Genomic DNA, 56,447 nt, shown 5'->3' on the forward strand with positions numbered 1-56,447 from the left:
TGACACGCCCCCGGCCTCCGCGCGGCTGACACGCCCCGGCGGGGCCCGGGGTTTCCGGGGCGGGCGGCGGGCGTGCCAGGATCGTCGGTGACATGACTGCCATCTCCGCCGCCTCCCCCACGCCCTCCGCCGACCGCCCGAACCGTCCCGAGCGCGCCGACCGTCCCGAGCACGCCGCCCGCCCCGAACACGACGCCGCCCGCCCCGGCGGGGCCGCGGGTGCCGACGGGTCCGTCCGCCCCGACGGGTCCGCGGGCGCCGGCGGGGCCGCCCTGCACGGCCCCGTCATCGACTGGTTCGACGCCCACGCCCGCGACCTGCCCTGGCGCCGCCCCGAAGCCGGCCCGTGGGGCGTGATGGTCAGCGAGTTCATGCTCCAGCAGACCCCGGTGAACCGCGTGCTGCCGGTCTACGAGCAGTGGCTCGCCCGCTGGCCGACCCCCGCGGACCTGGCCGCCGAGCCGCCCGGCGAGGCGGTCCGCGCCTGGGGTCGGCTCGGCTATCCGCGCCGCGCGCTGCGCCTGCACGGCGCGGCGGTGGCGATACGGGAGCGGCACGGGGGCCGCGTACCGAGCGACCACGCCGAGCTGCTGGCGCTGCCGGGCGTGGGCGAGTACACGGCGGCGGCCGTGGCCTCCTTCGCGTACGGGCAGCGGCACGCCGTCATGGACACCAACGTCCGCCGGGTCTTCGCCCGCGCGGTCAGCGGCCGGGAGTTCCCGCCGGACGCCACGACCGCCGCCGAGCGCAAGCTGGCCCGCGCCCTGCTCCCCGCCGACGAGCCCACCGCCGCGCGCTGGGCCGCGGCGACGATGGAACTGGGCGCGTTGGTGTGCACGGCGCGCACGCCCGACTGCGCGCGCTGCCCCATCACCGCGCAGTGCGCCTGGCGCGCGGCCGGCTCCCCGGCGCACGACGGGCCGCCGCGCCGCGGCCAGACCTACGCGGGAACGGACCGTCAGGTGCGCGGCAAGCTGCTCGCGGTGTTGCGGGAGGCGGTCGCCCCGGTGCCGCAGGCGGCGCTCGACAAGGTCTGGCACGAGCCGGTGCAACGGGCCCGCGCGCTGGACGGGTTGGTCGCCGACGGCCTCGTGGAGCCGCTGGACGGCGGGCTCTACCGGCTGCCCCTGACCTGACCGCCGAGCTGACCGCCGAGCTGACCGACGAGCTGGCCGTCGGCCTGACCGCCGCGGCGGGGTTCCGCCCCGCCGCGGCCGTTTCTGTGACAAGGCTGTGACACGGCCACGACCCGACTCTGACACTCCGTCCGAACGGGCCCGACTGTTACACAACCTATGGGTAGCTGTGCATTCGCCGCAGGTCAGATGCACATCACGCCGCAACAGCCGCTCCGTAGCGTCCTCTCCGTGCTCGGCGCCCGCCGGGCACACAGGTGGGGAACACAGCGGGATGGAGGCTGCGGATGTCCGGCAGCGGCAAGGTTCTGGATTTCGAAGAGTACGTGCGCAACCGGCAGGACGCGCTGCTCCGCAGCGCCCGCCGCCTGGTTCCCGACCCGATCGAGGCACAGGACCTCCTCCAGACCGCGCTGGTGCGCACCTACGGCCGCTGGGACGGGATAGCCGACAAGTCGCTGGCCGACGCCTACCTCCGCCGGGTCATGATCAACACCCGCACCGAGTGGTGGCGCGCCCGCAAGCTGGACGAGGTGCCGACCGAGCAGCTGCCGGACGCGCGGGTCGAGGACGGCACCGAGCAGCACGCGGACCGGGCGCTGCTGATGGACATCCTCGGAGTGCTGGCTCCCAAGCAGCGCAGCGTCGTCGTGCTGCGACACTGGGAGCAGATGACCACGGAGGAGACCGCGGAGGCGCTCGGGATGTCGACCGGCACGGTCAAGAGCACGCTGCACCGGGCGCTGGCCCGGCTGCGGCAGGAGTTGGAGAGCCGCGAGCTGGACGCCCGCGCGCTCGGCCGCCCGGAGGGCCGCCAGGACCGGCAGCCCGCGCTGCCCGGGCCCCGCCGGATCCGCCAGACCCCGCAGGACCGGCGCCGAGGCCACGAGCGGGGGCAGGAACGGTGCGCGGCCTGACCAGGGCCTCTCCTCCCAAGGCCGCCCCACGGCAGGCCGCCTCTGACCACTCCGGCCCGGACCGCGCCGCCTCGGACCAGGCCGCCTCGGACCACTCCGGCCCGGACCAGGCCTCCCCGGACCGCGCCGCCTCGGACCAGGCCTCCCCCCATCAGGCCGTCCCCGGCAAGCCGGCCTCCGGCAGGCCCGCCCTCCGCAGCAGCGCCCGCCGCATCGCCCCCCGCAGGGCCGCCCTGCTCACGGGCGGCGCGTTCGTCGGCTTCGCCGCCGTCGGCGGGCTGATGCTGGCCGGATGCGGGGCCGGGAGCCAGGGCCTGCGCAAGGAAGGTCCGGCGAGTACCACGTGGCCGTCGGAGCAGGCCGACTCCTCGGGCTCGTCCGCGTACGAGTCCTCCCCCGCCTCCACGTCGCGCAAGCAGAAGGTCGACGCCGTCGCGCTGGTCAAGAAGGACCCGAAGGTCAGCGAGCGGCTGAAGGCCAACCTGAAGCCCTGCGGGAAGAGCACCGCGACGGCCGCGACCGGCGCCAAGAACCCCTCGAAGTCGAAGGGCTACCCGGTCGACGTGGCCTACGGCCGGCTGACCGGCGCCACCGCCTCGGACCTGGTGATCAACATAACCACCTGCACCGAGGGATTCGGCATCGGCTCGTATGTGTACCGCAAGGTCGGCGGGGCGTATGAGAACGTCTTTATGGACGAGCGCCCGCCCGTCTACGCCGACATCGCCAAGGGCCACCTCCGCGTCACCAAGTTGATCTACACAGCCAACGACTCGGTCTGCTGTCCCTCGGGCGAGGACGTGACGACGTACCGGTGGGCCGAGACGCGCCGGCAGTTCCTCGTGTCCGACCGCAAGGTCACCAACGCCAACGAGGACGAGACGCCCGCGCCCGACGACGGAACGGAAGGCTGAAGCAAGGCCGTGGCCGAAACCCATGTGCTCTTCGTCGAGGACGACGACGTCATCCGCGAGGCCACCCAGCTCGCCCTCGAGCGCGACGGCTTCGTGGTGACCGCCGCGCCCGACGGGCTGACCGGGCTGGAGCGGTTCCGGGCCGACCGGCCCGACATCGCGCTGCTGGACGTGATGGTGCCCGGGCTGGACGGGGTGAGCCTGTGCCGCCGGATCCGCGACGAGTCCACGGTGCCCGTGATCATGCTGTCGGCGCGCGCCGACTCGATCGACGTGGTCCTCGGGCTGGAGGCGGGAGCCGACGACTATGTGACCAAGCCCTTCGACGGGGCCGTCCTGGTCGCCCGGATCCGGGCCGTGCTGCGCCGCTTCGGGCACGCGAGCGGGCCCGGCCGGGGCAGGGACGCCGAGCCGGAGGAGCCCGACGGCGGGGTGCTGCGCTTCGGTGACCTGGAGGTGGACCCGGAGGGGATGGAGGTCCGCAAGGCCGGCGCGCAGGTCGCGCTGACGCCGACGGAGATGCGGCTGCTGCTGGAGTTCTCCGCCGCGCCGGGCACCGTGCTCTCGCGCGACCGGCTGCTGGAGCGGGTGTGGGACTACGGCTGGGGAGGCGACACCCGGGTCGTGGACGTCCATGTACAGCGGCTGCGGGGGAAGATAGGCCAGGACCGGATCGAGACGGTCCGCGGCTTCGGCTACAAGCTCAAGGGCTGAGGGCCGAGCCGGGATGGTGAAACTCGCCCTGCGCACCGGTCTGCGCTGGAAGGTCAGCCTGGCGATCGCCGCCGTGAGCGCACTGGTGGCCGTCGCGCTGAGCCTGGTCGTGCACAACGCGGCCCGCGTCTCGATGCTCGACAACAGCCGCGCGGCGATGAACGAGCGGGTGCAGTCCGCCCAGCGGATGTACGAGAAGTACCGGATCCTCGGGTTCGGCGCGAAACTCGACGACGAGCGGCTTCCCGAGCAGCTGAAGAAGGAGGCCGCGCGCGGGCTGCGCGCCACCTACCTGGGGAACACCGGCGCCGCCGGCCCCGAGGTGTGGGCGTCGGTGCCGCTGCGGGACGGCCGGGTGCTGTCCGTGCACACCCAGTTCAACGACCGCGCCCGGGTGCTTCAGGACCTCGACCGCGTCCTCGTCCTCGGGTCGGTGTCGGTGGTCATGGGCGGCATCGCGCTGGGCGTGCTCATCGGCGATCAGCTCTCGCGGCGGCTGCGCAAGGCCGCCACCGCGGCCCGCAAGCTCGCCGAGGGCGACTCCGAGGTCCGGGTGCGGGACGCGATCGGCGGCCGGGTGCGGGACGAGACCGACGACCTGGCGCGTGCGGTGGACGGCATGGCGGAGGCGCTGCAGCAGCGGCTGGAGGCGGAGCGGCGGGTGACGGCCGACATCGCGCACGAGCTGCGCACCCCCGTCACCGGCCTGCTCACCGCCGCCGAGCTGCTGCCGCCGGGCCGCCCCACCGAGCTGGTACGGGACCGGGCGCAGGCGATGCGCCAGCTGGTCGAGGACGTCCTGGAGGTCGCCCGGCTGGACGGCTTCGCGGAGCGCGCCGAGCTGCAGGAGATCGCCCTCGCCGAGTTCGTCTCCCGCCGGGTGCGCGTCGCGGCCCCCGAGGCCCGGGTCACCGTGTTGCGCGACGCCCATGTCTCCACCGACCCGCGCCGCCTGGAGCGGATACTCGGCAATCTGCTGGCCAACGCCGCCCGGCACGGCAAGCCGCCCTTCGAGGTCACCGTCGAGGGGCGGGTGCTGCGCGTCCGCGACCACGGGCCCGGCTTCCCCGAGGCGCTGCTGAAGGACGGGCCGAGCCGCTTCCGCACCGGCAGCAAGGACCGGGCCGGCACCGGACACGGCCTGGGCCTGACCATCGCCGCGGGCCAGGCGCGGGTGCTGGGCGCCCGGCTGACGTTCCGCAACGCGGAGCCGACCGCGGAGGGGCGGGAGGGCGCGGTGGCGGTGCTGTGGCTGCCGGAGTCCGCGCCCACCAACACGGGGAGCTTCCCGGTCATCGAGGTGCCGGACTGAGGGGGCTGGACTGAGGGGGCTGGGCTGAGGGGCCTGCCCGACGTGCTTCGCCGACGCGAGCCCGTACGAACAGCCCGTACGAACGCGCGAGGCGCGGCCGGTGCCACCGCACCGACCGCGCCTCGTGTTTTCCGTCCCCGTACGCCGGGTCAGACCGCCTCGACCACCGGCGTCTGGCCGGCCGGGGTCTGGTCCTGGCCCTGGTCCTGGCCCTCCTTCCGGGACGTCGGGGCGGACCCGCGCAGCGGGACCTCCTTGATGAACCAGGCGGCGAGGAAGCCGACGACGCTGATCACCGCGCCCCACAGGAAGACCTGGTGCGCCCCGTCCGCCACCGCGTGGGTGTACGCGTCCCTGATCTCCGGGGCCAGCTTCTTCAGGCTCTCCCGGTCGAGCTGGGCGCCACCGGAGGTGATCGCCGCGCCCTTCTCCCCGACCCGGGCGATCATGGTGTCCCGCACCTGGTTGGTGAAGAGGGCGCCGAGGATGGCGACGCCGAAGGAGCCGCCGAGGGTGCGGAAGAGGGTGGCGGAGGAGGAGCCGACGCCCATGTCCTTCATCTCGACGCTGTTCTGCGCGATGAGCATGGAGGTCTGCATCAGGAAGCCCATGCCGGCGCCGAGCACCGCCATGTAGATGCCCGAGGTCAGGCGGGTGGTGCCGGTGTCCATCAGGGCCAGCAGGAACATGCCCACCACCATCAGGCCGCCGCCGAGGATCGGGAAGATCCGGTACTTGCCGGTCTGGGTGGTGACCCGCCCCGAGATCAGCGAGACGGCCAGCATGCCCAGCAGCATCGGGAGCAGCAGCAGGCCGGAGTTGGTGGCGGTGGCGCCCTGGACGGTCTGCTGGAAGAGCGGGAGGAAGGTCATCGACCCGAACATCACGAAGCCGGTGAGGAAGCCGATCACCGTGATGAGCGAGAAGTTGCCGTTACGGAAGATGTGCAGCGGCAGCACGGGCTCGGCGACCCGGCGCTCGACGGCCACGAAGGCGATGAGCGCGGCGACGCCCAGCACGCCGAGACCGATGATCTGGGCCGAGCCCCACGCGTACTCGTTGCCGCCCCAGGTGGTGATCAGCACCAGGGAGGTGATGCCTATGGTGAGCAGCGCGGCGCCGATGTAGTCGATCCGTGCCTGCGCGCGCTTCTTCGGCAGGTGCAGCACCGTGGTGATCGCGGCCAGGGCTATCGCGCCGAGCGGGACGTTGATGTAGAAGATCCAGCGCCAGCCGAGGTGGTCGGTGAGGGTGCCGCCGACCAGCGGGCCGCCGATCATGGCCACGGCCATCACACCGGCCATCATGCCCTGGTAGCGACCGCGCTCCCGGGGCGGGACCAGATCGCCGATGATCGCCATCACGCCGACCATCAGACCGCCGGCGCCCAGGCCCTGAAGGGCGCGGAAGCCGATCAGCTGCCCCATGTCCTGGGCGGCCCCGGACAGGGCCGAGCCGGCCAGGAAGACGACGATGGACGTGAGGAACATGCCCTTGCGGCCGTACATGTCGCCGAGCTTTCCCCAGATGGGGGTGGAGGCGGCGGTCGCCAGGGTGTACGCGGTGACCACCCAGGAGAGGTGGTTGAGCCCGCCGAGCTCGCCGACGATGGTCGGCATCGCGGTGCCGACGATCATGTTGTCGAGCATCGCGAGCAGCATGGCGATCATCAGCGCGAAGATCACTACGCCGGTGGAGCGGGGCTTACGGCCCGACGCCGCCTCCGCGCCGGGCAATGCCGCCTCCGCGCTGGACGGCGCCGCTTCCGCGTCGCGCCGCGGCGACGCGGAAGGTACTCCGCCTTCGGACTGATTCTGGGACATGCTCTCCACTTCCCCCTGGGGTGCGGCCGATCGCTGTGCCCGGGCTACTTACTTGCCGCCCGGCTAGTTGAGTACAGTGGAGAAGGTACGGCGTCTACTAGCCGGGCGTCAAGTAAGTTTTGTTCGGCCCCGCGAGGCCCCACGACCACAGGAGAGCACCATGGGCAGCACACCGCAGGCGCGCCGGGGCGACACCCGGCAGCGCATCCAGGACGTGGCCTTGGAGCTCTTCGGCGAGCAGGGGTACGAGAAGACCTCGCTGCGCGAGATCGCCGAGCGGCTCGAGGTCACCAAGGCCGCGCTGTACTACCACTTCAAGACCAAGGAAGACATCCTCATCAGCATCTTCCAGGACCTGGCCCGGCCGCTGGACGAGCTGCTCGACTGGGGCCGCGGGCAGCCCCGCACCCTGGAGACCAAGCAGGAGCTGGTCCGCCGCTACAGCCTGGCGCTCGAAAACGCCCTCCCGTTGTTCCGGTTCATGCAGCAGAACCAGGCGGCGATGAGCCATCTGCGCCCCGGCGAGACCCTCAAGGACCGGATGCTCGCCATGAGCGACCTGCTGAGGGATCCCGAAGCCCCGCTGACCGACCAGGTCCGCGGCCTCAGCGCGCTCTTCGTCATGCACACGGCCCAGTTCGCCATGCAGCACCTCGAAGCCGACCCCGAGGAGAAGCGGAAGGCCATCCTCGAGGTCGCTCTCGACCTCCTGGCACAGGCGAACGCGGGGGAAAAGCCCGGAGCGTCCGGAGCCCCGGACGCGGCCCCGGACGCGCCCAACACCCCCGACGCACCCGACGCACCCGACGCACACTGAAGACCCCGCGCCCGGCGCGGGGTCTCAGCGCCGGGGCGGGGTGCTCGGGGGGCGGGGCGGGGTGCCCGGAGGCGGGGGTCAGCGCCCGGCCGTGCCCTGGTGCCTCAGATCTTGACGCCGTGCGAGCGCAGGAAGGCCAGCGGCTCGACGGCCGAGCCGTAGTTCGGCGTCGTACGGATCTCGAAGTGCAGGTGCGGGCCGGTGGTGTTGCCGGTGTTCCCGGACAGACCTATCTCCTGACCGGTCGTCACGGTCTGGCCCACCCACACCTTCACCTGCGACAGGTGGGCGTACTGGGAGTACGTGTTGTCGTCGTGCTTGATGACGATGGCGTTGCCGTACGCGGGGCCGTCGCCGGCGCCGTTGCCGCCGGCCTTGACCACCACACCACCGTGGACGGCGCGCACCGAGGTGCCGCTCGGCACGACGAAGTCCTGACCGCTGTGGTTGTGGGCCCAGAGGTTGCCCGCGAGACCGAAGGCGGCGCCGATCGAGTAGGAGGCGACCGGCGTCTCCCAGGAGCGGGCCTTGGCCTCGGCGGCCTTCTTCGCCGCCTCCGCGGCCTTCTGGCGCTCCTCGGCGGCCTTCTTCGCCTTGGCCGCCGCCTCTTCCGCCGCCTTCTTCTTGGCAGCGGCGAGCTCCGCGGCCTTCTTCTTGGCCGCGGCCTCCTTGGCGGCCTTCTCGGCGGCCGCCTTCTTCGCCGCCGCCTTCTCCGCGTCGATCACCTTCTGCAGCGCGTCGGCCTGGGCCTGCACCGACTTGCCGAGGGCACCGGCCGGAGCCACCGACAGCGCGCTGTTGCTCTGCGCGGTGTCCGCGGCGAGCGCGACGCCCGCCCCCAGCGCCAGCGAGGCCCCCATGCCCGCGACCAGTACGGCGGCGCGGGAACGCAGAGCGGACTTGCTCGAATAACGGGATTTGGCGCGCGGGGACATAGGGGGGCTACCTCCAGAAACATGGGTGAGTCCCGGCCGGGGACCGGAACAGACGTTCTTTGTTAACCCGGCGGGGCCATGAGGCCAACCCGCGTCACTACTAATCCGCGCCGTACGAAAAGGGGTCGCACCCGCAATTCCGCCAGGGTCCGGGGCCCGGTTCGATATCCCTGATCATGCGCTCACGCATCAGAAAGTCCCACCTCGGTCACCCCTGCTGACCTGCGTGGATTCCGCAGTGTGGGGCCAGATCCGCAAACCCGGGCGACCGCGCCCGACGTGTGCGCGCCCCATAGCCGAAGGCACTCACTATTTTCCGTAGTAGGGCCCCGGCGGTCTGTGTGCCATATCACCGCGCCATAAGATCGCCGATCACCGCCCCGGCCATTCGATGTCCGTTTCGGGACCAAAGACCATACGGCCCCGGTACGCTGTCCGGTCAGAAGCCGCCGGCCACCGCGCCGCACCAGCCATCGGGGGGATGAGGACGTGGATCCCGCAACCATCGGCGTTCGCCTCACCTCGGCCGCCGTGACGCCGCTGATCAAGAAGCTCTTCGTGCAGGAGGGCCCCGGCGCCGCTCTGGTCGACCAGCCGGTCCGCGTCTCGGGGCTCGTCTCGTTCAAGGGCGAGAAGCGCACGCTGACGGAGAAGAACCTCCAGAAGATCGCCACCCAGCTGGTGCAGCGCGCGGTGGAGACCGCGGGGCCGGGGGAACGACCGTGTCCCGCCGACGAGGACGAGATCGTCGCCATGCACCTGGCGACCACACTCCAGGCGCTGGGCGACCTGGACATGGACGATGTGCAGGCCGTGCGGCTCGGCCATCAGGCCCTGGCCCGCATGCTCATCGACGCCACCCTGGCCAAGGGCAACAAACTCTTCCTCAGCCACGCCGCGACGGCGCTCTACCGGCGCCTCGTGGACACCGCCTGCCTGCACATCCTCCACTTCTTCACCCAGCGCTCGACCTTTGTCCACCGCACCCTCGTCGAACAGAGCGGTCAGCTCGCCGACCTGATCACCAAGGTCGACATCTTGATCGAGCGCATCCCCTCCCAGCCGGCCGAGGACGCGGGCTTCGAGAAGGACTACGGCCACTTCGTACAGAAGAAGTACGGGACGCTGACCATCGTCGGCATCGACCTCAGCTACGCGGAGGCCAGCTGGCCCCTGGACGCCGCGTATCTGAGCCTGGAGGCGATCGCCCCGACGCGCGACCGGGCCGCCGCCGCTTCCGGCGAAGCCACCGCGCCCGACGGTGACACCGCCGCGCTCGGCGGCCAGGTCGCCGCGCCCGTCCCCGCCGACCAGGCCCTCGCCGGCCACAGCCGGGTCCTGCTGCGCGGCGTCGCGGGCTCCGGCAAGACCACCCTCGTCCAGTGGCTCGCCGTCTGCGCCGCCCGCCAGGAGCCGCCGCGCGGCATGGAGCAGCTCATCGGCCGCGTCCCCTTCGTCCTGCCGCTGCGCACCATCGCCCGCCAGGACACCCTCCCCACCCCCGACCGCTTCCTCGCCGCCGTCCACAACCCCCGGCACGCCGCCCAGCCCACCGGCTGGGCCGACCGCGTGCTGAGCGCCGGGCGCGGGCTGCTGCTCATCGACGGCATCGACGAGATCCCCGAGCGCGACCGCGAGCGCACCCGCGCCTGGCTGAGCGATCTCCTGCTCGCCTACCCCGACAACCTCTGGCTGGTCACCTCCCGCCCCTCCGCCGTCGCCGACGACTGGCTGGAGACCGAAGGCTTCGCCGAGTTCGCCCTGGCCCCCATGAGCCACGACGACCTCGGCGCCTTCATCGACCGCTGGCACGACGCCGCCCGCGCGACCTGCCGTACCGCCGAGGACCGCGCCGCCCTCGACGGCTACCAGTCGGCCCTGCACACCGCCGTACGCACCAAACCGGACCTCGGGCTCCTCGCCACCAACCCCCTCATGTGCGGCCTGATCTGCGCCCTCCACCGGGCCCGCCGCGGCTATCTGCCCCCCGGCCGCAAGGCGCTGTACGATGCGGCGCTGTCCATGCTCCTCACCCGGCGCGACACCGAGCGCCACATCTACGCCCCCGGCGACGACCAGCTCGACGAGGAGCCGCAGGTCCAGCTCCTCCAGCGGCTCGCGTACTACCTGATCCGCAACGGTGAGGCGGAGCTGGACCGCGCCCAGGCGGAGCGCATCATCGACGACGCGCTCCCCTCCGTCCCCTCGGCCGCCACGCTCGGCGACGCCCCGCGCATCCTGAACCACCTGCTGCTGCGCAGCGGTCTGCTCCGCGAGCCGTCCGTCGGCACGATCGACTTCGTCCACCGCACGTTCCAGGACTTCCTCGGGGCGAAGGCGCTCGTGGAGGCATGGGACTTGGGCCTGCTCATCAGCCGTGCCACCGACGCCCAATGGGAGGACGTCTTCCGCATGGCGGTGGCCCACGCCCGCCCCCGCGAGCGCGGCGCGCTGCTGACCAAGCTGCTCGAGCGAGGCAGTAACCAACCCGCCGTACGAACCCGGGTCCACCTCCTGGCCATGGCCTGCCTCGAGCATGCCGCCGACCTGAATCCGCGCGTACGCGACCTGGTGAAGCGACACGCGGACGAGCTGATCCCGCCCAAGGACGCGGCCGCCGCCCGCGACTTGGCCGACGCCGGTCGTCGTCTGGTCCTTCAGCTGCTCCCACCGCCGGCCGAACTCACCATGGACCATGCCTACCACTGCGTGGTCACCGCCTCCCATGTCGGCACCGACGCGGCCATCCCCTATCTGTCCCAGTTCGCCGACCACCCCGGCCTTCTCGTCCGCTCGCAACTCGCCACGAGCTGGGGACGGTTCGACACCGAGCGCTATTTCACCGAGGTGATTTCCCGCCTCGACCCGGACGGCCTCTACTTCGTGGCCGAGACGCAGGAACACCTGCGTCTGCTCGACAGCACGGGCGGCGTGACGAAACTCCAGCTACGGGGCGACTTCGGCGAGGACGAGCTGCGCACCAGCCCCTCCCTCAGCCGGCTCACCCACCTCAGGCTGGACCGCAACGACGTCCTCACCGACCTGGGCGCCCTGAGCCACTTGAAGAGCCTGCGCACCCTGGTCCTCACCGCGTGTTCCCGGGTCCAGGACCTGACGCCGCTGTCCGCCCTGTCGCTCCAGAGCCTCGACTTCTCCCCGTGGCGCGTGGGCACGTCCGGGAAGGAGTTCCCCCAGGGCCTGGGCACCCTGACGACGCTGCGGCACCTGAAGATCAACCTTGAGTCCTCCGTCATGCCGCCGCGCGCCTTCCCGGCCGGGGTCACCTGGCTCGACCTCCACGTCTACGACCCCGACCTGGACACCACCTGGATCGCCGAGGCGTTTCCCGACCTCCGCCGGCTCGGCATCACCTTCCGCAGCAGCCCCGACACCGGCCGCCTCGACCTCACCCCGCTCGCCGCGCTCTCCTCCCTCGAGGCCGTCTCCGTGGCCCGCGCGGAGATCACCGGCGCCGAATCGCTCACCGGCGTCACCGTCAAGGTGCTCGACGCGGTGCCCCGGCGTACGGGCGTGCCGGCCGACCCCGTGGGATGACGTTGGAGACTCCACGATTCTCTGACTAAAGTCAGAGAATGGATGTGTCGCAGATCGAGCAGGTGCGGCGGTTCAACCGCACCGTCACCGAGCGCGTGGGCGTGCTCCACGACCGCTACCTGGGCCGCGACCGGCCCATCGGCGAGGCCCGGCTGCTCTGGGAGATCGGCGACCGGGGCCAGGACGTACGCCGGCTGCGCGAGCGCCTCGGGCTCGACTCGGGCTATGCCAGCCGGCTGCTGCGCGCCCTGGAGAGCGACGGCCTGGTGACGGTGGAGCCACACCCGGAGGACCGGAGGGTGCGCACCGTCCGCCTCACCGACGCGGGCCGCGCGGAGCGCGCCACCCTCGACCGCCGCAGCGACGAGCTGGCCGGCTCCCTGCTGGAGCCGCTCAACGCCGCCCAGCGCGCCCGGCTGGTGGCAGCCATGGCCGAGGTCGACCGGCTGCTGACCGCCGCGACGGTCATCCTGGACCCCGTCGACCCGGACCACCCCGACGCCCAGCACTGCCTGCGGTCCTACTTCGCCGAGCTGCGCGAGCTCTTCGACACCGGCTTCGACCCCGCGCGGAGCCTGCTGCCCGACGCGGGCGAGCTGCGGCCCCCGCGCGGCCTGTTCCTGGTCGCCCGGCTGCACGGCGAACCGGTCGGCTGCGCCGGCCTGAAGCTGCCGCCAGGCGCCCCGGCCGAGATCAAACGCATGTGGGTCGCCCCCCACACCCGCGGCCTCGGCCTGGCCCGCCGCTTCCTCACCGAGCTGGAGGCGCGGGCGGCCCGGCACGGCTGCGACGTCCTGCGTCTGGACACCAACAAGGCGCTCGACGCCGCGATCGGCCTCTACCACTCCGCCGGCTTCCAGGAGGTCCCGGCCTTCAACGACGAGCAGTACGCCCACCACTGGTTCGAGAAGCGGATCCCCCAGGGCTGAGCGAGCCCTGCCGCGTCCCCCCTTCAGAGGCTGAGGGCGGTGATGTCGCCGTGCGAGGTGGTGGCGCGGATGTCGAGGTCGGCGGTGCCGTCGTTCTTGAGGGAGTTGCTGACGCGCCCGTAGCCGGTACCGGCATCCAGGGCGGCCGAGACGCCGGCGGCGGCGGTGACCGAAATATCGCCGGACTCGGTGCGGAGCACGACCGCGCCGCGCATGGCCTCGGCGATCCGGATGTCGCCCCGCGCGGTGCTGATCTCCGCCGGGCCGCCCAGCCGGCCGACCTCGACATCACCCTCGGTCGCGGTGAGGCGGACGCTCGCGGCCTCATCGATCTTGATCCGGCGGTACGCGCCCTCGAAGGCGACGTCGCCGAGGCGGCCCACGCCGCGGAGCTCGGAGCTTGCGGCCTTGGCCTCGACGTGGGAGCCGACGGGGAGCTGGACGGTGACCTCCACGGATCCAGAGCCGCCGAAGAGCTGGCCCTTGGGCTCGGGGGCGTGAATCCGCAGGACACCGTCGGCGTACGCGACGGTGGTCTGCTCGGCGGTCTGGACGTCGCGGCTCGTGGAGGGGTTGGCGGGCCGGACCTCGACGATGGTGTCGACGCGGGGGGCGGCGATGAACTGGACGCGCCCGGCGGGGATGTCCAGGACGGCGGTGATCGGGGCGGGGGTGTCGAACTTCTGCATCGGGTTCTCCTGTAGTGCGTTCCTTGTTTCCAACAACAGAAACGCTACGTTGCTTTCCATTCGCCAGCAACATCCTCGTTGCATCAAATCAACGTTTATGCAGCTCACCAGCCAGAATTCATTGCAATGATATTGACAGCAATGCAACGATCCCGATCGAGATCATTGCAATGAGTGAGGAGTGAACGCTATAGTCGGGGGACCGGGGACCACCACGACGAGCACATGTCGAGCACACGACGAGCACCGAGGAGATCGCGATGCCAGGAGGCAGGCTCACCCAGCAGGAACGCCAGCAGATCGCGCTGGGGCTGGCCGACAGCCTCCCCTACGCCGAGATCGCCCGCCGCCTCGACCGTCCGACCTCGACCATCACGCGCGAGGTGATGCGCAACGGCGGCCCCACCGCCTACCGCGCCGACCTGGCCCACCGCGCCACCGAGCGCCGCGCCCACCGGCGCAGGCCGGCCGCCTCCCGAGGGCCGGAGTCAGCCCGCCAGGCTCACGGCCGCGACACCGAGGCCGTGTCCGAGTACGAGGAGACGCTCACCACCGTCCTCATGGGCTCGGGCCTGCCCAAGATGGCGGCCCGGGTGCTGACCTGCCTGTTCACCACCGACGCCGGCAGCCTCACCGCGTCCGAACTCTCCCAGCGCCTCCAGGTCAGCCCGGCGTCCATCTCCAAGGCGATCGCCTTCCTGGAGAGCCAGAGCCTCGTGCGCCGAGAGCGCGGCGAACGCCGCCGCGACCGCTACGTCGTCGACGACGAACTCTTCTACCAGGCGACGATCGCCAGCGCCCGTGCCAACGACCAGCTCGTCGAGATCGCGCGCCAGGGCGTCACCGTCCTCGGTCCCCACACTCCGGCGGCCGCCCGCCTGGAGAACATCGCCCGCTTCCTCGACTTCATCAGCGAAAGCATCACCCGCGCCGCCGAACAGGCCCGCGAAGTCCTCCACCCCGAGCCCAAGCCCTGAAGCCTCCTTCGACAGAGCGTTCACCCCTCATCCCGAACTCCTGGAGCGCTTCGACCTCACCCCCGCGACCCGCCCCACCGGCCTTGCCATGGAGCGCACTTCAATTGCCACCCTGACCGGCACGGAACGCATGTCCTCACCGTTCGCCGTGCGCCATCACCACCGCCATCGTCAGGGAAGGACCGAGCTGTGCCCGATGTGAAGTTCGCGCTGGGAACCATGGGATTCGGCACCAAGGTCGACCCCACCACGTCGTCAACCCTCCTCGACCGCTTCGCGGACGCCGGCGGGACGTTGGTCGACACGGCCAACTGCTACGCCTTCTGGTCCGACCCGAGCGGTCGCGGCGGGCACAGCGAGGAGGTCATCGGGCGGTGGCTGGCCCGCCGCCCCGGCCGGCGGGACCAGATGTATCTCAGCACCAAGGCGGGCGCCCAACCCGTCGGCCCCGGCGACTGGCCGGCCAACCGCGAGGGCCTGTCCGCACCGCGGATCAAGGCCGCTGTCGAGGGCAGCCTGCGCCGGCTGGGCACCGACCGGATCGACCTGTACTGGGCCCATATGGAGGACCGTACGGTCCCTGTGGAGGAGACCGCCGAGGCTTTCGGCGCGCTGGCGGCCGAGGGCGTCGTGGGCCGGCTGGGGTGCTCCAACCACCCGGTGTGGCGGGTCGAGCGGGCCCGGCAGACCGCCAGGGACCACGGCTGGGCCGGGTACACCGCGTTTCAGCTGCGCCACTCCTACCTCCAGCCCCGCCCCGGCGCGCCGGTGCCCGACCAGTCCCACCGGTTCGGCTGGGTCACCGACGAAGTCATCGACTACGTCGACAGCGAGCCGGACCTGTCCCTGTGGGCGTACACCGCCCTGCTGAACGGCTCCTACAGCCGCCCGGACCGCCCCCTTCCCGATGCCTACGACCACCCCGGCACCTCCCGGCGGCTGGCGGCCCTGGACACGGTGGCCGGGGAACTCGGGGTGAGCCGCAACCAGGTCGTCCTGGCCTGGCTGATCGGCGGACAGCCGGCCATCACCCCGATCGTCGGCGTCAGCGACGTGGAGCAGCTGGACGAGGCACTCGCCGGGGCCCGGCTGCGGCTTCCCGCCGAACACCGGCGCCTCCTCGACGAGACGGCCTGACGGCCGGCGACCCGGCGCTGCGCGCCGCCCCATGACTCATGTGCGGCGCGCGGCGAAGCGGGGCGCGCCCCCAGGGGCCCGCCCCGCCCGATGCGCCCGCGCCCCGCGCCCTACTGGGGCTTGAACGAACGGATCTGGTAGTTGCCCTGCAGATTGCCGCCCGCGCCCGCGGAGGTGGACCCTAGGCGGGAGTGGTAGTTCGTCTTGCTGTAGTACTGCTTCCGCCGGCCCGTTCCGTTCCACACGGAGCGGACGTTCCGGCCGTTCCGGATGAAGGAACAGTCATCGGCGGTGTTGGCCTTGCTGGCCTGCTGCCACTGGCATCGGGTGCCGCCACCGTTCCAGTCGCTGTAGATGCAGAAGTATCCGGCGGTGCAGTTGTAGGCCGCCGGGGCGGCCGGCGTCGCGGGGGTCGCGGTCGCGGTGGGCACGCTCGCGAAGGCAGCGGCCAGGGCGGCCGAGACGAGGGCGAATGAGCGGATACGAGGCACGACAAGGGCTCCTTCCTTGCACGACTGCCCCGGCCGGGCACCGAGCGCCCGGCGCGGAGCACATGACACTCCCCGCAGTGTGCTCGCACGGACCAGGTGCTTTGCCGGAGCGCCGCCGGAGTACCGCCGGAGCGCTGCTTGAGCGCTGTCGACATGGGAGTTCGACATGGGAGTTCCGCCGGGAGCGAAGGCCCTGGTCCCACCGAAACCCCGCCCGACAGACTGGGCCGATGCGCCGCCTCGTCGTGATCGATGCCCCGTCCAACCTCGGCCTGCGACCGCCCGCCGAGGGCACCGTGCCCGGGTGCTACAAGCTGGCGGGCGCGCTGCGGGAGCAGCGGCTTCCGCAGCGGCTCGGGGCGCACGAGGGCGGGGTCGTCGTACCGCCGCGCTACGACCGCGGCGGCTGGCAGGAGGGCGACGGCGTGTTCAACGCCGAGGCGATCGCCGCGTACACCCGCAAGCTCGCCGACCGCGTCGAGCGCCACGTCCGGGCCGGGGACTTCCCCGTGGTCCTGGGCGGGGACTGTTCCATCCAGCTCGGCGCCTCGCTCGCGCTCCGGCGCATCGGGCGGTACGGACTCGCCGTCATCGACGCCTCCGCTGACTTCCGGCACCCCGGGAACTCCGAGCGGATCGGCGCCGCGGGCGGCGAGGAGCTGGCCCTCGGGACCGGCCGCGGGCAGACGGACCTGACGGACATCGAGGGGCTGCGGCCGTACCTGAGGGACGAGGACGTACGGGTCCTGGGCATCCGCGACTACGACGAAGACCGGGCCGAGCTGGCCCAGTTGAAGATCATGAACGCGTCGGTCGGGGAGATTCGGGAGCGGGGTCCGGAGGATCTGGCACGGGAGGTGCTGCGGTCCCTGGAAGCGCCCGTGACCGACGGGTTCTGGGTGCATCTGGACGCGGACGTGCTCGACCCGTCCGTCATGCCCGCGGTCGACAGCCCCGACCCCGACGGACTCCTGCCGGAGGAACTCACCGCCCTGCTGCGGACCTTGGTGCGGTCGGAGCGCTGCGTCGGCCTCAACGTCACCATCTACGACCCCGACCTCGACCCCGACGGCTCCTGCGCCGCCCTCCTGGCCGACCTCCTCGAGCGCTCCTTCGCCCGTCCCTGACCCCGGCCCCGCCCCTGCCCCGGCCGCAGGAGCAGCGCCGCCAGGGCGGCGGTCAGAGCCACGACGGCCGCCGCCACCAGGGTGACGACCGTGAAGCCCCGGTCGTACGCGTCGCGCGCCGCCGCGTGCAACAGGTCGGCGGCGGGCGCGGGGAGGTGGTGGGCGGCGGTGTCGGCCGCGCCGATCGACTCCCGCGCGGCGGCGTGTGCCGCGGGCGGGACGCCGGGGACGGAGGAGGGCAGCGCGGCGCGGTAGGTCGCGGCGAGGGCGGTGCCAAGGGCCGCGACGCCGAGGCCCGCGCCGAGTTCGAAGGACGTCTCCTGGATCGCGGCCGCCTCCCCGGCGCGGTCCGGGTCCGCCGAGGACATGATGGCGTCCGCGCCCAGGGTCATCACCACGCCCGCGCCGAGCCCCGAGGCGAGGAGGGCGACGGCGGTCACGCCGTGGTGCCCGGGCCCGCCCCCGGCGCACAGGAAGAGCAGCGCGCCGGAGAACAGCGCGAGCGCCCCGGTGAGCGCCCGGCGGTTGCCCCAGCGGCGCGCCGCCAGTGGCGCGAGGACCGCGCCCACCGCGTTCGACGCGGCCAGGGGGAGCAGCAGGAGCCCGGCGCGCAGCGGCGACGCACCGCCCACGAGCTGGAACCACTGGGTGAGGAAGAAGAGCAGCGCCGTGTAGCTGCCGAAGCAGCCGAGGACGCACACGGTGGCGGCCGTGAAGCGGCGGTCGGCGAACAGCGAGACGTCCAGCAGCGGCTGCGGCCGCCGGCGCTGCCGCCATACGAACCAGACCAGCAGCGCCAGGCCCACGGCGCCCGCGAGGGCCGGGCCCGCCCCGGGGCGCGGCTGCGCTCCGGCTTGTTTGAGGGCGTAGACGACCCCCGCGAGACCGGTGACGGACAGCGCGACGCCCAGCAGGTCCCAGGGGCGGGGCAGCGGGTCGCGGGACTCGGGGATCAGCCGGGCCCCGGCCACCAGGATCACCGCGACCACCGGCACATTGACCAGGAACACCGAGCCCCACCACCACCGCTGGAGGAGCGCCCCGCCCACCAGCGGGCCGATCGCCGCGCCCACGCTGTGGGCGGCGGTCCACACTCCCAGGGCCAGGGCGCGTTCCCGGCCGTCGGGGAAGACGACGCGGATGATCGCGGCCGTCGAGGCCATGATCATGGCCGTCCCGGCGCCGAGCAGCGCCCGGGCGAGGATGAGCTGCCCGGAGGTCTGGGCGAAGGCGGCGCCGGCCGAGGCGAGGCCGAACAGCGCGAACCCGGAGAGCACCAGGCGCTTGCGGCCGATCCGGTCGCCCAGTGTTCCGCAGGTCACCAGCAGCGCGGCGACGGTGAGCGAGTAGATGTCCACGATCCACAGCAGCCGTACGCCGCTGGGGTGCAGCTCCCGGGTCAGGCTCGGGATCGCCGCGTGGGTGACGGTCAGGTCGATCCCGGACAGCAGCAGGCTCACGCACAGCACCGCCAGCACGGCCCACCGGCGCCGCCCCTCCTGCGGCGGGGATCCGGCAGGGGAGCCGGCGGGGGAATCGGCAGGGGCCCCGGTGGGGATCCGGGCGGGGGAATCGGCAGGAGCCCCGGCGGGGGAATGGGCGGGGGTATCGCTGGGGCACGGCGTGCGACGGCTCATTCCGGCACTGTCCGCCGCCCGGTTCCCCGCCCACAAGTACGGTCTTTGTTGTGCCGTAGTACCACCCTGGATACCTTTGCTGGATGCGCGGCAGTGTGGACGACACCCAGGATCACTGCGCGGTCGAGATCGCGATGGAAATCCTCGGCGGCCGCTGGAAGCTCGCCATCATCAACAAGCTCCTCACCGGCACCCACCGCTTCGGGGAACTCCGGCGCGCCCTGCCCGGCGTCACCCAGCGCATGCTGACCCGGCAATTGCGCGAACTGGAGGCGGACGGCCTGATCGAGCGGACGGTCTATGCGGAAGTGCCGCCGAAGGTCGAGTACGCGCTCACGGAGACCGGCCGCAGTCTGGAACGCGTCACGGAACTGCTCGACGCCTGGGGTCGCTGGTATCGGGACGCCCGGCCGCACCGCGAATGAGCCTCTGCGCCGCGAATGAGCCCCTAATGAGCCGCTGATTTCGGAATGCCGCCGAGGGTACGCCGACGGTACGCCGACGAAATCACCGCCCCGCTCGAGGAGCGGGAACACGGCTTTTCCGGCCACGAAAGCCCCCCTGCGGGCCGCTCACGGGCTCACGGGCGGGGGAAAGCGCCGGGGCCGCCCCGGACCGTGCGTACGGTCCGGGGCGGCCCCTGGGCGCCGTGGAGGTCAGGCCTCCTTGCTGAGGTTCGGGCCCGCGCCGCCGGCGGCGGACTCGATCGGCGGGGTGTCGGGCAGGGCCGACTTCTCCTCGCCGCGGAAGGTGAACTTCTTCTCCTCACCCTCGCCCTCGGTGTCGACGACCACGATGTGACCGGGGCGCAGCTCGCCGAAGAGGATCTTCTCCGAGAGCACGTCCTCGATCTCGCGCTGGATGGTCCGGCGCAGCGGCCGGGCGCCCAGCACGGGGTCGTAGCCCCGCTTGGCCAGCAGCTTCTTGGCGTCACCGCTGAGCTCGATGCCCATGTCGCGGTCCTTGAGCCGCTCGTCCACCTTGGCGATCATGAGGTCGACGATCTGGATGATGTCTTCCTCGCTGAGCTGGTGGAAGACGACCGTGTCGTCGACGCGGTTGAGGAACTCGGGCCGGAAGTGCTGCTTCAGCTCCTCGTTGACCTTGGCCTTCATCCGCTCGTAGCCGGTCTTCACATCGCCCTGGGCGGCGAAGCCCAGGTTGAAGCCCTTGGAGATGTCCCGGGTGCCGAGGTTGGTCGTCATGATGATGACCGTGTTCTTGAAGTCCACGACCCGGCCCTGGGAGTCGGTCAGCCGACCGTCCTCCAGGATCTGCAGCAGCGAGTTGAAGATGTCCGGGTGGGCCTTCTCGACCTCGTCGAAGAGGACCACGGAGAACGGCTTGCGGCGCACCTTCTCGGTGAGCTGGCCGCCCTCCTCGTAGCCCACGTATCCGGGCGGGGAGCCGAAGAGCCGCGAGACGGTGTGCTTCTCGCTGAACTCCGACATGTCGAGCGAGATCATCGCGTCCTCGTCGCCGAACAGGAATTCGGCGAGGGTCTTGCTGAGCTCGGTCTTACCGACACCGGACGGGCCCGCGAAGATGAACGATCCGCCGGGGCGCTTGGGGTCCTTCAGACCCGCACGCGTGCGCCGGATGGCCTGCGAGAGCGCCTTGATGGCGTCCTTCTGGCCGATGACGCGCTTGTGCAGCTCGTCCTCCATGCGCAGCAGGCGGGAGGACTCCTCCTCGGTGAGCTTGAAGACCGGGATGCCCGTGGCCGTGGCCAGGACCTCGGCGATCAGCTCCTCGTCCACCTCGGCGACGACGTCCATGTCGCCGGCCTTCCACTCCTTCTCGCGCTTCGCCTTGGCGGCCAGGAGCTGCTTCTCCTTGTCGCGCAGGCCCGCGGCCATCTCGAAGTCCTGCGAGTCGATCGCGGACTCCTTCTCCCGGCGCACATCGGCGATCTTCTCGTCGAATTCGCGCAGGTCCGGCGGTGCGGTCATGCGGCGGATGCGCATCCGGGAGCCGGCCTCGTCGATCAGGTCGATCGCCTTGTCCGGCAGGAAGCGGTCCGAGATGTAGCGGTCGGCCAGGGTGGCGGCCGCGACCAGGGCGGAGTCCGTGATGGAGACGCGGTGGTGCGCCTCGTAGCGGTCCCGCAGGCCCTTGAGGATCTCGATGGTGTGGGGCAGCGACGGCTCGGCGACCTGGATGGGCTGGAAGCGGCGCTCGAGGGCCGCGTCCTTCTCCAGGTACTTGCGGTACTCGTCGAGCGTGGTCGCGCCGATGGTCTGCAGCTCGCCACGCGCCAGCATCGGCTTGAGGATGCTCGCCGCGTCGATCGCGCCCTCGGCGGCGCCCGCACCCACCAGGGTGTGGAGCTCGTCGATGAACAGGATGATGTCGCCGCGGGTGCGGATCTCCTTGAGCACCTTCTTCAGGCGCTCCTCGAAGTCACCGCGGTAGCGGGAGCCTGCGACCAGGGCGCCCAGGTCGAGGGTGTAGAGGTGCTTGTCCTTGAGGGTCTCGGGCACCTCGCCCTTGACGATGGCCTGGGCCAGGCCCTCGACGACCGCCGTCTTGCCGACGCCGGGCTCGCCGATGAGGACCGGGTTGTTCTTGGTGCGGCGCGAGAGCACCTGCATGACCCGCTCGATCTCCTTCTCGCGCCCGATGACCGGGTCGAGCTTGGATTCGCGGGCTGCCTGGGTCAGGTTGCGGCCGAACTGGTCCAGGACGAGCGAGGTGGAGGGGGTGCCCTCCGCGGGGCCGCCGGCCGTGGCGGCTTCCTTGCCCTGGTAGCCGGAGAGCAGCTGGATGACCTGCTGCCGGACCCGGTTCAGATCGGCGCCCAGCTTCACGAGGACCTGGGCGGCGACGCCCTCGCCCTCGCGGATCAGGCCGAGCAGGATGTGCTCCGTGCCGATGTAGTTGTGGCCGAGCTGAAGGGCCTCGCGGAGCGAGAGCTCCAGCACCTTCTTGGCACGGGGGGTGAAGGGGATGTGCCCGGACGGGGCCTGCTGGCCCTGGCCGATGATCTCCTCCACCTGCTGGCGGACCGCCTCGAGCGAAATCCCGAGGCTCTCCAGGGCCTTAGCGGCGACACCCTCACCCTCGTGGATCAGGCCCAGGAGGATGTGCTCGGTGCCGATGTAGTTGTGGTTGAGCATCCGGGCTTCTTCCTGAGCCAGGACGACAACCCGCCGCGCGCGGTCGGTGAACCTCTCGAACATCGTTAATCGCTCCTCAGAGCGGTCAGGCAGTAAGGGGGCGCTCCCCTCTCTGTCCTTCCGCAGCTTAGTCCCGCAAGCGGGGACCGCTCATTCCAACTGCCGACACCCGTCCGGATCACCCCCGCTCTCGCGCGGAAGGCGGCCTGGTGGCCCCCTTTCCCCGAACAGCCGACAACAGCTCCAACCCGATGGTGCGAGACGATGTTCCCGCAGGCCAGGCATCTACGCTCGCCGCCACTACGCCCGTGGCGAACGCGACCGCCTCCCGGCCCGTGGACCGCCCCTCCCACTAGGGATGTCTTACCCGCATGGGCTGACACTCCATGCGGCGCGGGCCGGTTCCCTCCGCTACGGGCGAACAACCTTGCGCCCGTTCACCGCTCCTGTACGCCCCCGAATGGGCACCCAGTGTGCGCGTGTCGCGACACAGCGCGACCCAGGGGCACGTAACTTTCGCGGAGGGAGGCAGTTGCTCCGGGCATGCCTCTCATGACGCCGGAGGCCGACGCGCCCGCCACCCGGGGCGCGTGGGCTCAGTGGTACGAGAACGAGCTGGGGTGGCCGACGACCGGCAGCGATCCCGTCGAACTGCTCACGGGGGTGCGCTTCGACGTACTGGAGCTGCCGGCCGACGCCGGTTTCGCTGTGCTGCGACGCGTACCGCGGACCGGTCCGGTCGCGGTGGAGGGCCCCTGGATGCGACTGTGGGTCGCCGCGGGAGGCGCCGACGAGCTGCCGGGGCTGCTCGACTGGCTGGAATGGGGCGATATCCCCCTCGATCTGACCGCGATCGGTGCGGGCGGCCGGATCACCGCGCCGTGCCCCTCCTCCCGGCCGTCAGGGACGACGCGCGGAGAGCGGGGCCCGCAGGAGGCCGCCGTATGGCTGCGACCTCCCGAGCCGGGGGGCGGGGTGGAGCCCACGCTGCCGGTGGCAGGGTTCGGGGGCGATGGGGACGCCCCCGATCTCGTGCGGCTCGTGGGTGCGGCGGCCACGGAGTGCCACCGTGCCCGGTTGTTGCGCGCTCGGCCAGTGCCGGGACAGCGGGGAGCCCGGCGGGCCGGAGAAGGTGACCCGCTCAGCCGTTGGCCTTCTCGTACGCCTCGCGCACAGTCGCCGGAACACGCCCGCGGTCGTTGACCTCGTAGCCGTTCTCCTTCGCCCAGGCGCGGATCTTCGCGGTGTCCTGGCTGCCGCCGGTCGCCACGCGCGCCTTGCCGCGGGTCGCGGCCGCCCGGCCACCGGTGCGGCGGCCGCTCTTGGTGTAGGGCTCCAGGGCGTCACGGAGCTTGTCCGCGTTCGCCGTGGTGAGGTCGATCTCGTAGCTCTTGCCGTCCAGCGCGAACGTCACGGTCTCGTCCGCCTCGCCGCCGTCGAGGTCGTCGACAAGAAGGACCTGAACCTTCTGTGCCATGGGGTTCCTTTCCGAGAAACCGGGGAGCTCGGGCCGCAGCGTTAGGCGCTGATGTCCCCACCCCCCAGGTAATTACACTACGGGAGAATAGGAAACCGCTTTTCCCGGAAAAACACAAACCCCCCGGGAAGGTTCGGTCGATGGACCCCAGGGGAACCCTCTGTTCCGGAGCTATGTGATAGGGGAGCGATTCGGACATAGGGCCCGCGATCACAGTTGCAGAAGCATCCGGCTGTTGCCAAGGGTGTTCGGCTTCACCCGTTCGAGACCCAGGAACTCCGCGACGCCCTCGTCATAGGAACGCAGCAGCTCGCTGTAGACATCACCGTCGACCGGCGTCTCGCCGATCTCCACGAAGCCGTGCTTGGTGAAGAAGTCGACTTCGAAGGTGAGGCAGAAAATGCGCCGCACGCCGAGCCAGCGCGCCGTTTGCAACAACTTGTCGAGCACCAGGTGGCCTACACCACTGCCCTTCACGGCGGGGTCCACCGCGAGAGTACGGACCTCCGCCAGGTCTTCCCACATGACATGCAGCGCGCCGCAGCCAATGACCTCCGCGTCGCCGTCTCGCTCCGCCACCCAGAACTCCTGGATGTCCTCGTAAAGCGTGACCGTCGCTTTGTCGAGGAGGATGCGATCGGCCACGTACTGGTCGATCAGGCGGCGTACCGCCCGCACATCACTGGTCCGGGCACGGCGGACGGTGACTGCTTTAGATTGAGCCAAGGACATGCCGGGACGCTATCGCCGCTGTCATCGCCCCGACTCACCGGGGCTCTCACCGGGCTCTTCGAGTTGTACGACGCGCATGGCATCTCGCAGCGCATCTCGCTGCTCTTCGGACATCATCCCGAAGAACGCGACGAGCGCGGCGGCCGGGTTGTCACTCGCGGACCACGCCTCGTTCATCAGTGCGGCCGAGTAGGCGGCGCGCGTGGAGACCGCCGCATATCGATAGGCGCGCCCTTCCACCTCCCGCCGCAGCCAGCCCTTCTGATGGAGGTTGTCCATTACGGTCATGACCGTGGTGTAGGCGATCGAGCGTTCCTTCTGAAGGTCTTCCAGGACTTCCCGGACCGTGACCGGGCGGTTCCACTTCCACACCCGCGTCATGACCGCGTCTTCGAGATCTCCCAATGGCCGAGGCACACGTGAATAATAGTGGGGTATGCCGCGAATGTCGGGTTCAAGCGCGCAAAAAGGGCCGCACATCCCGAGACGGTGGTCATCCCGGGACGTACGGCCCCCTCGGCATCGGCCGGATCCGAACGGCTCAGGGCGGCTCCGGAGCGGGCTGGGCGAAGCCGGAGCGGACTGGATCGGGGCCGGTCAGGAGGCGCTGGGGCGCGCCTGGTGCTCGGACTCGGCGCGCGCGATCGCCGCGTCCACCGCGGCGTCCTCCTTGGCCTTGTTCGCGCCGCCCTGGCTCTTCACGATCGTCACGATCAGCGCGGTGAAGGCCACGGCCATCACCACGGGCGGGACCAGCGCGGAGATGTAATCCATGGCTGTCGCTCCTTCTGACTCGAGCCTCCGGATTCCCGAGGCCCCCGCATTCCGAGGCGCTCCGGATTTCTCCAGATTACGGGGTGCGCCGGCTTCGGCTCAGGCCGGGACCCGCCCGAACCGGGAGTCGAGCCGGGAGTCGCCTTCCGACGGCGGGGCCGGGCGGCGGCGCTTGGGCGGGAAGACCTCCGCCGGAGTGGGCACCGGACGGCCCGGGCGCGGGGTCCCGCGGCCCGGCTCGCCTCCCCCTGGCTCGCCACGCCCCGGCTCGCCCCGCGCCGGCTCGGTGCGCTTGGGCTCGCTCCGCTTGGGTTCCGCCCGCTTGGGTTCGCCCTGCTTCGGCTCGGCCCGCTTGGGCTCGCCTTGCTTGGGCTCGGCACGCTTGGGCTCGCCTTGCTTCGGCTCGGCCCGCTTGGGTTCGCCTTGCTTGGGCTCGGCCCGCTCAGCCTCGTCGCGCTTGGGTTCGGCGCGCTTGGGTTCGTCGTGCTTGGGTTGGGCGCGCTTGGGTTCGCCCTGCGCCGGCTCCGCCGGGCCGGGTTCTCCGCGTCCCGCGCGGCCGGGGGCGGACGGCTGCTCGCGCGGCTCCCGGCCGGGGTCGCCGCCGTTCTGCGCCGTCGGCCGGGCGCCGCCCGCGGGCGCCCCTCCGGGCAGCACTCTGAGCCGGGCCGCCGCGGACCGGCCGCCGTGGGGCCGCAGGGCCCCCGCCGCGCGCTCCGCGAGCCGGGCCCGTACGCCCCGCTCGGCCAGCCGCTCGCAGTGGCGCAGCAGCGTGCGGCGGCGTTCGGCCTCACCGGTCCCGGCGGCGGCCCGGCACAGCTCGCGCAGCGCGGCCAGGTCCTCCGGGAGCGGCTCGTAGCCGGCCGCCAGGACGCCTTCGAGCCGGTCGAGGTAGCCGACGGCGGCGCCGGGGAGGGCGGCGCGGTAGCGGGCGAGCTCGTCGAGCAGGAAGGCTCGCAGCCGCCCGCCCTCGCGGACCGCTTCGTCCACGGCCTCGGCGAGGCGGAGGCAGTCCTGGACCTCCTCCGTCCGGTCCGGGCCCCCATGGCCGGGGGAGAGGGTGACGGGATGGGGCTGGAGGGCGATGGCGAGGGCGCGTCGGAGCACACGCAGCTCATCCGCACTGAACGCCATTCCGCCGCGGGATCCATATGGCGTGGGCATGGGGCGACTTTAAGTGCTAAGCGGACAAAATTCGCTGAGCGCGAGGCCGTGCGGCGCGTTGCCTGGAGAGCGCGGCGCGTTGCCTGAGAGGGCGGCGCGTTGCCCGGAGGGGAAGGCGCGGGAGGTCCGCCGACGCCGACGCCCCCGGCCGCGGCCGCTCGACGTGCGAGCGGGCCGACAGCCGGGGGCGTCGGGGTGGAGCGTCGTGGCCGGCGCTTACGAGGGGCCGGGGGCGGGCTCCCGGGCCTCAGGGCCGGGCGGGCCCCTCGGCCGCGAGCCGCGCCGGTCCCTCGGTCAGACGCGGGCCGCCGCCCGGCGGCGCCGGGTGACGACGACCGCGGCGCCGCCCAGCGCGAGCGCGGCCGCCGCGCCGCCCGCCATCAGGGTGATGCCGCCCGCGCCGGTCAGCGCCATCGAGCCGCCGGTGGAGCCGCTGTCGTGGGAACCGCCGCTCGTGGCGCCGTCGCCCGAGCCGCCCGAGCCGGAGTCACCGCCGGAGCCGGACGTGGCGCCGTCCTGCGAGCCGGAGCCCGAGCCGGAGCCGTTGTGGTCCGAGCCGCCGGTGCTCTCGCCGCCGGTGGACGACCCGCCGGACGCGCCCTTGAAGGTGATCTTCGCGGTGTCGTTGCCGGAGTCGGGGTCGTTGGTGGAGAAGCCCGCCGGGCCGGGCACCAGCTTGACGGTGCCGGTGGCGTTCTTGTCGGCGTCCTTGGCGATCTTCACGCCGAGGCCGTACATCTGGCCCTCGCCGGGCAGCTCGGTCGAGGCCTCGGGGCACAGGTAGCGGCTGTGGCCCGGCTCGAACTTCTTGGTCTCGGTCGGGCTCACATAGGTCAGGCACTCGCCGGTGGTGTCCTGGTCCGGCTCTTCGTCGATGTGGTTGCTGAGGCCGGTGACGCCCTTGGGCAGGGTGATGTCGGCGTACAGGAGCGGCTTGCCGTCCTTGCGGTAGGCGGCCGCGGGACCCGCGTTGGTCAGCCCGAACCGCAGGCCGCCGGTGGTGCCGTCGGCGGTCGGCTCGATGGTGCCGCCCACGGCCCGGAAGTCGGCGTGGTTGTCGGTGAGGAGCGAGAGGCTGCTCTTGCCGCCGGTCTCGAAGTCACCGCCGGAGGCGGCGGTGAGGCCGATCGGGGAGCCGGTGCCGGGGGTGCCGTTGGGGTCCTCGTCACTGCTCGCCGGGACGGCCTCGGCCTCGTAGTCGATCCAGGGGGCCAGGGCGGCCTTGGTGATCTTGGCCGTCAGCGGGGTGCTGAGCTTCGCCGACTGGCCCGGCTCCAGCGGGGTGTCGATGGCGCAGTAGACGCTCGCGGACTCGTCCCACTCGTAGGCGAAGCGGCAGTTCTTCGGCTTCGTGGTGAATTCGACGCCGGGGACGCTCCGCAGCCGGATGTCGACGCGCTCGGTCCGCAGGTTCCCGGTGTTCCGTACGGCCAGCGGGAGGTCCACCGTGTCGCCGGTCTTGAGGCCGCTGCGGTCGGGCAGCTTGCCCACGACCAGCCGGGGGGAGCCGACCACGACCTTGGAGGAGTCCTTGTCGCCGGTCGCGCCGTCGGCCGTCACCTCGTAGCTGATGGTGCCGGAGGCGCCGGGCTTGGCGTCCGCGTCGGCGGTGAGCGTGAACGGCTCCCAGGGCCCGTGGAGGTTGCCGTTGTCCAGGCAGGTGACGACCGCGCCGGAGGCGGTGCACTGCTCGTTCTTCGCCTTGATCGTCGCGATGCCCTCGAGGCCGCTCGCGTCGATGACCAGCTTGGCGTTCTTCGGGAGCGGGAATTCGGCCCCGCCGTCGGCGAACGAATAGCTCACGCTCGGGGCGACGGCCTCCTGGCCGTCGGCCGCCGACGGCAGATCGATCTGCCGGGGGGCCTGGATTTCCGCCCAGGGCTGGGTCGGCTCGTCGTCCGCGTACGCGGTGGGTACGCCGACGGCCGTCCCGAGAACGATCACCGCCCCGGCGGCCGCCACGTGAACCGTTTTCCCCTTATGCCACATGAGTCCCACGCCTATCTCACGGCTACCCGAATTCCGACGCACACAAGACGGTTCAGGTGGCCGGATGGTTGCCCTCCGGTGAACGGGAAGTTCCGGAAAGACGGGGGCGCCGCTCGGCGCGGTAGGGCGTCGGACGCGGGTGCGGGGGCGGGGCCGGGGCTCAGCCCCGCGCGACGTTGCGCTCGTAGACCAGGCGCAGGCCGATCAGGGTCAGCCACGGCTCGTGCTCGTCGATGACCGAGGACTCGCCCAGCACCATGGGGGCCAGGCCCCCGGTCGCGATGACCGTCACGTCCTCGGGGTCGTCGGCCAGTTCGCGCGCCATCCGCCGCACGACGCCGTCGACCTGCCCGGCGAACCCGTAGAGGATGCCGGACTGCATCGCCTCGACGGTGTTCTTGCCGATGACGCTGCGCGGGCGGGCCAGCTCGATCTTCCGCAGCTGCGCGCCGCGCACGCCGAGCGCCTCCACCGAGATCTCGATGCCCGGCGCGATCACCCCGCCCACGTACTCGCCGCGCGCGCTGACCGCGTCGAAGGTCGTCGCCGTGCCGAAGTCGACCACCACGCACGGGCCGTCGTACAGCTCGACGGCCGCCACCGCGTTGATGATCCGGTCGGCGCCGACCTCCTTCGGGTTGTCCATCAGGATCGGCACGCCGGTCTTCACCCCCGGCTCGACCAGCACCGACGGCACGTCCCCGTAGTAACGGCGGGTCACCTCGCGCAGCTCGTGCAGGACCGAGGGGACGGTGGAGCAGATGGCGATGCCCTCGATCCCGTCCCCCAGCTCCTCGCCGAGCAGCGGGTGCATGCCCATCAGGCCCTGGAGGATGACGGCCAGCTCGTCGGCGGTGCGGCGGGCGTCCGTGGAGATCCGCCAGTGTTCGACGATCTCGTCGCCGTCGAACAGGCCCAGCACGGTGTGGGTGTTTCCCACGTCGATGGTCAGCAGCATGGTCAGCCCGCCTCGGCCTCGCGCTCCGTCCCGGAGGCGCGCAGGTCCAGGCCGATGTCGAGGATCGGGGAGGAGTGGGTGAGCGCGCCGACCGCCAGGAAGTCGACGCCGGTCTCGCCGTACGCCCGCGCGTTGTCCAGCGTGAGGCGGCCGGAGGACTCCAGGGCGGCGCGGCCCGCGACCAGCTCCACCGCCCGCCGGGTCTCCTCCAGGGTGAAGTTGTCCAGCAGGATCAGATCCGCGCCCGCCTCCAGGACCGGGGGGATCTGGTCGAGGGTGTCGACCTCCACCTCCACGTCCACGTCCGGGAACTCGGCGCGCACGGCCTTGAACGCCTCGGCCACGCCGCCCGCCGCGACCACGTGGTTGTCCTTGACCAGGGCCGCGTCCGACAGCGACATGCGGTGGTTGACGCCGCCGCCGCAGCGCACCGCGTACTTCTCCAGCACGCGCAGCCCCGGGGTGGTCTTGCGGGTGTCGCGGACCCTGGCCCCGGTGCCCTCCAGGGCGTCGGCCCAGGCGCGGGTCGCGGTGGCGATGCCGGACAGCCGGCACAACAGGTTGAGCGCGCTGCGCTCGGCGGTCAGCAGATCGCGGGTACGGGTGCGGACGGTCAGCAGCTTCTGGCCGGCGGCGACCCGGTCGCCGTCCTCGACATGCCGCTCGACCTCGAACTCGTCGGTGCAGACGATGGACAGCACCGCCTCGGCGACGCGCAGGCCGGCGACGGTGCCCGCCTCCCGCGCGGTGAAGTCGCCGACGGCCGTGGCGTCCTCGGGGATGGTGGCCACGGTCGTCACGTCCACGCCGTTGTCGAGGTCCTCCTCGATCGCCATGTGGGCGATGTCCTCGACCTTGACGGGGTCGAGCCCGGCGTCGGCCAGCAGCTGGGCGAGGTCGGGGTCCAGACCGCACTCCATCGGGTCCAGCTCGTACGCCTCGTCGTCGGCGCCGCAGCCGCACGCGTCACCGCAGCCGGGGCCCCCGCCGGGGAGGCCGATCTGCAGCAGCGGGAGGGCCACCGGCTGGGTGCGGTCGTCGGGGGTGCTGCTCACGGGTGGGACTCCGTCTCGGTTCGGGGGGTGGTGGGTGAGGGGAAGGCCTGGCGGCCGGGGCGGGCCAACCGGGCGGCCGGGATCGTCCGGCGGGTGGCGGGGAACGCCTCCGACTCCGTCGTACGGACGTCCAGCGTGTCGTCCGGGCGCAGGGTGACCAGGAGATGGCGGCGCCAGGCCGGATCGTCCCGGTCGGGGCGGTCCTCCCGCCAGTGGCAGCCGCGGGTCTCCTCGCGGCGGAGGGCGGCGGCGACCAGGGCGCGGGCGACGAGGAGGAGGTTGGTCGCCTCCCAGCTCTCCACGCCCGGCTCGGCGGTCTTGCCGTCGCGCCGCAGCCGCTCGGCGGCTTCGCCGTGGACCCGCTCCAGCTGGGCGGCGGCCCGGGCCAGGCTCTCGGCGGACCTGAGCACCCCGGCCCCGGCGGTCATGATCCGCTGGATGGTGTACCGGGCCTCGGGGGCCAGCAGCGGACCGTCGCCCGACGCTGTGGTGACGTCGGCGGCGGTGGCATCGGCGGCTGCTTCCGGGACTTCCGGGGCTTCCGGGGCTTCCGGGGTGATGGCGTCCGCCGTGGTGGGATGCGCCGTGGTGGGGCCCGCGGCCGGGGTGCCCGCCGAGGTGATGTCCGCGGCGATGCGCTCGGCGAAGACCAGGCCCTCGAGGAGGGAGTTGGAGGCGAGCCGGTTCGCGCCGTGGACGCCGGTGCAGGCGACCTCCCCGCAGGCGTAGAGCCCCGGGACCGTGGTGCGGCCGCTCAGGTCGGTGCGTACGCCGCCGCTCGCGTAATGCGCGGCGGGCGCCACCGGGATGGGCTCGGTGACCGGGTCGATGCCGTGGGCCCGGCAGGCGGCGAGGATGGTCGGGAAACGGTGCTCCCACATCTGGGCGCCGAAGTGGCGGGCGTCCAGATACATGTGCTCGGCGCCCTGCTCGAGCATCCGCCGCAGGATGCCCTTGGCGACGATGTCGCGGGGGGCGAGCTCGGCCAGCTCGTGCTGCCCCTTCATGAAGCGGACGCCGTCGGCGTCGACGAGATACGCGCCCTCGCCCCGCACCGCCTCCGAGACGAGCGGCTGCTGCCCCTCGGCCTCCGGGCCGAGCCACAGCACCGTGGGGTGGAACTGCACGAACTCCAGGTCGGAGACCTCCGCCCCGGCGCGCAGCGCGAGGGCCACGCCGTCGCCGGTGGAGACGGCGGGGTTGGTGGTGGCGGAGAACACCTGGCCCATGCCGCCGGTCGCGAGGACGACCGCGCCCGCGCGCACCGCGCCGACGCCGTCGTGCCGGCCCTCGCCCATGACGTGCAGGGTGACGCCGGCCGCGCGGCCTGACGCGTCCTTGAGGAGGTCCAGCACCAGCGCGTTCTCGACGGTCTCGATGCCGGCCGCGCGCACCGCCTCGACCAGGGCTCGCGAGACCTCCGCGCCGGTCGCGTCGCCGCCGGCGTGCACGATGCGGCGGCGGTGGTGGCCGCCCTCGCGGGTCAGCAGGATCTCCCCGGTGTCGTCGGCGTCGAACCGGGCGCCGGCGCCGATCAGGCGCCGTATGGCGTCGGGGCCCTCGGTGGCCAGGGTGCGCACGGCCGCCTCGTCGCACAGCCCGGCCCCGGCGACCAGGGTGTCGTCGAGGTGCTGCTCGGGGGTGTCGCCCTCGCCCAGGGCGGCCGCTATGCCGCCCTGGGCCCAGCGGGTGGAGCCGTCGTCGAGGCGGGCCTTGGTGACGACGGTGACCTTCGCCCCCTCGGCGGCGCAGCGCAGCGCCACGGTCAGCCCGGCGACCCCGGAGCCGACGACCACGACATCGGCCTCGACGGCCCAGCCGGGGGCCGGGGCGCGCAGGACCAAACCGGCGGCCGCCGGCTTCTTCTCTGAACTCATCACGCGACTCCGAACCACAGACGGACGTTGTCTATCAGGCGGGTGTCGCCGACCTTGGCGGCGACGGCGAGGACGGCCTCGCCGGTGTGGTCGTCGGCGACCTCGGTGAAGTCCGAGGGGTCGACGAGCGCCACATAGTCGAGGACGAGGGGTGGTTCTAGGAGGGCCGCCGCGTCGAGCACCGCGCGGGCGGCCGCCCGGACCGTCCGGGGGGAGGCCACCCGGGCGGGCCCGGCACCAGGGGGGCTGCCGGGGCCGGGAGGGCTGCCGGGGCTGCGGGGGGCCGGGGCCTGCGCCGCCGCCTGCAGCCCGGCCTCGCGGCCCTCCGACAGCGCGCGGGAGAGGGCCAGGGCGGTGCTCCGCTCCCGCGCCGACAGATAGCGGTTCCGGCTGGAGAGCGCGAGGCCGTCGTCCTCCCTGACCGTCGGGACGCCGACGATCTCGACGGGGAAGTCCAGGTCGAGGACCATGCGGCGGATCAGGGCCAGCTGCTGGGCGTCCTTCTCGCCGAAGAAGGCGAGGTCCGGGCGGGTGAGGTGGAGCAGCTTGGCCACGACGGTGAGCATCCCGTCGAAGTGCCCGGGGCGCGAGGCGCCCTCGTACCGCTCCCCCATGGGCCCGGCGGCCATCCGCACCCGCGGCTCGCCGCCCGCGTAGACCTCCTCGACGGGCGGGGCGAAGACGATGTCCGCGCCCGCGGCGGCCGCGACCTCGAGGTCGGCGTCGAGTGTGCGCGGATAGCGGTCCAGGTCCTCGCCGGCGCCGAACTGCAGGGGGTTGACGAAGACGGTGACCGTCACCAGGCCCTCGGCGCCGACCCGGGCACGGGCCGTGCGTATCAGGGAGGCGTGGCCCTCGTGGAGCGCGCCCATGGTCATGACGACGGCGCGGCGCCCCGGGCCGGCGAACCGCGCCAGGGCGGCCTCGACGTCGGAACGGCGCGCGAACAGCTCCACGCCGGGCTCGCGCGGGCCGGTCTCCGGCGGCAGCTTCGGGCTCACCCTTCCGCCCCTCCCCGGCCGGGGACGTCGGAGACGTCCGAGAGGACGCCCAGCAGGTCCTCGGCGAGCTCGGGCTTGAGCAGCCCGTGGGCGAGCGCCCGGTCCGCGGTCGTACGGGCCATGGCGAGATAGCCGGGGACGGCCTGGGGCGCGTGTCGGTGCAGCTCGGCGACATGGGCGGCGACCGTGCCCGCGTCACCGCGCGCGACCGGGCCGGTCAGCGCGGCGTCGCCGCTGCGCAGCGCGTTGTCCAGGGCGGCGCCCAGCAGCGGGCCGAGCATCCGGTCCGGGGTCCCGACCCCGGCGGTGCGCAGCAGGTCCATGGCCTGGGCGACCAGCGTGACCAGGTGGTTGGCGCCGATGGCGAGGGCGGCGTGGTAGAGCGGCCGGGCCTCCTCGGCGATCCACTCGGGCTCGCCGCCCATCTCGATGACCAGCGCCTCGGCCGCCATGCGCAGCTCCTCGGGCGCGGTGACCCCGAAGGAGCAGCCCGCGAGGCGCTGGACGTCGACGGGGGTGCCGGTGAAGGTCATGACGGGGTGCAGCGCGAGCGGCAGCGCCCCGGCGCGCAGGGCGGGGTCGAGCACGGCCGTGCCGTATCGCCCGGAGGTGTGCACCAGCAGCTGCCCGGGGCGCACCGCGCCGGTCTCGGCGAGGCCGCTGACCAGGTCGGGCAGCGCGTCGTCGGGGACGGTCAGCAGCACCAGCTCGGCCCGCGCCAGCACCTCCGCGGGCGGCACGATCGGGACCTCGGGGAGCAGGGCGGCGGCCCGGCGCACGGAGGCGTCGGAGACGCCGGACGCGGCGACGGGGCGGTGCCCGGCGAGCCGCAGCGAGGCGGCGAGGGCGGGGCCGACGCGACCGGCGCCGACGACCCCGACGGTGAGCCGGGCCGGGCGGTCCTGCGGCTCGGGAAGTGGATGTGCGTTCACGCGACGACGGCCTTCCGTTCCAGTCCTCAGGGGGTACCGGACGATTCCCCGCCATGCTACGCGAGTGTTTCCCAATGATCCGGACCTGTCCCCAGGGCTGTGGAAAACCCCATGCTTTGGCTGTGCGGGTAGGACATGCTCGGCCGCATGGGGAACAGCGCGCACCGGCCGGAACGCCCGGCACAGTCGGAACGCCCGGCACAACCGGAGCAGCCGGCACAACCGGAGCACACGGAACAACCGGCACAGCCGGAGCGGACCGACCGGCCGGAACAGCCGGAGCGGAGCGCGCGGGCCCGCAGGCTCGCCGCGTGGCACGGCTCGACGCGGACGCTGACCGCGCGCCACGCCGGCGCGGGCGGGGAGCGGATCGGCGAGCGGCTGGCCCGGCTGACGGCCGACGCGGCCGGGGCGTACGACCTGGACGACTGGGTGGACCTCTACGGGGGCGGGGTCGTCGAGGAGCTGGAGCGGCGGGTCGCCGATCTGCTCGGCATGGAGGCGGCGGCCTTCTTCCCCACCGGCACCATGGCCCAGCAGATCGCGCTGCGCTGCTGGGCGGGGCGCACCGGCAATCCGGCCGTGGCCGTGCACCCCCTCTCCCACCTGGAGACGTACGAGCGCGACGCCTACCTGACGGTGAGCGGGCTGCGCGCGGTGCGCCCGACGAGCGAGCCGCGGCTGCCCACGGCCGAGGAGGTCCGGGAGCTGGACGAGCCCTTCGGGACGCTCGCCGTGGAACTTCCGCTGCGCGACGCGGGTTTCGTGCTGCCGACCTGGGACGAGCTGACCGCCGTGGTGGAGGCGGCGCGGGAGCGGGAGGCGGTGGTCCACTTCGACGGGGCCAGGCTCTGGGACTGCGCCCCGCACTTCGGGCGCGAGCTGTCGGAGATCGCCGGCCTCGCGGACTCGGTGTACGTGTCGTTCTACAAGTCGCTGGGCGGCATCTCGGGGGCCGCGCTGGCCGGGCCGGAAGCGCTGGTGCGGGAGGCCAAGGCGTGGCGGCACCGGTACGGCGGGGAGCTGTTCCAGCAGTGGCCCGCGGCGCTGGCCGCGCTGGCCGGCCTGGACCGCGAGCTGCCCCGGCTGCCGTCGTACGTGGCGCACGCGAAGGTCGTGGCCGAGGCGCTCGACGAGGCCCTCACGGCCGCCGGGGTGCCCTGGTTCCGGGTGCATCCGCGGCCGCCGCACACCCACCAGTTCCAGGTGTGGCTGCCGTATCCGGCGCGGGCCCTGGAGGAGGCGAGTCTGCGGCTGGCGGAGGAGACACGGACGACGCTGGCCCGCTGGTGGCGGGAGCCGGGGCCGCCCGGCCTGTCCATGACCGAGCTGACGATCGCCTCGTCCGCGCTGGAGTGGACGGCGGCCGATGTCGCGGACGCGGTCGCCGCCTTCCTGGAGCGGATTCCGCGAGCATGACAGCGGGCGCGGTGCGGGCGGCGCGGGGCGTCAGGCCCGGCTGGCGCCGCCCGGGCCCTGGGCCCGCACCAGCCCGGACTCGTACGCCATCACCACCACCTGCACCCGGTCGCGCAGCTCCAGCTTGGTGAGGATGCGGCCCACGTGCGTCTTCACGGTGGCCTCCGAGAGCACCAGGCGCGCCGCGATCTCGCCGTTCGAGAGGCCCTGCGCGACCAGCAGCATGACCTCGCGCTCGCGGTCGGTCAGCCGTTCCAGCTCCGGGCGGCCCGACCCGCCGGACCCGTGGCCGCCGCCCGTGCCCGGCAGCATCGGCGCGAAGCGGTCCAGCAGGCGGCGGGTGGTGCTGGGGGCGACCACCGCGTCGCCGCTGTGCACCGCGCGGATCGCCGCGAGCAGCTCGCCGGGCGGCACGTCCTTGAGCATGAAGCCGCTCGCCCCCGCCTTGAGCGCCGAGAAGGCGTACTCGTCGAGGTCGAAGGTGGTCAGGATGAGCACCTTGGGCGCGCCCTCCCGCCCGCAGATCCGGCGGGTGGCCTCCACCCCGTCGAGCTTGGGCATCCGCACGTCCATCAGGACGACGTCCACCTCGGCGGTGCGCAGCACCTCCAGCGCCTCCGCGCCGTCGCCCGCCTCGGCGACGACCTCCATGTCGGGCTGGGCCGCGAGCACCATCCGGAAGCCGGTGCGCAGCAGCACTTGGTCGTCGACGAGCATGACGCGGATGGACATCCGGTCGGGTCCCTTCCCTCGGTGAACAGGTCTGTGCGGTGCGCGGGGCTGTGTCAGCCGGTCGGCTTGAGCGGCAGCAGGGCGCTGATCCGGAAGCCGCCGCCGGGGCGCGGGCCCGCGTCCAGGGTGCCTCCCACCATGCCGACGCGCTCCCGCATCCCGATCAGGCCGTGGCCCTGGCCGTCCGCGCCGCCGTCCTCGTACATCTCGCGCTGCGCGCCCCGCCCGTCGTCCTCGACGAGGAGGCCGAGCCCGTCGTCGAAGTAGGTCAGGCGGACGCTGGCGCCGACGTCCGGGCCGCCGTGCTTGCGGGTGTTGGTGAGCGCTTCCTGCACGATGCGGTAGGCGGTCAGCTCGACGCCGCTGGGCAGCGGGCGCGGGCTGCCCACGATCTTGAAGTCCACCGGCAGACCCGCGCCGCGGACCTGCTCCACGAGGTCGTCTATCTGCTCCACGTCCGGCTGCGGCACATAGTCGCTGTCGTCGCTCGGCGCCCCCGAGCGCAGCACGCCCAGCAGCCGCCGCATCTCGGCGAGGGCCTGGCGGCCGGTGCCGGAGATCGTCTCCAGGGCCTGCCGGGCCTGCTCGGGCGCGGCGTCCATGACGTACGCGGCGCCGTCGGCCTGGACCACCATCACGGAGACGTTGTGCGCCACGACGTCGTGCAGCTCGCGCGCGATCCGCGCCCGCTCGGCGGCCACGGCCACCTTCGCCTGCGCCTCGCGCTCCTTCTCCAGCCGGGCGGCGCGCTCCTCCAGCTGGGCGTAGTAGGCGCGGCGGGTACGCACGGAGTCCCCGAGCACCCAGGCCAGGATGAACGGGATGGTGGTGAAGGCCAGCGAGATGGCCCACCCCACCGAGGTCCGGTGATCCGGGCCCGGCCAGCGGAGCATGGCGATGACGGGTGCGGCCAGGGCGGCGGCCAGCGCGCACCGGGACGCCCGGCGATCACCCTGGGCCGCCGCCGTGTAGGCGACGACCAGCATCGCGAAGTCCGCGGGGTTGACCGACACGTCCAGCGCGACCTGCGCAAGACCGCACACCGTGACGAGGAGCAGCACCTTCTCGGGGGCGCGGCGGCGCAGCGCGACCGCTGCGCACAGCGCGAGGACGACCGGCACAGCCAGGAGGCGCGGCATGGAGTGCATGGGCGCCTTGAAGACCCACAGGAGCGAGAAGCCGAAGAGGAGGACGGCCCAGAAGCTGTCCAACCCCGTCGGGTGCCTGCGGAGAAAATCGTAGAGGCGCTGCACGTCACCCAGCGTAGGCATGGTGGGTACGTGCGGGGGTCAGCCGGACGGTCGATCCGTGGACCGCTCCCCTACGACCCAGGGTGGATACGGCTCCGCATAACGTGGTCGGGTGGCGAGCGAGACGCGGACATGGCCGGGGTGGCGTGCCGCCACCGAGCACGCCCTCTACGGGCCGGAAGGCTTCTTCCGGCGTGCGGAAGGACCAGCCGGGCATTTCCGTACCTCGGTCCATGCTTCCCGCCGGTACGCGGCGGCGGTCGCCGAGCTGCTGCGGCGGGTGGACCACGCGCTGGGCCGCCCGGAGGAGCTGGCCCTGGTGGACGTGGGCGCGGGGCGGGGCGAACTGCTGACCGGCGTGCTCGCGGAGGCGGCGGGCCTGCCCGGGCGGCCGGCCGAGCGGCTGCGCCCGTACGCCGTGGAGCGCGCCGGGCGCCCACCCGGCCTCGATCCCCGGATCGTCTGGCTCGGGGACCTCGGTGAACTGCCGCGCGGCGGCCTCGACGGGCTGCTCTTCGCCAACGAATGGCTCGACAACGTCCCCGTGGACATCGCCGAGACCGACACGGACGGCGTCCCGCGCCGGGTCCGGGTCAGCCCCGAGGACGGCGCGGAGCGGCTGGGCGAGCCCGTCGGCGGGGCGGACGCGGACTGGCTGGCCCGCTGGTGGCCGTCGGCGCGGGACGAGCCGGGGCTGCGGGCCGAGATCGGCCGGCCGCGGGACGAGGCGTGGGCGGCGGCGGTACGGGCCCTGCGGTCGGGGCTCGCGGTCGCCGTCGACTACGCGCACGAGCGCGGCGCCCGGCCCCCGTTCGGCACGCTGGCCGGCTTCCGGGCGGGGCGCGAGGTGCGGCCCGTACCGGACGGGACCTGCGACCTGACCTGCCATGTGGCGATCGACGCGTGCGCCGCGGCGGGGGCCGCCGCCCTCCGCGACGCCACGCCCGACCGCGCGCCCGCGCCCGTCCTGCTCCCCCAGCGCGAGGCGCTGCGCGCCCTCGGTGTCGAGGGGCGGAGGCCGCCGCTCGCGCTGGCCTCCAGCGACCCGGCGGCCTACGTCCGGGCGCTGGGCGGGGCGGGCGAGGCGGCGGAGCTGCTGGACCCGGCGGGACTCGGGGGCTTCACCTGGCTGCTGCAGCCGGCGGCCGCGGCGTGCGAGGGGCTGCTGGGGCCGGACGGCCGGGATTGACAAGAGGCGGGGCTGAGAGACTGGGCCCATGACGGAGACGACAGTCGGGATCGGCGGCGCCGCGGAGAGCACGGACATGGTGCTCAACATCGGCCCGCAGCACCCGTCCACCCATGGCGTGCTGCGGCTGCGCCTCGTCCTGGACGGGGAGCGCATCCAGAGCGCCGAGCCGGTGATCGGCTACATGCACCGCGGCGCGGAGAAGCTGTTCGAGGCGCGGGACTACCGCCAGATCATCATGCTCGCCAACCGCCACGACTGGCTCTCCGCCTTCTCCAACGAACTCGGCGTCGTCCTCGCCGTCGAGCGGATGCTCGGCATGGAGGTGCCCGAGCGCGCCGTATGGACGCGCACCCTGCTGGCCGAGCTGAACCGGGTCCTCAACCACCTGATGTTCCTCGGTTCCTATCCCCTGGAGCTCGGCGGCATCACCCCGATCTTCTACGCGTTCCGCGAGCGTGAGGACCTCCAGCACGTCATGGAGGAGGTCTCCGGCGGCCGGATGCACTACATGTTCAACCGGGTCGGCGGCCTCAAGGAGGACCTCCCGGCGGGCTGGCTCGGCCGGGCGCGCCAGGCGGTGGCCGAGGTCCGCTCGCGCATGGACGTGTACGACGAGCTGGTGCTCGGCAACGAGATCTTCCGGGGGCGCACCCGGGGCGTGGGCGTGCTGGCGCGCGAGACGGTGCACGCCTACGGGGTGAGCGGACCCATCGCGCGCGCCTCGGGCGTCGACTTCGACCTGCGGCGCGACGAGCCGTATCTGGCGTACGGGGAGCTGCGGGACACCCTGAAGGTCGTCGTCCGGGAGGAGGGCGACTGCCTGGCGCGCTTCGAGTGCCTGCTGGAGCAGACGCACAACTCCCTCGACCTGGCCGACGCCTGCCTGGACCGGATCGCGGAGCTGCCGCCCGGGCCGATCAACCAGCGGCTGCCCAAGGTGCTCAAGGCGCCCGAGGGCCACACCTACGCCTGGACCGAGAACCCGCTCGGCCTCAACGGCTACTACCTCGTCTCGAAGGGCGAGAAGACGCCGTACCGGCTGAAGCTGCGGTCGGCGTCGTACAACAACATCCAGGCGCTGACCGAGCTGCTGCCGGGCACGCTGGTCGCCGACATGGTGGCCATCCTCGGCTCGCTCTTCTTCGTCGTCGGCGACATCGACAAGTGAGCGGTGACAAGTGAGCGCCGGCGGGTGAACGCCGGCGCGTGGTCGGGCCGTGGAGGGCGCGGGGCCGGCGCGGTGGCCGGCCCTACGAGATCGCGCTGCGCAGCTCCGGAAGCTCGATGTGCTCGGCCTCCTCATGGGCGGTCAGGTCGATGACCTCGCCCACCGCGCCCTTGCCGGCCTCCGCGAGCGTCTCCGCGCCGATCACGTCGGCGAGGTCCTCCTCGGGCGCCTCCGGGCGCGCGGCGGGGACGGCCGCGCGCTGGGCGGCCTCGGCGGGGACGGCCGGGTCGGATGGCTCGGCCTCCGACTCGGCGGCGGGCTCGGCCGACTCCGGCTGCCGCTTCTTGGGCTGCTTCTTCTGCGTGCCGAAGTAGTCGAAGCCGCCCTCCGGGCGGGACGCGGCCCGGCGCGCCGCGGCGTAGGGCACCACGGCGGAGGCCGCCGTGCGGGCGTGCGGCCGCGGCTCTCCGGGCGCCGCCTCACGGGACGCCACCTCGGACGCCGCCTCACGGCAGACGGCCTCGCCGGACGCGAGCCCACCGGACGCGAGCCCACCGGACGCCGACGCACCCGACGCAAGCTCAACCGGCCCACCGAACGCCGACTCACCGAACACCGGTCCACCCGACGCCGACCCACCGAACGCCGACCCACCCGACGCCCGCTCACCGGCCGCGACCTCACCCGCCGCGTGCTCGCTCTCCGCCCGCTCCTCGGCGCGCGGCTGGCGCGGGATCCGCTCCCGCTCCTCCCGCTGCCTGCGCGCGTTGCGCACCAGGTGGCGCATCGCCTCGTCGGCCCGCGCGTACGCCTCGGCGGTCGGGGCACCGGCCACGGGGGTGCCGCCGACGGACTCGGCCGGAGCCGCGGGCTCGGGGGCCGCCGGCGCGGGCTCCGGCTCCCTGGCCGGGGCCGCGGCCTCCAGCTCCAGCCGCCGGCGGCCCTCCAGGGCCCTCGCCCGCTCCGTCTCGGCCGTGGCGTAGCGGCGCAGCAGCGCGGCGTGCTCGTTGCGCAGCCGCGCCAGCTCCGACCGCTTGGCGCGCAGCTTGGTGTTGAGCGCGGCCTGCAGCTCGGCGGCCTTCTCGGCGCCGGCCTCGAGTTCGGCGATCCGGTCCTCGTACTTGAGCTCCTGCCGCGCGCTCTCGCTGGCGACCTCGGCGACCCGCCGCCCGGCGGCGCGGTCCCAGCTCCGCATCAGGACGGCGCCGACGACCGCGGCGGCTGCCGCGGTCGCCGTGAGGCCACGGATCACGACCGTATCGCCGACCAGCCAGGCACCGGCGGCGCACGCCATTGACGCGGCTGCGACCGACAAAGGGGGAAGTAGCCTGTGAAGAGGTGGGGATTGGCGGTGACGTCCACGTGGCATGGGCCGAAACTTACCGTGCGGGCGGCCCGCATGGGGCCCCGCCCCGCCAAATTCCGCGCCGATATGCCGAGCCGTTACCCGGCTAGTCCTTCACGAGTCCCTTCTCCTTCAGGTAGTCCTCGGCGACGTCGGACGCCTTCAGCCGCTCCCCGTCCACCTTCTTGTTGAGTTCGGTGAGATCGGCGGTGGTCAGCACCTTGTTGAGCTTGTTGAGCGCGTCCGCGATCTTCTTCGAGCCCGCGGTCTTCGCATTCACGACGGGCAGGACGTTGTCGGCATTCTGCAGTTTCTTGTCGTCCTTCAGCAGGACGAGTCCGAACTGGCTGAGGGTGGCGTCCGTGGTCGTGGTCAGCACCAGCTGGTCCTTGCCGTCCTTGACCGCCTGCTTGGCCTGGACGCTGCCGACCTCGACCGAGTCGATGCCGGTGATGTCTATCCCGTACGTCTTCTCCAGGCCGGGCTGGCAGAAGGGGCGCTTGGGGCATTCGTCGCCGGCCGCCAACTTGATCTTCTGCTTGGACTTTCCGAGGTCGGAGAGCGTCTTCAGATCGTGCTTCTCGGCGAAGTCCTTGTGCACGGCGAAGGCGTTCTGGTCGACGGCCTCGCCGGCCGGCAGCACCTTCAGCCCGCGCGGCTCGGCGAGTTCCCGGAGCGCCTTCACCGTGGCGTCGACGTCCGAGGAGGCGACGGACTTGGCATTCGGCCCGTTCTTCTTCTGATTCAGATATTCGGCCATCGTGGCCGCGTACTCCGGCACGACATCGATCTCGCCCTTCTCCAGAACCGGTTCGTACAGTTCCCGGGACTGGATCGTCTTGACCGACGCCTTGTAGCCGGCGTCCTCCAGCAGCCCCACGTACAGCGCCGCGAGGATCTTGGACTCGGTGAAGCCGGCCGAGCCGACCACCACCGAGCCCTCGCTCTTCCTCTCCAGGCTGTCGCCGCCGCACGCGGTGAGGCCGGCCGCCAGCGCCGCGACGGTCGCGGCCGCCCCGGCCACTCGGAAGATCTTGCTCATTGGGATTCCCCGTCCATAGATGACACGCGGTGCCCTGGGACACCGCACACGTTCGGCACGGCCATGTCTCACCCGGCAGGGTCCGGCACGGCCGGTGCCTTGGGCGCCTGGTCCGCGGGCGGACGCCGGCCCGCGACCGCCGTCCGGCCGCCGCGGCGGCGCATCGGGTCCAGCAGCCACTGCAGGCCGATGAACAGGCCCTCGATCAGCAGGGCGAGGGCGGCGACCAGCACCGCCCCGGCCACCACCTGGGCGGTGTCGGTGGTCCGGAAGCCCGCCGTGATGATCCGGCCGAGCCCGCCGCCGCCGGGCAGCGCCGCGAGCGTCGCGGTCGCCACCACCTGGACGGCCGCCGAGCGCACCCCCGTCATGATCAGCGGGAAGGCGAGCGGCAGCTCGACCCTGGCGATCAGCTGACCGCCCGTCATCCCCATGCCCCGGGCGGCCTCCACGACCTCGCGGTCCGCCTCGCGCATCCCCACATAGGCGTTGGTGAGCAGCGGCGGAACGGCGAACAGCACCAGCGCGATGACCGTGGGCCAGTCGCCGTGGGTGCCCAGGGGGCTGAGCAGCAGCAGGACCAGGACCGCGAAGGTGGGCACGGCCCGGCCCGCGTTGGAGATGTTGACCGCGAGGGCGCCGCCCTTGCCGATGTGGCCGAGCGCGACGGCCACCGGCAGGGCGATCGCGCACGAGATCACCAGGCAGACCAGGGTCAGATAGAGATGCTGGCCGAGCCGGTGCCACACGCCGTCGCCGCCCGACCAGTGCGACCCGGTGGCCAGCCACGACCAGGCCTCGCCGATGACCCCCATCAGGCCGTCCTCGCCTTCGTCCGCGCCCTCTTCCCATCCTTGCGCGCCTTCTTGCGCGCCTTGGCTCCGCCGCTCCGCGCCCAGGGGGTGAGCAGCCGCTGTACGCCCAGCAGCAGCAGATCCGCCACGATCGCCAGGGCCACGCACAGCACCGAGGCGGTGAGCACCTGCGCCTTGAAGTAGCTCTGCATGCCCTCGTAGATGAGGTTGCCCAGACCGCCGTAGCCGATGATCGCGCCGACCGTGGTGAGCGAGACGGTGGAGACCGTGGTGATCCGCAGCCCGGCCATCAGCGCGGGCAGCGCGAGCGGCAACTCCACGCCGAACAGCAGGCGCACCGGGCCGTAGCCCATGCCGCGGGCCGCCTCGCGGGCCTCTTCGGGCACCGAGGCCAGCCCGGCCAGGATGTTGCGCACCAGGATCGTGAGCGAGTACAGCACCAGACCGGTGATCACCACCGCGGCCGAGACCCCGAAGAAGGGCAGCAGCAGCGAGAACATCGCCAGCGAGGGCACCGTGTAGAGGACCGTCGTCAGCCCCAGCACCGGGCCCGCCACGACCCGCCACCGGCGGGCCAGCAGCGCCAGCGGAAGGGCGACCACCAGCCCGATGGCGACCGACGCCAGGGTGATCCACACATGCTGGACCGTCGCGTCCGTCAGCTCCTGACTGCGCGTACGTACATATTCCCCGCAGATCCAGTCATTGCTGATCAGGCAGCTCTGTCCGGCCACGCGGTCACCTCCCCGTCCATTGCCGGTGACCTGGCGACCCTAACCCCGGGCACCGACAATCTCGTCCGCTCGCCACACAACAGAAACAATTCGAGGCGAGAATGCGGCCACAATGGGGAGCCATGATCCGGTTCGAGAACGTCACCAAGCGCTACGCCGACGGAACCACGGCCGTCGACGATCTGTCCTTCGAGGTCGCGGAGGGCGAGCTGGTCACGCTCGTCGGACCGTCCGGCTGCGGCAAGACCACCACCATGAAGATGGTCAACCGGCTCATCGAGCCGACCTCGGGCCGGATCTTCCTGGACGGCGAGGACATCGCCGCGGTCGCCCCGGTGAAGCTGCGCCGCCGCATCGGCTATGTCATCCAGCAGGTCGGCCTCTTCCCGCACAAGACCGTGCTGGAGAACACCGCCACCGTCCCGCAGCTGCTCGGTTGGCAGCGCAGGAAGGGGCGGGACCGCGCCGCCGAACTCCTCGACCTGGTCGGCCTCGATCCCTCCGTCTACGGTGACCGCTACCCCGACCAGCTCTCCGGCGGGCAGCGCCAGCGGGTGGGCGTGGCCCGGGCGCTGGCCGCCGACCCGCCGGTGCTGCTGATGGACGAGCCGTTCGGGGCCGTGGACCCGGTGGTGCGGGAGCGGCTGCAGAGCGAGTTCCTGCGGCTGCAGTCCCAGGTGCGCAAGACGGTGCTGCTGGTGACGCACGACATCGAGGAGGCCGTCCGGCTCGGCGACCGCATCGCGGTGTACGGGGCCGGGCGGATCGAACAGTTCGACACCCCGGCGTCGGTGCTGGGCGCCCCCGCCACCCCGTACGTCGCGGACTTCGTCGGCGCGGACCGCGGTCTGAAGCGGCTGTCCGTGACCCCCATCGAGCCGGGCGACCTCGAACAGCCTCCGGTGGTCCACCTGGACGACCCGCTGGCCAAGGCCGCCGCCCGGCTGTCGGCCGACGGGGCGCGCTGGGCCGTCGTCCTGGACGACGCGGACCGGCTGCACGGCTGGATCCCGGTGGACGCCGCGGCCGGGGCGGGCGACGACCGGGCCGCGGGGACCGTACGGGACCACGCCCGTCGCATGGAGGCGTGGCTGCCGGTCGGCTCCTCGCTCAAGCGGGCGTTCAGCACGATGCTGCAGCACGACGCGGGCTGGATCGCGGTCCTCGACGAAGACCGCTTCCTCGGGGTGCTCACCCCCGCCCGCCTCCACGAGGCGCTGCGCCGCTCGATCGACGCCGACGCGGGCGGCATCGCCCGGGCGGAGGTGGAGCTGCAGACGGTCGCCGACGCGTGACGCCCCTCAGGGTCTGAGGCCGGGCGGTCGCCGCGACTCAGCGGTCGCTGAGGCGGCCGCCCAGCCACTCCAGCGCGGCGGGCACCTCGCGCCGCCAGGTGTTGAAGTTGTGGCCGCCGGTGTTCAGGATGATGGAGGAGATCCTGGTGGGCTCGCCCCGGCGGTTGACCTCCTTGACCTTCTCTATGAACTTCACGGTGTCGTTGTAGTTCTTCTCGCCGTGCTCGCTGCTGGACACCAGCAGGGACACCGGCGGCGCGGGCTTGTGGTCCAGCCGCCACATCAGGTCGTTCTCCCGCTCCAGCCGCTTGCTGCCGCCGAACAGGTCGCCGGTGGTCGCGTCGATCGGGGACTTGTACGAGGGGGACAGCCCGGCGGCGGCGGAGAAGGACTCGGGGTGGCGCATGGCCATCTTGAGCGCGCAGTAGCCGCCGGTGGAATTCCCGATGACGCCCCAGTCGCGGGCGTGCTCGCCCACCCGGTAGTGCCCCGCCACCGCGCTCGGCACGTCCTTGGTGAAGAACGTCTCGGTCCGCGGGCCGCCGGGCACGTCCATGCACTCGGTGTCCCGCGGCGGGGCGACGGTCGGACGCATCAGCACCAGGACCACCGGCCGCATCCTGCCCTCTTTGTTCAACCTCAGGGCCGTCTGGGGGTATTTCAGGCCATTGATCAGCGCCTCGGTGGTGCCCGGATACCCGGTCAGCACCAGCGCGGCGGGGAAGTCGCGCCCGGCGTACGCCGGCTGGAAGTACTGCGGCGGCAGATAGACGTACGCCGGGGAGGCCAGCCCGGAGAGCGGCCCCTTGATGGTGACCTTCTCGATCCGACCGACCGCCGCCGGCGCCGAGCCGCCGCCCGAGACGTTCATCTTCCGGCTCTCGGTGACCAGTATCCGGGTGCTGCCCGGCGCGTCGTGGTTGACCACCACGCCCGGTTCGGTCTCGGTGCCCAACAGGTCCGACCAGGAGCCGTAGAAGCCGAAGGACTGGTTGGCGAACAGGCCCAGCGCGGCGAACAGCGACACCTGGGTGACCAGGAGCAGGCCGATCCGGCCCAACACCGCGGCCACTCCGCGCCGGGCGAAGCGCGGCCAGAGCCATACTGTGGCCCCGAACAGCAGCACCGACGCGACGACTGACACCATCACGACGTTGTTGCTCGTAAGACCCATCACTATCTTCCTGCCGGGCGGCCGGCTCCTCCGTGCCGCGATGGAACCCCGCCCCGTCAAACGTCGTCTTGCTGGGCGCGAAATGTCCAGAAGGCGCGCCAAAGACGGATCTCTCGACCGGAGCGACGGGAAAGCGAATGTCTGACAGTCAAGATGCCGAAAAGTCCGGAAGGGTTGCCTCCCGGCCGCGGAGGCTGCCGCGCGGGCCCCGGCCCGAGGCGGTGCCAACCGCCGTCGGCACCGCCTGCACGCTGATCGGGCTGCTCAACATCGTCTTCCCGCGCCTCCGCTACAGCAAGGTGCACGCCCTGGCCGACGTGCTGCCCGGCGCGGTGAGCTCGCTGGCCGCCGCCGCGTCCATCGTGGTGGGGCTTCTGCTGCTGATGCTGGCCCACGGGCTCAAGCGGCGTAAGCGGCGCGCCTGGGTCGCCGCCGTCAGCCTGCTGCCCGTCGGCGCCGCCGCCCAGCTGCTGTACCGGCACTCGATATGCGGGGCGGTGCTCTCGCTGGTGCTCCTGGGCGTCATGATCCGCTACCGGCGGGAGTTCGCGGCGCTGCCGGATCCGCGCAGCCGCTGGATGGCGCTGGCCAACTTCGTGGTGCTGGGCGCGGTGAGCGTCGGACTCGGGCTGCTGATCGTCCGCTCGCACCCCGACGACCTGGTGGGACGGCCCTCGTTCGGGGAGCAGCTGGAGCATGTGCTGTGGGGGCTGTTCGGCTTCGAGGGGCCGGTCGGCTACCGCGACGGCACCGACTACACCGTCGGCTACTCCCTCGGCGCGCTGGGCCTGCTGACCGTCGCCACCACCGCCTACCTGGCGTTCCGCCCCGAACACCCCGCCGCCCGGCTGACCCCCGCCGACGAGGAGCGGCTGCGCGCCCTGCTCGACGCGCACGGGCGCCGGGACTCGCTGGGCCACTTCGCGCTCCGCCGCGACAAGGGCGTGGTCTTCTCGCCCAGCGGCAAGGCCGCGGTCTGCTACCGCGTGGTCTCCGGGGTGATGCTCGCCAGCGGCGACCCGGTCGGCGACGTGGAGGCCTGGCCGGGCGCCATCGCCCGCTTCATGGAGGAGGCGCGGGCACACTCCTGGACCCCGGCGGTCATGGGGTGCAGCGAGACCGGGGGCGAGGTGTGGACCCGGGAGACCGGCCTGGACGCGCTGGAGCTCGGCGACGAGGCGATCGTGGACGTGGCGGACTTCACCCTGTCCGGGCGCGCCATGCGGAACGTCCGCCAGATGGTCAAGCGCATCGAGCGGGCCGGGTACGAGACCCGGGTGCGGCGCGCCCGCGACCTGGGCGAGGAGGAGCTGGAGACCATCCGGAAGGCCGCCGCGGACTGGCGGGGCACCGACACCGAGCGCGGCTTCTCCATGGCGCTGGGCCGGATCGGCGACCCGGCGGACGGGGACGCGATCATCGCCACCGCCCACAAGGCGCCCGAGGACGGCGCCGAGCCCGGCCCGTACGGGGACCTCAAGGCCGTGCTGCACTTCGTGCCGTGGGGCCGGGACGGGATGTCGCTGGACCTCATGCGCCGCGACCGCACCGCCGACCCGGGCATGAACGAACTGCTGATCGTCGCCTCGCTGCAGGCCGCCGGGGAGCTGGGGATCACCCGCGCGTCGCTGAACTTCGCCATGTTCCGCTCCGCGCTGGCCCGCGGCGAGAAGCTGGGCGCGGGCCCGGTGCTGCGCGGCTGGCGGGGGCTGCTGGTGTTCCTGTCGCGCTGGTTCCAGATCGAGTCGCTGTACAAGTTCAACGCCAAGTTCCAGCCGCGCTGGGAGCCGCGCTTCGTGGTCTTCCGCCACACCCGCGACCTGCCGCGCATCGGCCTGGCCGCGATGCAGGCCGAGGGCTTCGTCTCGCTGGCCCTCCCCCGGCTGCTGCGCCGCGGCCGGCGCCCCGAGCCGAGGCCCTGCGCCCACCAGGTCCCGGCCGCCGCCCCCGGCCGGCTCGAACAGGCCGCGTGACACCCCCGCCCGGCGCGGCGGGACCCGGCGTGCCGGCACGGGCGTCCGGGCGCGGCAGGGGGCGGGAGTACGCCTAGGCTGGGGTCATGAGGAGCTTGCGTGGACGGGGGCGGGTGGCCGGACTGCCGGAGTGGGACCGGTGCGCGGTGATGGGCGTGGTCAACGTCACACCCGATTCGTTCTCGGACGGCGGCCAGTGGTTCGACCCGGAGCTGGCCGTCAAGCACGGCCTGGATCTGGCCGCGGCCGGGGCCGACCTGGTGGACGTCGGGGGCGAGTCCACTCGTCCGGGCGCGACCCGGGTGGACGAGGCCGAGGAGCTGCGGCGGGTGGTCCCGGTGGTGCGCGAGCTGGCCGCCGCGGGGCTCCTGGTCAGCGTCGACACCATGCGGGCCTCGGTCGCCGAGCGGGCGGTCGAGGCCGGGGCGCGGCTGGTCAACGACGTGAGCGGGGGCGGCGCCGATCCGGCGATGGTCCCGATGGTGGCCGCCGCCGAGGTGCCCTTCGTGGTGATGCACTGGCGCGGCCAGTCGATCGACATGAATAACCGCGCCGCGTACGGGGATGTGGTCGGCGAGGTCGTCGCGGAGCTGCGGGCGAGCCTGGAGCGGGCGGTAGCCGGCGGCATCGATCCGGAGCGGATCGTGCTGGACCCCGGCCTCGGCTTCGCGAAGGACGCCGAGCACGACCTGGCGCTCGTCGCGCGGCTGGGCGCGCTGCGGGAGCTGGGGCGGCCGCTGCTGGTGGCGGCCTCACGGAAGCGGTTCCTGGGGCGCGTGCTGGCCGGGGACGGCGGCAGCCCGCCGCCCGCCCGGGAGCGGGACGCGGCGACGGCGGCGGTGTCGGCGATCGTGGCGCGGGAAGGCGCGTGGGCGGTCCGGGTGCACGAGGTGCGCGCGAGCGCCGACGCGGTGCGCGTGGCCCGGGCGATCGAAGCGGCGGACACGGCGGGAGCGGTGTGACTTCCCTGACGGACAGCGAGCGGGTGGCCCTGGCCAACACCGCGCTGTACGAGGCCATGGAGCAGGGCGACCACGGGGCGATGTCGCGGCTGTGGCTCGACGACCCGGACCTTGAGGTGTCCTGTGTGCACCCGGGCTGGCCGGTGCTGCGCGGGCGCGGCGAGGTGCTCCGCTCCTACGCGCTGATCATGGCGAACACCGACTACATCCAGTTCTTCCTGACGGATGTGGAGGTGTCGGTGATGTCCGACACCGCGATGGTGACCTGCACGGAGAACATCCTCAGCGGGGCCCCGGCGGAGGAGGAGGGCCAGCTCGGCCCGCTGGTGGGGCAGCTGGTGGTGGCCACCAACGTCTTCCGGCGGACCGAGGACGGCTGGAAGGTGTGGGCGCACCACGGCTCGCCGGTCCTGGCGGAGCGGGACGACGACGCGGCCGCGGGGGACGCCGAGGGCCCGGACGACGACCCGGACCAACTGCTGCCGTGAACCCCGCCGCCCGGGCGTGAGATCTGCGTCATGGGCGGGTAGGGGGAAGTGACGCGGGGGCCCGGGGCAGCGCGCGCCACGGCCCCCGTGAGCGGGCGCTGTCCTTGCTCGCAGGTAGATTCGAAGGAGGTACCCCCGCCGACGGCGGGGGACGGGTGGTGCGTTCCGGGCAGATCGGGCGCGCCCCGCACCGACGACAGCAGGAGTGATTCGGGTGGATCGTGTCGCGCTGCGCGGCCTGAGGGCCCGCGGGCACCACGGGGTGTTTCCCCATGAGCGCGAGGAGGGGCAGACCTTCGTCGTGGACCTGGTGCTCGGCCTGGACACCCGGCCCGCCGCGGCCGCCGACGACCTCACCAAGACCGTCCACTACGGCGTGGTGGCCGAGCAGGTCGTGGAGGTCGTGGAGGGCGAGCCGGTCGACCTGATCGAGACCCTCGCCGAGCGGATCGCCGAGCGGTGCCTGGGTCACGAGGCGGTGCGGGAGGTCGAGGTCGTGGTGCACAAGCCGGAGGCCCCGATCACCGTGCCCTTCGACGACGTGACCATCACCATCACCCGGAGCCGAGCATGAGCAGCAGCGACCCGACCGTTCAGCCCGTCCCAGCCTCCGTCGTGGAGCGGGTGGACGCCGCCGATGTGACGTTGTCGAACCCGAAATGGGCGGTGATCTCGCTCGGCAGCAATCTGGGCAACCGCCTGGAGACCCTGCAGGGCGCGATCGACGCGCTGGAGGACACCCCGGGCCTGCGGGTCAAGGCGGTCTCCCCGGTGTACGAGACCGAGCCGTGGGGGGTGGACCCCGGCGCCCAGCCGTCGTATTTCAACGCGGTGGTGCTGGTCAAGACGACGCTGCCGCCCTCCTCGCTGCTGGAGCGGGGACACGCCATCGAGGAGGCCTTCGAGCGCGTGCGCGACGAGCGCTGGGGCCCCCGGACGCTGGACGTGGACATCGTCTCGTACCAGGACGTGGTCTCCGACGACCCGGCGCTCACCCTCCCCCACCCCCGCGCGCACCAGCGCGCCTTCGTGCTCGTCCCCTGGCACGACGTGGACCCGGGCGCCGAGGTCCCGGGGCTCGGGGCGGTCTCGCGGCTGCTGGCCGAGGTGGGCCGGGAGGGCGTCCAGGTGCGGGCGGACCTGGAACTGCGACTGCCCGAATAGACGTTGATCCCGTAGATTCCGCGCGATGACGTACGACTCGGATCCGCGACGCCGTACGACGCGATGCCGTACGACGCGACAACGTATGACTTGAGGGGCGACCGCTCGGTGAAGCAACTTCGGATCGGGCTGTTGGTCGGGCTGTTCGCCGCGGCCGGGGTGGTGTCATGGGCGGGCGCCCGGCTGTGGGACACGCTGGGCTCGCTGCCGAGCGTGCCGGTGGCCGCGCCGATCGTGCTGGCCCTGATCGCGGTCGTGCTGACCGCGACCGCCCTGTCCCTGCGGTCCCGGCTGCGCGCCCAGCGCGAGCGCCGGCCCGGCGCGAAGGGCGTGGATCCGCTGGTGGCCGCCCGCGCGGTGGTCTTCGGCCAGGCGAGCGCGCTGGTGGCGGCGCTGGTGTCGGGGATGTACGGCGGCGTCGGCGTCTTCCTGCTGATGGAGCAGTTCGACGTGCCCGCCCGCAAGGACCAGGCCATCTACGCGGGGGCCTCGGTGCTGGCGGGCGCGGCCGTGGTCGCCGCCGCCTTCTTCCTGGAGCGGGTGTGCAAGCTGCCGGAGGACGACGACACGGGGAACGGCCCGGGGGCGGCGGCCCGGGCGTAGGGGTGTCTCCGGCTAGCGCGCCATGATGAGGCTCATCGCCTCGGCGCGGGTCGCCGGGTCGTGCAGCTGGCCGCGCACGGCCGAGGTGAGGGTCTTGGCTCCCGGCTTGCGCACCCCGCGCATGGTCATGCACATGTGCTCGCACTCGACCACCACGATCACCCCGCGCGGCTCCAGGATCCGCATCAGGGAGTCGGCGATCTGGGTGGTGAGCCGCTCCTGCACCTGCGGGCGGCGGGCGTAGACGTCGACGAGCCGGGCCAGCTTGGACAGCCCCGTGATCTTGCCGTCGCTGGACGGGATGTAGCCGACGTGGGCGACGCCGACGAAGGGCACCAGGTGGTGCTCGCAGGAGGACATCACCTCGATGTCCTTGACCAGCACCATCTCGTCGTGGCCGAGGTCGAAGGTGGTGGTGAGGACCTCCTCGGGCTTCTGCCACAGCCCGGCGAATATCTCCCGATACGCGCGGGCCACCCGCGCCGGGGTCTCGCGCAGCCCCTCCCGCTCCGGGTCCTCGCCGACGGCGATGAGCAGCTCACGGATCGCCCGCTCGGCTCGCTTCTCGTCGAAGACACCGAGCGGGACCTCGCCGTCCAGCGTTATCGGGTCGGTCATGGAGCTGCCTCGTTCCTCATGCCCAGCGAAAAAAGTCGTGAAAACGCGGAATGCCGCGTCCCCCAGGCTAAAACCTGGGGGACGCGGCCTTCATTCCGGGCCCGGATAAGCCCGGGCGAGGGGCCGGCTCAGCTCTCCGGGCCGGCCTCCTCCGGGCGCTCCGCGGCGTCCTCGGGGGTACCGGCCTTGGTGAGGCCGGCCGCCGACGGCGGCTGGGCGCCATTGGCCGGGGCCAGCTCCCGCGGGGAGAGCACCGGCGGGCGGGTGGAGGGCATACGCCGCGAGGAGCCGGTCCAGGCCGGGCGGGCCGGGCGCTTGACGATGGGGGCGAAGATCTCGGCGATCTCCTCCTTGTTCAGCGTCTCCTTCTCCAGCAGCGCCAGGACCAGGTTGTCCAGGACGTCGCGGTTCTCGACGAGGATCTCCCACGCCTCGTTGTGCGCGGCCTCGATGAGCTTCTTGACCTCCTCGTCGACCAGCGCGGCGACCTCTTCGGAGTAGTCGCGCTGGTGGGCCATCTCACGGCCCAGGAACGGCTCGGAGTTGTCGGAGCCGAACTTGATCGCGCCGAGCCGCTCGGTCATGCCGTACTGCGTGACCATCGCGCGGGCCGTGGCGGTCGCCTTCTCGATGTCGTTGGACGCGCCCGTGGTCGGGTCGTGGAAGACGAGCTCCTCGGCGGCGCGGCCGCCCATCATGTAGGCGAGCTGGTCCAGCATCTCGTTGCGCGTGGTCGAGTACTTGTCCTCGTCCGGCAGGACCATGGTGTAGCCCAGGGCCCGGCCGCGGGAGAGGATGGTGACCTTGTGCACCGGGTCGCTGTTCGGAGAGGCCGCCGCGACCAGGGCGTGACCGCCCTCGTGGTACGCGGTGATCTTCTTCTCCTTCTCGCTCATGATCCGGGTCCGCTTCTGCGGGCCGGCCACGACGCGGTCGATCGCCTCGTCCAGGAAGTGGTTGTCGATCAGCTTCTTGTCGCTGCGGGCCGTCAGCAGCGCGGCCTCGTTCAGCACATTGGACAGATCGGCACCGGTGAACCCGGGGGTGCGGCGGGCGACGGCGGAGAGGTCGACGTCCGGCGCGACCGGCTTGCCCTTCTGGTGGACCTTGAGGATCTCCAGACGGCCCTGCATGTCCGGGCGGTCGACGGCGATCTGCCGGTCGAAGCGGCCCGGGCGCAGCAGCGCCGGGTCGAGGATGTCCGGCCGGTTGGTCGCGGCGATCAGGATGACGCCGCCCTTCACGTCGAAGCCGTCCATCTCGACGAGCAGCTGGTTCAGGGTCTGCTCGCGCTCGTCGTGACCGCCGCCCATGCCGGCGCCGCGGTGGCGGCCGACGGCGTCGATCTCGTCGACGAAGACGATCGCCGGCGCGTTGGCCTTGGCCTGCTCGAACAGGTCGCGGACGCGGGAGGCACCCACACCCACGAACATCTCGACGAAGTCGGAGCCGGAGATCGAGTAGAAGGGGACACCCGCCTCGCCCGCGACGGCGCGCGCGAGCAGCGTCTTGCCGGTGCCGGGCGGGCCGTACAGCAGCACGCCCTTGGGGATCTTGGCACCCACGGCCTGGAACTTCGCCGGCTCCTGGAGGAACTCCTTGATCTCCTGGAGCTCCTCGACCGCCTCGTCGGCGCCCGCCACATCGGCGAACGTCGTCTTCGGGGTGTCCTTGGTGATCAGCTTGGCCTTCGACTTGCCGAAGTTCATCACCCGGGAGCCGCCGCCCTGCATCTGATTCATCAGGAACAGGAAGACGACGACGATCAGAACGAACGGGAGCAGCGACAGCAGGATCCCGACGAACGGGTTCTGCTTCGAGGTCGTGACGTTGTACCCGTCCGGGATGCCGCCCTGCTTCTGGGCGTTGGCCTGCAAGGTCCGGGCGATGTCGAGGCCCTGGTCACCGATGTAGGTGGCCTGGAGCTTGTTGCTGCCCGAGATCTTGGCGACGTTGTCCTTGAGCTCGATCTTGATCTTGTGCTCGTCGCCGGTCGTCAGCTCGGCGGACTGGACCTGGTTCCTGTTGATCGCCTTGACGACCTGGCTGGTGTCCACCGACTTGTAGCCGCCGGACGAGCCGACGACCTGCATCAACACGACCACGGCGAGGACGGCCAGCACGATCCACATGACCGGCCCACGGAAGTAGCGCTTCACGTCCATCCATACGGGGCGATGACGCCCCGTCCCTCCTGCCACAGTGAGGCACGGCAGCCCTGGAGGGGTGCCTGTGCGTGCGGTGTATTGCGGTGTATTTGCGGTGTATGAGCTGTGTATTCCTCAGTCTCGAAAAAGACTGACCTTCGGACGGTACCCCAGCATTGTCACCCGACGCCGCCGTGGACTGTTAACAAAACCGCCTTCCCCTGCTCCAACGGCGGGAAACCGCGCCAGGTTCCCAGCCGGGTCCCCGGCCTTCCGGGAGGGGGCCCTCAGCCGCCGTAGACGTGCGGGGCGAGCGTGCCGACGAAGCGCAGGTTGCGGTACTTCTCGGCGTAGTCGAGGCCATAGCCGACGACGAACTCGTTGGGGATGTCGAAGCCGACCCATTTCACGTCGATGGCGACCTTGGCCGCCTCCGGCTTGCGCAGCAGGGTGCACACGTTCAGCGAGGCGGGCTCGCGGGAGCCCAGGTTCGACAGCAGCCAGGACAGGGTCAGGCCGGAGTCGATGATGTCCTCGACGATCAGGACGTGCTTGCCCTTGATGTCGGTGTCCAGGTCCTTGAGGATGCGGACGACGCCGGAGGACTGGGTGCCCGCGCCATAGGACGACACGGCCATCCAGTCCATGGTGACCGGGGTGGACAGGGCGCGCGCCAGATCCGCCATGACCATCACCGCGCCCTTGAGGACTCCGATGATGAGAAGGTCCTTGCCCGCGTACTCCGCGTCGATCTCGGCGGCCAGCTCGGCCAGCTTCGCGTTGATCTCTTCCTCGGTGATGAGGACCGACTTCAGGTCGGTGCCCATGTCCTTGTCGTCCACCCGCGCCACTCTCGTTAGGGTTACCGGCTTCACTGGCTGGGCGGGTCAGCCCTGCCGGATGACCAGTCTGCCACCCTCCCGGCGGACCTCCACGCGGCCGGGGAGGTTGAGGGGCCGCTGACCGCGCCAGCCGGTGATCAGCCGGTCCACCTCTTCGATGTGGCGGGCGAAGAGCGAACCGGCGGGGGCGCCCGCGGCGATGGCGGCGCGGCGCAGCACCCGGCGGCGGACGGCGGTGGGCAGGGCGTGCAGCCCGACGGCGTCGAGCTCGACGAGGTCCGTGCCTGGGGCCGGGGCGCCCCCGGCCCCGGCGGTGCCGGCGGAGGCCCGGTCGGTGGATGCCCGGCCGGTGGATGCGGTCGCGGCGGGGGCGGCTCCGGCGGGGGGCAGATCGGTGCGTACCTCCGCCTCCGCCCGGGCCGCCCAGGCGTCGAGGGCGTCCGCGTCGTCGCGGGAGAGCTGGGCGGTGCGGGCGAGCGCCTCCACGACGCCCTTGCCGAGGGCCTTCTCCAGGACGGGCAGCGCCTCGTGGCGGACCCGGGAGCGGGTGTAGGCGGGGTCCACGTTGTGCGGGTCGTCCCATACGGGCAGCGACTGGGCCAGGCACGCGCGGCGGACGGTCTGCCGGTCCAGCCGCAGGAAGGGGCGGCGGTAGCGGCCCTGCGCGCCGGAGACCTGGGCCATGCCGGACAGGGAGCGGATGCCGGAGCCGCGGGCCAGCCCCAGCAGGACCGTCTCGGCCTGGTCGTCGCGGGTGTGGCCGAGCAGCACGGCGACCGCGCCGTGGCGCTCGGCGGCGGCGTCGAGGGCGGCGTAGCGCGCGTCACGGGCGGCGGCCTCGGGGCCGCCTTCCCGGCCGACGGACACCGCGACGGACTCGACCGGCTCCAGGCCGAGCAGCCGCAGCCGCTCGGCGACCTCGGCGGCGCGCACGTCGGAGCCGGCCTGCAGGCCGTGGTCGACGGTGACCCCCCCGGCACGCAGCCCGAGCTTGGGGGCTTCGAAGGCGAGGGCGGAGGCGAGTGCCATCGAGTCGGCGCCGCCGGAGCAGGCGACGAGGACGAGGGGCGCGGCGCCGCCGGTGAGGGCCGGGGCGGAGGCGAGGGCGGGCTGCGGGGGAGGCGAGGTCGGGAAGTCGACGAGTACGTCGTGGAGGACGCGGCGGACCGCCAGGCGTATCGCGGCGACCGCTGGATGGGGACCCATGTCCGTTTCCCATCTGTCGTTCGAGGGGGTGCCTCGGGGCCGTTACGAGGATGTCGTCACGCTGAGTACGTCGATGGTGACAGAAGCGAGCTG

51 protein-coding genes are annotated in these 56,447 nt (G+C 72.5%); 23 read left to right on the forward strand and 28 right to left on the reverse strand.

The features are described from left to right. The first annotated feature begins 92 nt into the window (after window positions 1–92). The 5 genes from BBH68_RS11330 to cseC all read left to right on the forward strand — a co-directional run bounded on the left by BBH68_RS11330 (window position 93) and on the right by cseC (window position 4,993). Entirely contained in the window at window positions 93–1,136 is a 1,044-nt protein-coding gene (locus BBH68_RS11330) for an HhH-GPD family protein (RefSeq protein ID WP_079150918.1), read from the forward strand. A 287-nt stretch (window positions 1,137–1,423) separates the two neighbouring features. After that, window positions 1,424–2,053: a SigE family RNA polymerase sigma factor gene (locus BBH68_RS11335; RefSeq protein ID WP_065961324.1), complete on the forward strand. Its 630-nt coding sequence runs from the start codon at window positions 1,424–1,426 to the stop codon at window positions 2,051–2,053. After that, on the forward strand, window positions 2,041–2,967 hold the full coding sequence (locus tag BBH68_RS11340) for a hypothetical protein (protein ID WP_079150919.1): 927 nt from the start codon (window positions 2,041–2,043) through the stop codon (window positions 2,965–2,967). The genes BBH68_RS11335 and BBH68_RS11340 overlap by 13 nt, the downstream gene beginning before the upstream one ends. A gap of 9 nt (window positions 2,968–2,976) precedes the next feature. After that, window positions 2,977–3,681, forward strand: a complete 705-nt coding sequence (gene cseB, locus BBH68_RS11345; RefSeq protein WP_065961325.1) for a two-component system response regulator CseB — start codon at window positions 2,977–2,979, stop codon at window positions 3,679–3,681. Window positions 3,682–3,694: 13 nt separating this feature from the next. Next, on the forward strand, window positions 3,695–4,993 hold the full coding sequence (gene cseC / locus BBH68_RS11350; RefSeq protein ID WP_065961326.1) for a two-component system sensor histidine kinase CseC: 1,299 nt from the start codon (window positions 3,695–3,697) through the stop codon (window positions 4,991–4,993). Window positions 4,994–5,142: 149 nt separating this feature from the next. On the opposite strand, the gene BBH68_RS11355 is transcribed toward cseC, so the two are convergent. Further along, window positions 5,143–6,816 (reverse strand): MDR family MFS transporter, encoded by a 1,674-nt coding sequence (locus BBH68_RS11355; RefSeq protein ID WP_281182477.1) that lies wholly within the window; start codon window positions 6,814–6,816, stop codon window positions 5,143–5,145. A gap of 160 nt (window positions 6,817–6,976) precedes the next feature. Between BBH68_RS11355 and BBH68_RS11360 the strand changes: the two genes are divergently transcribed. After that, window positions 6,977–7,633: a TetR/AcrR family transcriptional regulator gene (locus tag BBH68_RS11360; protein WP_065961328.1), complete on the forward strand. Its 657-nt coding sequence runs from the start codon at window positions 6,977–6,979 to the stop codon at window positions 7,631–7,633. 104 nt (window positions 7,634–7,737) lie between these two features. On the opposite strand, the gene BBH68_RS11365 is transcribed toward BBH68_RS11360, so the two are convergent. Then, window positions 7,738–8,568, reverse strand: a complete 831-nt coding sequence (locus BBH68_RS11365; RefSeq protein WP_065961330.1) for a M23 family metallopeptidase — start codon at window positions 8,566–8,568, stop codon at window positions 7,738–7,740. A 489-nt stretch (window positions 8,569–9,057) separates the two neighbouring features. Here BBH68_RS11365 and BBH68_RS11370 point away from each other — a divergent pair, with 489 nt between their 5' ends. After that, the gene (locus BBH68_RS11370) at window positions 9,058–12,123 is read left to right on the forward strand and encodes an NACHT domain-containing protein (protein WP_065961331.1); all 3,066 of its coding nucleotides are present in this window, start codon (window positions 9,058–9,060) and stop codon (window positions 12,121–12,123) included. A gap of 38 nt (window positions 12,124–12,161) precedes the next feature. Beyond that, window positions 12,162–13,052: a bifunctional helix-turn-helix transcriptional regulator/GNAT family N-acetyltransferase gene (locus BBH68_RS11375; protein WP_065961333.1), complete on the forward strand. Its 891-nt coding sequence runs from the start codon at window positions 12,162–12,164 to the stop codon at window positions 13,050–13,052. Between the two features lie 23 nt (window positions 13,053–13,075). Here BBH68_RS11375 and BBH68_RS11380 read toward each other — a convergent pair whose 3' ends face one another. Further along, window positions 13,076–13,741 carry a DUF4097 family beta strand repeat-containing protein gene (locus tag BBH68_RS11380; RefSeq protein ID WP_065961334.1) on the reverse strand — a complete coding sequence of 222 codons (666 nt, stop codon included), beginning with the start codon at window positions 13,739–13,741 and terminating at the stop codon, window positions 13,076–13,078. A 260-nt stretch (window positions 13,742–14,001) separates the two neighbouring features. On the opposite strand from BBH68_RS11380, the gene BBH68_RS44480 reads away from it, so the two are divergent. Together BBH68_RS44480 and BBH68_RS11390 are read left to right on the forward strand one after the other, a co-directional pair. Beyond that, window positions 14,002–14,718 carry a helix-turn-helix domain-containing protein gene (locus tag BBH68_RS44480; RefSeq protein WP_065961335.1) on the forward strand — a complete coding sequence of 239 codons (717 nt, stop codon included), beginning with the start codon at window positions 14,002–14,004 and terminating at the stop codon, window positions 14,716–14,718. A 189-nt stretch (window positions 14,719–14,907) separates the two neighbouring features. Then, the gene (locus BBH68_RS11390; protein ID WP_065961337.1) at window positions 14,908–15,855 is read left to right on the forward strand and encodes an aldo/keto reductase; all 948 of its coding nucleotides are present in this window, start codon (window positions 14,908–14,910) and stop codon (window positions 15,853–15,855) included. 110 nt (window positions 15,856–15,965) lie between these two features. Here the strand turns inward: BBH68_RS11390 and BBH68_RS11395 are convergent, their stop codons facing one another. Then, complete coding sequence (locus BBH68_RS11395) at window positions 15,966–16,346, reverse strand: peptidase inhibitor family I36 protein (RefSeq protein ID WP_065961338.1); 381 nt, start codon at window positions 16,344–16,346, stop codon at window positions 15,966–15,968. A 230-nt stretch (window positions 16,347–16,576) separates the two neighbouring features. Between BBH68_RS11395 and BBH68_RS11400 the strand changes: the two genes are divergently transcribed. Then, window positions 16,577–17,473: an arginase family protein gene (locus tag BBH68_RS11400; protein ID WP_065961339.1), complete on the forward strand. Its 897-nt coding sequence runs from the start codon at window positions 16,577–16,579 to the stop codon at window positions 17,471–17,473. Here BBH68_RS11400 and BBH68_RS11405 read toward each other — a convergent pair. Then, on the reverse strand, window positions 17,392–18,933 hold the full coding sequence (locus BBH68_RS11405) for an MFS transporter (RefSeq protein WP_245738007.1): 1,542 nt from the start codon (window positions 18,931–18,933) through the stop codon (window positions 17,392–17,394). The two genes, BBH68_RS11400 and BBH68_RS11405, sit on opposite strands and share 82 nt — an antisense overlap. A 260-nt stretch (window positions 18,934–19,193) precedes the next feature. Between BBH68_RS11405 and BBH68_RS11410 the strand changes: the two genes are divergently transcribed. Next, window positions 19,194–19,535, forward strand: coding sequence for a winged helix-turn-helix transcriptional regulator (locus tag BBH68_RS11410; RefSeq protein ID WP_065961342.1), 342 nt, complete (start codon window positions 19,194–19,196; stop codon window positions 19,533–19,535). Window positions 19,536–19,766: 231 nt separating this feature from the next. Here the strand turns inward: BBH68_RS11410 and BBH68_RS11415 are convergent, their stop codons facing one another. Next, window positions 19,767–22,292, reverse strand: a complete 2,526-nt coding sequence (locus tag BBH68_RS11415; protein ID WP_065961344.1) for an ATP-dependent Clp protease ATP-binding subunit — start codon at window positions 22,290–22,292, stop codon at window positions 19,767–19,769. A gap of 480 nt (window positions 22,293–22,772) precedes the next feature. Between BBH68_RS11415 and BBH68_RS43040 the strand changes: the two genes are divergently transcribed. Continuing rightward, window positions 22,773–23,432, forward strand: coding sequence for an SCO3374 family protein (locus BBH68_RS43040; RefSeq protein WP_079150921.1), 660 nt, complete (start codon window positions 22,773–22,775; stop codon window positions 23,430–23,432). Here the strand turns inward: BBH68_RS43040 and BBH68_RS11420 are convergent. The 11 genes from BBH68_RS11420 to BBH68_RS11465 form a co-directional block, all read right to left on the reverse strand. Continuing rightward, a complete protein-coding gene (locus BBH68_RS11420) occupies window positions 23,371–23,706 on the reverse strand; it encodes a histone-like nucleoid-structuring protein Lsr2 (RefSeq protein WP_065961346.1) in 336 nt (111 codons plus the stop codon). The genes BBH68_RS43040 and BBH68_RS11420 overlap by 62 nt on opposite strands. Before the next feature lie 210 nt (window positions 23,707–23,916). Further along, window positions 23,917–24,438: an amino-acid N-acetyltransferase gene (locus BBH68_RS11425; protein ID WP_065961348.1), complete on the reverse strand. Its 522-nt coding sequence runs from the start codon at window positions 24,436–24,438 to the stop codon at window positions 23,917–23,919. 21 nt (window positions 24,439–24,459) lie between these two features. After that, window positions 24,460–24,855, reverse strand: coding sequence for a BlaI/MecI/CopY family transcriptional regulator (locus BBH68_RS11430; protein ID WP_076970966.1), 396 nt, complete (start codon window positions 24,853–24,855; stop codon window positions 24,460–24,462). A gap of 180 nt (window positions 24,856–25,035) precedes the next feature. Then, window positions 25,036–25,212 carry a hypothetical protein gene (locus tag BBH68_RS41900; RefSeq protein ID WP_170066559.1) on the reverse strand — a complete coding sequence of 59 codons (177 nt, stop codon included), beginning with the start codon at window positions 25,210–25,212 and terminating at the stop codon, window positions 25,036–25,038. Window positions 25,213–25,311: 99 nt separating this feature from the next. Next, entirely contained in the window at window positions 25,312–26,316 is a 1,005-nt protein-coding gene (locus BBH68_RS43045) for a hypothetical protein (protein ID WP_245738008.1), read from the reverse strand. 351 nt (window positions 26,317–26,667) lie between these two features. Then, window positions 26,668–28,335: a COG1361 family protein gene (locus tag BBH68_RS11440; protein WP_065961352.1), complete on the reverse strand. Its 1,668-nt coding sequence runs from the start codon at window positions 28,333–28,335 to the stop codon at window positions 26,668–26,670. Window positions 28,336–28,522: 187 nt separating this feature from the next. Beyond that, window positions 28,523–29,320 carry a type III pantothenate kinase gene (locus tag BBH68_RS11445; protein WP_065961353.1) on the reverse strand — a complete coding sequence of 266 codons (798 nt, stop codon included), beginning with the start codon at window positions 29,318–29,320 and terminating at the stop codon, window positions 28,523–28,525. 2 nt (window positions 29,321–29,322) lie between these two features. Beyond that, window positions 29,323–30,375 carry a carboxylating nicotinate-nucleotide diphosphorylase gene (gene nadC / locus BBH68_RS11450; RefSeq protein ID WP_065961354.1) on the reverse strand — a complete coding sequence of 351 codons (1,053 nt, stop codon included), beginning with the start codon at window positions 30,373–30,375 and terminating at the stop codon, window positions 29,323–29,325. Next, window positions 30,372–32,252: an L-aspartate oxidase gene (locus BBH68_RS11455; RefSeq protein ID WP_076970964.1), complete on the reverse strand. Its 1,881-nt coding sequence runs from the start codon at window positions 32,250–32,252 to the stop codon at window positions 30,372–30,374. Before BBH68_RS11455 ends, nadC begins: the two co-directional genes overlap by 4 nt. Then, window positions 32,252–33,253 carry a pantoate--beta-alanine ligase gene (gene panC, locus BBH68_RS11460; RefSeq protein ID WP_065961355.1) on the reverse strand — a complete coding sequence of 334 codons (1,002 nt, stop codon included), beginning with the start codon at window positions 33,251–33,253 and terminating at the stop codon, window positions 32,252–32,254. The genes BBH68_RS11455 and panC overlap by 1 nt, the downstream gene beginning before the upstream one ends. Beyond that, window positions 33,250–34,185 carry a Rossmann-like and DUF2520 domain-containing protein gene (locus tag BBH68_RS11465; protein ID WP_065961358.1) on the reverse strand — a complete coding sequence of 312 codons (936 nt, stop codon included), beginning with the start codon at window positions 34,183–34,185 and terminating at the stop codon, window positions 33,250–33,252. Before BBH68_RS11465 ends, panC begins: the two co-directional genes overlap by 4 nt. A gap of 147 nt (window positions 34,186–34,332) precedes the next feature. Between BBH68_RS11465 and BBH68_RS11470 the strand changes: the two genes are divergently transcribed. Then, window positions 34,333–35,604: a threonine aldolase family protein gene (locus BBH68_RS11470; protein WP_065961468.1), complete on the forward strand. Its 1,272-nt coding sequence runs from the start codon at window positions 34,333–34,335 to the stop codon at window positions 35,602–35,604. Window positions 35,605–35,634: 30 nt separating this feature from the next. On the opposite strand, the gene BBH68_RS11475 is transcribed toward BBH68_RS11470, so the two are convergent. Further along, a complete protein-coding gene (locus BBH68_RS11475) occupies window positions 35,635–36,336 on the reverse strand; it encodes a response regulator transcription factor (protein WP_065961361.1) in 702 nt (233 codons plus the stop codon). 53 nt (window positions 36,337–36,389) lie between these two features. Then, window positions 36,390–37,589 (reverse strand): sensor histidine kinase, encoded by a 1,200-nt coding sequence (locus tag BBH68_RS11480; protein WP_065961470.1) that lies wholly within the window; start codon window positions 37,587–37,589, stop codon window positions 36,390–36,392. A gap of 109 nt (window positions 37,590–37,698) precedes the next feature. Here BBH68_RS11480 and BBH68_RS11485 point away from each other — a divergent pair, with 109 nt between their 5' ends. Beyond that, window positions 37,699–38,775, forward strand: a complete 1,077-nt coding sequence (locus tag BBH68_RS11485) for an SAM-dependent methyltransferase (RefSeq protein WP_065961362.1) — start codon at window positions 37,699–37,701, stop codon at window positions 38,773–38,775. A 28-nt stretch (window positions 38,776–38,803) separates the two neighbouring features. Beyond that, the gene (locus BBH68_RS11490; RefSeq protein ID WP_065961364.1) at window positions 38,804–39,946 is read left to right on the forward strand and encodes an NADH-quinone oxidoreductase subunit D; all 1,143 of its coding nucleotides are present in this window, start codon (window positions 38,804–38,806) and stop codon (window positions 39,944–39,946) included. Window positions 39,947–40,028: 82 nt separating this feature from the next. Here BBH68_RS11490 and BBH68_RS11495 read toward each other — a convergent pair whose 3' ends face one another. The 4 genes from BBH68_RS11495 to BBH68_RS11510 all read right to left on the reverse strand — a co-directional run bounded on the left by BBH68_RS11495 (window position 40,029) and on the right by BBH68_RS11510 (window position 43,882). Then, the gene (locus BBH68_RS11495; protein WP_076970963.1) at window positions 40,029–41,198 is read right to left on the reverse strand and encodes a hypothetical protein; all 1,170 of its coding nucleotides are present in this window, start codon (window positions 41,196–41,198) and stop codon (window positions 40,029–40,031) included. A gap of 199 nt (window positions 41,199–41,397) precedes the next feature. Then, window positions 41,398–42,333 (reverse strand): ABC transporter substrate-binding protein, encoded by a 936-nt coding sequence (locus tag BBH68_RS11500; protein ID WP_065961367.1) that lies wholly within the window; start codon window positions 42,331–42,333, stop codon window positions 41,398–41,400. Between the two features lie 68 nt (window positions 42,334–42,401). Further along, the gene (locus tag BBH68_RS11505) at window positions 42,402–43,148 is read right to left on the reverse strand and encodes an ABC transporter permease (protein ID WP_065961369.1); all 747 of its coding nucleotides are present in this window, start codon (window positions 43,146–43,148) and stop codon (window positions 42,402–42,404) included. Continuing rightward, window positions 43,148–43,882: an ABC transporter permease gene (locus BBH68_RS11510; protein WP_065961370.1), complete on the reverse strand. Its 735-nt coding sequence runs from the start codon at window positions 43,880–43,882 to the stop codon at window positions 43,148–43,150. Before BBH68_RS11510 ends, BBH68_RS11505 begins: the two co-directional genes overlap by 1 nt. 122 nt (window positions 43,883–44,004) lie before the next feature. On the opposite strand from BBH68_RS11510, the gene BBH68_RS11515 reads away from it, so the two are divergent. Further along, window positions 44,005–45,177, forward strand: a complete 1,173-nt coding sequence (locus tag BBH68_RS11515) for an ABC transporter ATP-binding protein (RefSeq protein ID WP_065961372.1) — start codon at window positions 44,005–44,007, stop codon at window positions 45,175–45,177. A gap of 37 nt (window positions 45,178–45,214) precedes the next feature. On the opposite strand, the gene BBH68_RS11520 is transcribed toward BBH68_RS11515, so the two are convergent. Continuing rightward, complete coding sequence (locus tag BBH68_RS11520; RefSeq protein WP_065961374.1) at window positions 45,215–46,351, reverse strand: alpha/beta hydrolase; 1,137 nt, start codon at window positions 46,349–46,351, stop codon at window positions 45,215–45,217. 137 nt (window positions 46,352–46,488) lie between these two features. On the opposite strand from BBH68_RS11520, the gene BBH68_RS11525 reads away from it, so the two are divergent. From BBH68_RS11525 to BBH68_RS11550, 6 genes are all read left to right on the forward strand, one after another. After that, window positions 46,489–48,324 carry a phosphatidylglycerol lysyltransferase domain-containing protein gene (locus tag BBH68_RS11525; protein ID WP_065961376.1) on the forward strand — a complete coding sequence of 612 codons (1,836 nt, stop codon included), beginning with the start codon at window positions 46,489–46,491 and terminating at the stop codon, window positions 48,322–48,324. An 86-nt stretch (window positions 48,325–48,410) separates the two neighbouring features. Further along, entirely contained in the window at window positions 48,411–49,286 is an 876-nt protein-coding gene (gene folP / locus BBH68_RS11530; protein ID WP_174589012.1) for a dihydropteroate synthase, read from the forward strand. Next, the gene (locus BBH68_RS11535) at window positions 49,283–49,774 is read left to right on the forward strand and encodes a nuclear transport factor 2 family protein (RefSeq protein ID WP_065961379.1); all 492 of its coding nucleotides are present in this window, start codon (window positions 49,283–49,285) and stop codon (window positions 49,772–49,774) included. Before folP ends, BBH68_RS11535 begins: the two co-directional genes overlap by 4 nt. A gap of 214 nt (window positions 49,775–49,988) precedes the next feature. After that, entirely contained in the window at window positions 49,989–50,348 is a 360-nt protein-coding gene (gene folB / locus BBH68_RS11540; RefSeq protein WP_065961381.1) for a dihydroneopterin aldolase, read from the forward strand. After that, window positions 50,345–50,938, forward strand: coding sequence for a 2-amino-4-hydroxy-6-hydroxymethyldihydropteridine diphosphokinase (folK, locus tag BBH68_RS11545; RefSeq protein ID WP_065961383.1), 594 nt, complete (start codon window positions 50,345–50,347; stop codon window positions 50,936–50,938). The genes folB and folK overlap by 4 nt, the downstream gene beginning before the upstream one ends. Window positions 50,939–51,046: 108 nt before the next feature. After that, entirely contained in the window at window positions 51,047–51,541 is a 495-nt protein-coding gene (locus BBH68_RS11550; protein ID WP_065961472.1) for a DUF3180 domain-containing protein, read from the forward strand. Between the two features lie 12 nt (window positions 51,542–51,553). On the opposite strand, the gene folE is transcribed toward BBH68_RS11550, so the two are convergent. The 4 genes from folE to tilS form a co-directional block, all read right to left on the reverse strand. Next, on the reverse strand, window positions 51,554–52,159 hold the full coding sequence (gene folE, locus BBH68_RS11555) for a GTP cyclohydrolase I FolE (protein WP_065961385.1): 606 nt from the start codon (window positions 52,157–52,159) through the stop codon (window positions 51,554–51,556). A 128-nt stretch (window positions 52,160–52,287) separates the two neighbouring features. After that, complete coding sequence (gene ftsH / locus BBH68_RS11560) at window positions 52,288–54,324, reverse strand: ATP-dependent zinc metalloprotease FtsH (protein ID WP_065961386.1); 2,037 nt, start codon at window positions 54,322–54,324, stop codon at window positions 52,288–52,290. A gap of 269 nt (window positions 54,325–54,593) precedes the next feature. Next, window positions 54,594–55,133: a hypoxanthine phosphoribosyltransferase gene (gene hpt, locus BBH68_RS11565; protein WP_065961475.1), complete on the reverse strand. Its 540-nt coding sequence runs from the start codon at window positions 55,131–55,133 to the stop codon at window positions 54,594–54,596. Between the two features lie 60 nt (window positions 55,134–55,193). After that, window positions 55,194–56,354, reverse strand: coding sequence for a tRNA lysidine(34) synthetase TilS (gene tilS, locus BBH68_RS11570; RefSeq protein WP_065961389.1), 1,161 nt, complete (start codon window positions 56,352–56,354; stop codon window positions 55,194–55,196). Window positions 56,355–56,447: the final 93 nt, after the last annotated feature.

The sequence above is a fragment of the Streptomyces sparsogenes genome (assembly GCF_001704635.1).
Classification (GTDB): Bacteria; Actinomycetota; Actinomycetes; order Streptomycetales; family Streptomycetaceae; genus Streptomyces; species Streptomyces sparsogenes.

What these genes read in the sequence shown, in the direction of transcription:
- BBH68_RS11330 (WP_079150918.1), top strand. Translation starts at nt 93, where the DNA reads ATGACTGCCATCTCCGCCGCCTCCCCCACGCCCTCCGCCGACCGCCCG.
- BBH68_RS11335 (WP_065961324.1), top strand. Translation starts at nt 1,424, where the DNA reads ATGTCCGGCAGCGGCAAGGTTCTGGATTTCGAAGAGTACGTGCGCAAC.
- cseC (WP_065961326.1), top strand. Translation starts at nt 3,695, where the DNA reads ATGGTGAAACTCGCCCTGCGCACCGGTCTGCGCTGGAAGGTCAGCCTG.
- BBH68_RS11355 (WP_281182477.1), bottom strand. Translation starts at nt 6,816, where the DNA reads ATGTCCCAGAATCAGTCCGAAGGCGGAGTACCTTCCGCGTCGCCGCGG.
- BBH68_RS11360 (WP_065961328.1), top strand. Translation starts at nt 6,977, where the DNA reads ATGGGCAGCACACCGCAGGCGCGCCGGGGCGACACCCGGCAGCGCATC.
- BBH68_RS11365 (WP_065961330.1), bottom strand. Translation starts at nt 8,568, where the DNA reads ATGTCCCCGCGCGCCAAATCCCGTTATTCGAGCAAGTCCGCTCTGCGT.
- BBH68_RS11375 (WP_065961333.1), top strand. Translation starts at nt 12,162, where the DNA reads ATGGATGTGTCGCAGATCGAGCAGGTGCGGCGGTTCAACCGCACCGTC.
- BBH68_RS11380 (WP_065961334.1), bottom strand. Translation starts at nt 13,741, where the DNA reads ATGCAGAAGTTCGACACCCCCGCCCCGATCACCGCCGTCCTGGACATC.
- BBH68_RS44480 (WP_065961335.1), top strand. Translation starts at nt 14,002, where the DNA reads ATGCCAGGAGGCAGGCTCACCCAGCAGGAACGCCAGCAGATCGCGCTG.
- BBH68_RS11400 (WP_065961339.1), top strand. Translation starts at nt 16,577, where the DNA reads ATGCGCCGCCTCGTCGTGATCGATGCCCCGTCCAACCTCGGCCTGCGA.
- BBH68_RS11410 (WP_065961342.1), top strand. Translation starts at nt 19,194, where the DNA reads ATGCGCGGCAGTGTGGACGACACCCAGGATCACTGCGCGGTCGAGATC.
- BBH68_RS11415 (WP_065961344.1), bottom strand. Translation starts at nt 22,292, where the DNA reads ATGTTCGAGAGGTTCACCGACCGCGCGCGGCGGGTTGTCGTCCTGGCT.
- BBH68_RS43040 (WP_079150921.1), top strand. Translation starts at nt 22,773, where the DNA reads ATGCCTCTCATGACGCCGGAGGCCGACGCGCCCGCCACCCGGGGCGCG.
- BBH68_RS11420 (WP_065961346.1), bottom strand. Translation starts at nt 23,706, where the DNA reads ATGGCACAGAAGGTTCAGGTCCTTCTTGTCGACGACCTCGACGGCGGC.
- BBH68_RS11425 (WP_065961348.1), bottom strand. Translation starts at nt 24,438, where the DNA reads ATGTCCTTGGCTCAATCTAAAGCAGTCACCGTCCGCCGTGCCCGGACC.
- BBH68_RS41900 (WP_170066559.1), bottom strand. Translation starts at nt 25,212, where the DNA reads ATGGATTACATCTCCGCGCTGGTCCCGCCCGTGGTGATGGCCGTGGCC.
- BBH68_RS11445 (WP_065961353.1), bottom strand. Translation starts at nt 29,320, where the DNA reads ATGCTGCTGACCATCGACGTGGGAAACACCCACACCGTGCTGGGCCTG.
- BBH68_RS11455 (WP_076970964.1), bottom strand. Translation starts at nt 32,252, where the DNA reads ATGAGTTCAGAGAAGAAGCCGGCGGCCGCCGGTTTGGTCCTGCGCGCC.
- BBH68_RS11470 (WP_065961468.1), top strand. Translation starts at nt 34,333, where the DNA reads ATGGGGAACAGCGCGCACCGGCCGGAACGCCCGGCACAGTCGGAACGC.
- BBH68_RS11475 (WP_065961361.1), bottom strand. Translation starts at nt 36,336, where the DNA reads ATGTCCATCCGCGTCATGCTCGTCGACGACCAAGTGCTGCTGCGCACC.
- BBH68_RS11490 (WP_065961364.1), top strand. Translation starts at nt 38,804, where the DNA reads ATGACGGAGACGACAGTCGGGATCGGCGGCGCCGCGGAGAGCACGGAC.
- BBH68_RS11500 (WP_065961367.1), bottom strand. Translation starts at nt 42,333, where the DNA reads ATGAGCAAGATCTTCCGAGTGGCCGGGGCGGCCGCGACCGTCGCGGCG.
- BBH68_RS11505 (WP_065961369.1), bottom strand. Translation starts at nt 43,148, where the DNA reads ATGGGGGTCATCGGCGAGGCCTGGTCGTGGCTGGCCACCGGGTCGCAC.
- BBH68_RS11515 (WP_065961372.1), top strand. Translation starts at nt 44,005, where the DNA reads ATGATCCGGTTCGAGAACGTCACCAAGCGCTACGCCGACGGAACCACG.
- BBH68_RS11520 (WP_065961374.1), bottom strand. Translation starts at nt 46,351, where the DNA reads ATGGGTCTTACGAGCAACAACGTCGTGATGGTGTCAGTCGTCGCGTCG.
- BBH68_RS11525 (WP_065961376.1), top strand. Translation starts at nt 46,489, where the DNA reads ATGTCTGACAGTCAAGATGCCGAAAAGTCCGGAAGGGTTGCCTCCCGG.
- folP (WP_174589012.1), top strand. Translation starts at nt 48,411, where the DNA reads ATGAGGAGCTTGCGTGGACGGGGGCGGGTGGCCGGACTGCCGGAGTGG.
- folK (WP_065961383.1), top strand. Translation starts at nt 50,345, where the DNA reads ATGAGCAGCAGCGACCCGACCGTTCAGCCCGTCCCAGCCTCCGTCGTG.
- folE (WP_065961385.1), bottom strand. Translation starts at nt 52,159, where the DNA reads ATGACCGACCCGATAACGCTGGACGGCGAGGTCCCGCTCGGTGTCTTC.
- ftsH (WP_065961386.1), bottom strand. Translation starts at nt 54,324, where the DNA reads ATGGACGTGAAGCGCTACTTCCGTGGGCCGGTCATGTGGATCGTGCTG.
- hpt (WP_065961475.1), bottom strand. Translation starts at nt 55,133, where the DNA reads ATGGGCACCGACCTGAAGTCGGTCCTCATCACCGAGGAAGAGATCAAC.
- tilS (WP_065961389.1), bottom strand. Translation starts at nt 56,354, where the DNA reads ATGGGTCCCCATCCAGCGGTCGCCGCGATACGCCTGGCGGTCCGCCGC.